This is a genomic window from Cognatiyoonia sediminum (genome assembly GCF_900129845.1).
Lineage (GTDB): Bacteria > Pseudomonadota > Alphaproteobacteria > Rhodobacterales > Rhodobacteraceae > Cognatiyoonia > Cognatiyoonia sediminum.
Genome location: NZ_FQXB01000002.1, coordinates 368476 through 425265, shown reverse-complemented (window position 1 = coordinate 425265; position 56790 = coordinate 368476). Strand labels below are relative to the sequence as shown.

Sequence of the window (56790 nt, the reverse complement as noted above, 5' to 3'; positions counted from 1 at the left end):
CTAAGTGTTTGGAAATGCGGATAACGCTTGAAGTACTTGGTCATAAAGCCAATGATCTTTTTGAAGAAACTCCGGATATGGTTGCCGCGGTAAAAAAGTTTCGAGTGCCAATACAGTTGAGCGCAGTTAAGGGGAGGATGTGCCGAACCTCTGAACTCGTGGATGCACTTCCTAAAAGCGAACTAAGAGACGCATTGATTGATTTTGAAGCTCGGTTGAGACGTAGGTATCACTGGCTTATGCCAGTATCAACAAAAAGCAGGTGATCACTGAGCTAACTTGCAAAGCAGAAGTTCTGATTTCGCCCTAGGAACTAGCTATCAAAATAGAAAGCCTGGAATAAGAACTTTCGAACTACGATAGCGGGTAATCTTACTCCTGATCAGCTTGGGTGACAGTAAGCTTTGATTATTTCTGCACGAAATATACGCGTCATTCCACATTCCCGAATGTGGTGCTTATCAAATGTTTTAGATGCGGCATCTGGCTACTAATAAAATAGCAGAATAGCGTTAAAAAAAGACTTTAGAGCGCACAACATTGTACTGGTCAAATTGAGCACCAATTCGTCGAAATAGAGCTTCATTTACTTGTATTGGCGAGCCTGTTCTTGAGTATTTCTATTGGCTGAGACTTAAGATGAGCCACTTCGATCCCTATCAGCTTATATCGATCCACATATGACTTTGAACTTGGACCGTTGCGGGTCAGTTCTCTATCTTCTTTTCTTGTTACGGTAGTCATGGAATTGTCTTCTTCCTCACCTGATATCATCAGCTTTGAGAACGGGTTTCTTTTGTCCAAATCTAGCTCTGAAAAGGCATAGTTGAATATGGCTGAGAGACTATTGATCCTTCGTCTAATCGTAGCGTTCTTGTTACCGTTCTTTGAAAGATTTCGAACGAAGACCCGAGCGTCATCACGACAATATCGCGCTACATCTCGATCGCCGACCAGATGAAGGAAAGTTGCTAAGGCGACCTTTGGAGGGGTCTGATCAATCGGTTTGAGAAGCAGATACTCATTTGCCATTTCTGACAACAAAGCGGAACGAGGCTTAAAACTCTCGAGCAAGGACTGAATGTCCACTGCTTTCATTTTTGCTTTGTCATTCCAAGAGCTATCAAGGACCTCGGTCAAACGCATCGCGTATGCTTCAGCTTCGAGTGGGTCTTTGGTTAACTGGCAACGGATAAACCGCCCATAAGCTACCACGGCATGTTTTGGGAGGCGGCGGTTGTAATAATATGTGCCTGAACGACAGATGGTGTACTTAATGTGTGACATGTTGGATGCCTCCGAGTGGTTAAATCGAAGGAATTTCAACAACTTACCGTAAGTAGGTGGTGCCCAGAAGAGGACTCGAACCTCCACGTCCATACGGACACCAGCACCTGAAGCTGGCGCGTCTACCAATTCCGCCATCTGGGCACGGGTTGGTGAGAGCGGGATTTACGCGCGGTTGGGGGTGCTGTCAACGGGATTCGGCGCTGGTTTCATCTTGTTTGAGACAGTCCCTGAAGGTAAACCCCAGACTGAGATTCAAAAAGGAGGCCTCGCATGTCCCAAATGGTCACCATCTTTGGCGGTTCCGGTTTCGTCGGGCGCTACATCGCTCGCCGTATGGCTCAAGAAGGGTGGCGCGTTCGGGTTGCAGTTCGTAACCCGAATGAGGCGATGTATGTGCGGCCCTACGGGAGCGTTGGTCAGGTCGAGCCAGTGTTCTGCAATATCCGCGATGACGCGAGCGTGGCTGCAGTAACGGCGGGTGCCGATGCGGTTGTGAACTGTGTCGGCGTTTTGGACGAGGTCGGCAAAAATACTTTCGAGGCAGTTCAAGCCGAAGCCCCCGGTCGCATCGCGCGTTTGGCGGCGGAGCATGGCGTTTCGCGGATGGTGCATATCTCCTCCATCGGGGCCAGTGGTAACTCTGCAAGCGAATACAGCCGGACAAAGGCAGCGGGTGAGGCCGCCGTATTGGAACACATGCCGGACGCGATGATCTTGCGGCCGTCGATCATATTTGGGCCAGAAGATGATTTCTTTAACCGCTTCGCGAGCATGTCGCGGCTTGGCCCTGTTTTACCTGTCGTGGGCGCAGATACGCTCTTCCAACCGGTGTTTGTGGATGACGTGGCAGCGGCAGCAGAAAAGGGTGTTCTGGGCGCGGCTGACGGCGGCGTTTATGAACTAGGCGGGCCAGACAAAGAAAGTTTCCGAGAACTAATGCAACGCATGTTGGATGTCGTGCGGCGCCGACGGTTGATCCTGAATATGCCAAACTGGATCGCGCGGATCATGGCGTTCACCTTTTCGGTCGCTCACGTTCTGACGCTTGGCATTATTCCAAAGGCGATTACGGCGGATCAGATAAAGAACCTCGCGGTTGATAATGTGGTAGCTGATGACGCCAAGGGGCTTGACGATCTGTGCATTCGGCCCACTGCAATGGCTGCAATACTGCCGGACTACCTGTGGCGGTTTCGGCCGTCTGGGCAGTACGACGCGATCAAGGAATCCGCTAAGAACCTTCGGGAGTCCTGATGGACGGAAATACAACGCTCGTTGCCGCGCTTCTTGGAATCCTTGAAGGCGCGACCGAGTTTATTCCTGTATCGTCCACAGCCCATCTGCTTTTGGCTGGCGAGGTTCTGGGCTTTGAAAGCACAGCTAAAACCTTTGAAATTGTTATTCAGTTGGGCGCCGTTTTGGCGATCTTATCTGTCTATGCGAAACGCCTTTTGGGTGTCGCGAAGCTAACTCCGCATGATCCTGAGGCGCGGCGCTTTTTTCTCAGCATTGTGCTTGCCTGTATTCCTGCTGGCGTTCTCGGAATTGCGTTCAATGACTTCATCAAAGAGACGTTGTTCAACAGCCTGACAGCGATTGCGATTGTGTTGATCGTTGGGGGTGTGATCCTGCTTTTTGTGGATCGGTTAAAGCTGACCGTGAAGCATGAAGACGCGATGAGAGTACCTTTGAAAACGGCCTTTGCGATTGGCCTGTTTCAGTGTCTGGCGTTGATGCCTGGAACGTCGCGAAGTGGGGCGACAATCGTGGGCGGTATGCTGATGGGGGTCAGTAAACGCGCGGCGGCGGAGTTTTCGTTTTTCCTGACGATGCCGGTGATGTTTGGGGCCACTTTGGTGGACCTTTTGAAGAACTGGGATCAGCTAGATGGATCAGCGATTTGGTTGATTGCGGTTGGATTTGCGACGGCGTTCATCACGGCTGTGATCGTTGTGCGGGTCGTTTTGGATTACATTTCCCAAAATGGGTATGCGCTTTTCGGGTGGTGGAGAATCATCGTTGGCCTTGCGGCATTGGGTTATTTTCACATATAGGTCAGTAATAGTTACCTAAAATCTACCTAATTTTGTTCAATGAAATACGCTGAATGAGAAAATACCTACATTTAGGTCAGTATTGCTGACTTTTCATTTCCAAGCGGGCCGACTAAACAGCGGTTTCCACCGAAATGCGGAGTTGCGCTATGGCAGGCCAGAAGATGTTGAAATTCACCACCGTAGACCGGGACATGCCCGAGAAGCGTGTGCCGAATTTACGTAAGCAAGATTTCAACGAAATTTATGCAGAGTACGCGCGGGACAAAGCGGCGGAGCAAGCCAGCCGGTGTTCGCAATGTGGCGTGCCCTATTGCCAGTCTCATTGCCCATTGCACAACAACATTCCCGATTGGCTGCGTCTGACAGCGGAAGGCCGTTTGCAAGAGGCTTATGAGATCAGCCAAGCGACCAATACGTTCCCCGAAATCTGTGGCCGCATTTGCCCGCAGGACCGCTTGTGCGAAGGCAACTGCGTGATCGAACAGTCTGGCCACGGGACAGTCACGATAGGGTCGGTGGAGAAGTACATTACAGACACCGCGTTTGAAGAAGGGTGGGTGAAACCCATCTCTCCTTCCGTTGAGCGGGCCGAGAGCGTTGGCATCATCGGTGCAGGCCCCGGTGGCTTGGCTGCTGCGGATCGGTTGCGCCGCGAAGGCGTGCAGGTGACGGTTTATGACCGCTATGACCGTGGTGGCGGATTACTGACCTATGGCATCCCCGGTTTTAAGCTTGAAAAAGACACTGTGATGCAGCGGATGCAGCAGTTGGAAGACGGCGGTGTTCAATTTGTTCTGAACTGCAATGTCGGCGAAGATCTGTCTTTCGACGCCATCAGAGGCAAGCATGATGCGGTTTTGATCGCCACGGGCGTTTATAAGTCGCGCGATCTGCCTGATGCGGATGCAGACGGTATTGTCCGCGCGATTGATTACTTGACCGCCAGCAACCGCAAAAGCTTTGGCGATGATGTTGAGGAATTCGACAGTGGCGAGTTGAATGCTGTTGGCAAACGCGTAGTTGTCATTGGCGGTGGTGACACGGCGATGGATTGCGTGCGAACAGCGATCCGTCAGGGGGCTGAAAGCGTCAAATGTCTCTATCGCCGCGACCGTGCCAACATGCCCGGATCGCAGCGTGAAGTTGCGAATGCCGAAGAAGAGGGCGTCGAGTTTGTTTGGCTCTCCGCCCCTGCGAGGTTCGAAGGCGATGCGGTCACGGGCGTGACTGTTCAAAAGATGCGCCTTGGCCAGCCAGATGCGACTGGGCGTCAGGCGCCGGAAGTGATCCAAGGCGCAGACTACTTAGAAGGCGCTGATCTTGTGATCAAAGCGCTGGGTTTTGAGCCTGAAGACCTCCCCGCGCTTTGGGGTGTCGAGGGCTTAGAAGTGACCCGATGGGGCACGATCAAGGCAGAATTTACAACCGGTCAGACCAGCCTTGAGGGCGTGTTTGCAGCGGGCGATATCGTACGCGGAGCGTCGCTAGTTGTCTGGGCGATTAAAGACGGGCGCGACTGTGCCGATGCCATTCTGGACTATCTGAGCAGTGCAAATGCGGTGGCGGCAGAATGATGCACAGAGCGTACACAGAGCGTACACAGGCTGTACATACACATCGTACACACACTGCGACCATTGGGGCAGGGATGCTGACCCTTTTGGTTGCTATCGGGTTAACGGCAACGCCTGCATTTTCGCAGACAGCAGAGACCTTTTCGCTTCCGGCGGGCTGTGAGGCTTGGGTCACTGTTCAGGCCAAAGACTGCACGGTGGAGCATAACTTCACCTGCGAGGGTGATCCTGTAGGTCTGAAACAGCGGGTGACGCTGGATGAGGAAGGGATGACCTATCTGGGTGCGACTGATGATGAATCGCAGTGGATCAGAAGCTTTCACCCACGGTCCGGCCACACAGAGCAGTTGGAAGACAATCCGCGTGATCGGGCGTCATTGACTGAGCTAATCGAGACAGGGATCGACACCTACGATTTCCGCACCCTATCGCCAGAGCTGGGTGCCACGCGCTTTGTTGGTCAGGATTCTTTGACCGGTCGCGTTGTGACGATCGATGGCGTGACCTTGGAAGAGACGCAGTTCAATATTACCGCCTATGCCGAAGACGGGACAGAGCTGTGGTCTGCAGAAGGCAATGAATACATCAGCCGCGACTGGCGCATGTTCCAAGCAGGGCCCGGCACTGTGACCACGCCCCGCGAAACCTACGAAGAAGATGACAGCCCGGTGGAATATATTTTCCCTGGCGAGCCCGGCTTTTTGTCGGTGAACCCAAAACATGGGTGTGGATTGACCTTGTCCAGCAGCCCTGTGACTGCCCTGAAGGAGTATCTAAATGTCGACCTTTGATAATGCTTGGGTAGAAGCCGAAAAAGCAAAGCGGGATTGGATGGCTGAAAACAGCCTCTATCGCGATGCGGATGAACATGCGTCTTGCGGCGTTGGTCTTGTAGTGTCCATCGACGGTACGCCGTCGCGTGGTGTGGTTGAGAACGGCATCGATGCCTTGAAAGCGGTTTGGCACCGTGGCGCTGTGGATGCGGATGGGAAGACAGGCGATGGCGCAGGTATTCACGTGCAGATCCCTGTGCCGTTTTTCTATGATCAGGTGCGGCGGACCGGGCATGAGCCGGATGACAACAAGCTGATCGCGGTTGGTCAGATTTTCCTGCCTCGGACGGATTTTGGCGCTCAGGAGCAGAGCCGGACTATTGTTGAGGCCGAAGTTCTTCGCATGGGTCATTATATTTACGGCTGGCGTCACGTGCCGGTCGACAATGACTGTCTGGGTGAGAAAGCGAACGCGACGCGGCCAGAGATTGAACAAATCCTCATCCGCAACGAAAAGGACATCAGCGAGGAAGAGTTCGAGCGTGAGCTCTATATCATCCGTCGCCGGATCGAAAAGGCGGCTGGGCCCGACCTCTATGTCTGTTCGATGTCGTGTCGGTCGATCATCTATAAGGGCATGATGCTCGCTGAGCAGGTGGCGATCTTCTATCCCGACCTGATGGACGAACGGTTCGAGAGTGCGTTTGCGATTTACCACCAGCGCTATTCGACAAACACCTTCCCGCAGTGGTCTTTGGCGCAGCCGTTCCGCATGTTGGCGCACAATGGTGAGATCAACACGCTGAAAGGCAACGTCAACTGGATGCGTAGCCACGAGATTCGTATGGCCTCTGGCGCGTTCGGAGATTCCGCTGAAGACATCAAGCCGATCATTCCGGCCGGCGCGTCGGATTCCTCGGCGTTGGATTCCGTGTTCGAAGTGTTGGTGCGCGCTGGGCGCAATGCGCCGATGGCGAAGACGATGATGGTGCCAGAAGCGTGGTCGAAGCAGGCGGTGGATATGCCGCAGGCGTGGCAGGACATGTACGGCTATTGCAACGCGGTGATGGAGCCTTGGGATGGTCCGGCTGCATTGGCGATGACCGATGGTCGTTGGGTGTGCGGCGGATTGGACCGAAACGGTTTGCGGCCTTTGCGCTATGTCGTCACTGGTGATGGGCTGCTGATTGCAGGGTCCGAAGTTGGCATGGTGCCAATTGATGAGGCCACTGTTGTAGAGAAGGGCGCGCTTGGCCCTGGACAGTTGATCGCCGTTGATATGGAAGAGGGCAAGCTCTTCCATGACACTGAGATAAAGGATCGGTTGGCGGCCGCGCAGCCCTTTGGGGAATGGGTCGGCAAGGTCACTGACCTGAATAGCATGCTCAAGGACATACCCGAGACAGCGATGTTTAGCGGTGATGACCTACGGACGCGTCAGGTCTCTGCCGGGTACTCCATTGAGGAACTGGAACAAGTTCTGGCCCCGATGGCCGAGGACGGGAAAGAGATGATCGCGTCTATGGGTGACGACACACCGTCCGCGGTTCTGTCAAAAACCTATCGTCCGCTCAGCCATTTCTTCAGGCAGAACTTCTCTCAGGTGACAAACCCGCCGATCGATAGCTTGCGGGAAAGCCGCGTGATGTCGCTGAAAACGCGGTTCGGGAACCTCAAGAACGTGCTGGATGAAAGCAGCAGCCAGACAGAAATTCTAGTCTTGGACAGCCCGTTCGTGGCAAATGCCGAGTTCGACAAGATGGTAGAACAGTTTGGCGACGATGTTGCGATCATTGATTGTACATTTGAGGCTGGGGCAGGCGCGTTGAGTGCTGGTCTGGCGCGCATTCGGTCCGAGGCCGAAGACGCTGTGCGATCCGGTGCTGGGCACATTGTTCTGACCGATCAGCATCAGTCAGAAGCGCGCATCGGGATGCCGATGATCCTTGCGACATCGGCGGTGCATTCTGGTTTGACGAAGAACGGCCTTAGGACGTTCTGTTCAATCAACGTGCGGTCGGCGGAGTGTATTGATCCGCATTACTTCGCGGTTTTGATCGGCTGCGGTGCGACCACTGTGAATGCGTATCTCGCGCAAGATTCCATTGCTGATCGTATCGGTCGCGGCTTGATCGATGGATCACTGACCGATGCAATGCGCCGGTATCGGGCGGCTGTTGATGCGGGCTTGCTCAAAATCATGTCAAAGATGGGAATTTCGGTTCTGTCATCTTATCGTGGCGGTCTGAACTTTGAGGCTGTTGGCCTCTCCCGCGCGATGGTGGCGGAATACTTCCCCGGCATGCACAGCCGGATTTCCGGCATTGGTGTCAGCGGTATCCAGTCGAAGTTGGAAGAGATTCACGCCAAAGGCTGGAAGAATGGCACTGATATTCTGCCCATCGGTGGCTTCTATAAAGCGCGTCGGTCGGGCGAAAAGCACGCTTGGGAAGCGCAGACCATGCACCTGATGCAGGCGGCGTGTAACAACGCCTCTTATGCGATGTGGCAGCAGTATTCGAAAAAGATGCAGGCCAATCCGCCGATCCACTTGCGCGACTTGTTGGCGGTCAAACCGCTTGGCGCACCTGTGCCGATTGAGGAGGTTGAAAGCATCACCTCGATCCGTAAGCGGTTCGTGACACCAGGCATGTCGCTTGGCGCGTTGAGCCCTGAGGCGCATAAGACACTGAACGTGGCGATGAACCGGATTGGGGCCAAGTCGGATTCGGGTGAAGGCGGTGAAGATCCGGCGCACTTCCATCCGGAGCCCAATGGCGACAACCCATCTGCGAAGATCAAGCAGGTGGCGTCTGGCCGCTTTGGTGTGACAGCGGAGTATCTGAACCACTGTGAAGAGCTTGAGATCAAGGTCGCCCAAGGTGCAAAGCCGGGTGAGGGTGGTCAGCTGCCGGGGATGAAAGTCACCGATCTGATCGCGCGTCTGCGGCATTCGACGAAGGGTGTGACGTTGATTTCTCCTCCGCCGCACCACGACATTTATTCGATCGAGGATTTGGCGCAGCTGATCTATGACCTCAAGCAGATCAACCCACGCTGTAAGGTGACGGTCAAGCTGGTGTCCTCCAGCGGTGTCGGCACAATTGCAGCGGGTGTGGCGAAGGCGAAGGCGGATGTCATTCTTGTTTCAGGCCACAATGGCGGCACGGGTGCGTCGCCCGCGACCTCGATCAAATACGCAGGCCTTCCATGGGAGATGGGCCTGACTGAGGCGCATCAGGTTCTTGCCATGAACAACCTGAGGGAACGTGTGACGCTTCGGACCGATGGTGGTTTGCGCACGGGCCGTGACATCGTCATGGCTGCGATGATGGGAGCCGAGGAATACGGTATTGGCACCGCTGCTTTGATCGCGATGGGCTGCATCATGGTCCGTCAGTGTCAGTCAAACACCTGTCCGGTGGGCGTGTGTACTCAGGACGAAGCGTTGCGCGGGAAGTTCACGGGCAACGCCGATAAGGTGGTCAACCTGATCACCTTCTATGCGACGGAGGTGCGTGAGCTTCTGGCGGAGCTTGGGGCGCGGTCGTTGGACGAGATCATCGGACGCGCGGACCTTCTGACTCAGGTCAGCCGTGGTTCGGCGCATTTGGATGACCTCGACTTGAACCCGCTTTTGATCACTGTCGATGGAGCGTCAAAGATCACTTATGATCGTGACCGTCCTCGAAATGCTGTCGACGATACGTTGGATGCACAGATCGTGAAGGATGCGGAACGTTTCCTAAAAGATGGTGAGAAGATGCAACTGGACTACGCAGTGCAGAACACGCTGCGGACAATCGGCACACGGACCTCAAGCCATATCGTGCAAGAACACGGAATGCGGAACGACTTGCAGCCGGACCACCTGACGGTGAAACTGCGCGGCTCTGCTGGTCAGTCGTTGGGTGCTTTTGCGGTGCCCGGGTTGAAACTGGAAGTCAGCGGTGATGCCAATGACTATGTCGGTAAGGGTCTGTCGGGCGGTATGATCGTCGTGCGGCCACCAATGGCGAGCCCGCTTGTGGCCTCTGAGAACACGATCATCGGCAACACCGTTTTGTACGGCGCGACGGACGGCTATCTCTTTGCAGCGGGTCGTGCGGGTGAACGGTTTGCGGTTCGAAACTCCGGCGCGAAGGTCGTGATTGAAGGCTGCGGCACGAATGGGTGTGAGTACATGACTGGCGGTGTTGCAGTGATCCTTGGCTCGATTGGTGCAAACTTCGGGGCCGGCATGACCGGTGGTATGGCGTATCTCTACGAACCGGACGGCGCTTCTGCGGAGTTGGTGAATATGGAAACGCTTGTGACCTGCCCGGTGACCGTGGACTATTGGATGGATCAGCTTCACGGGTTGATCCAGATGCACGCGAAAGAGACGGGCAGCCAGAAAGCGGCGCAGATCTTGCAGGATTGGGATATTGAAAAGCATCACTTCTTGCAGGTTTGTCCGAAGGAAATGCTGGTTCACATACCGCATCCGTTAAGCATCGAAGACGCGGCAATCCCTGCGGAATAAGGATTGACCCTGCGCGACCATCGGTGCGCGCAGGGATGCCAGCCCTTGACCGCGTGACAGCTTCGCGGGGATAAGGGCCTATGGCACGAGCAGGCTCTAAGTCTAAGAAAAAGAAGCCCGAGAAAACCAACTCCGTTGCGAACGCGTTGCGCACGGCGTGGCGTTGGATTTTTCGTGGGGTCTTGGCGTTTGTCCTGCTGATCCTCTTTGTGACCTTGCTCTATCGTTTCGTTGATCCCCCGACGACACCCTACGCTTTCTCGGAAGCCCGGCGGCTTGGCGGGATTGAGCGCGAGTGGGTCGATATGGAGCTGATAGCGCCGGTGATGGCGCGCTCAGCTGTAGCCGCAGAGGACGCAAACTTTTGCTTGCATTGGGGGTTGGATGTGAACGCCATTCAAGCCGCCATCGACAGTGGCGGGACGCGCGGAGCGTCTACCATCAGCCAGCAGGTGGTGAAGAACGTCTATCTTTGGCATGGGCGATCTTGGGTGCGTAAGTCGATGGAGGCGCTTTGGACACCGTTAATGGAAGCGATGTGGCCAAAGCGGCGGATTTTGGAAGTTTATTTGAACGTCGCGGAATTCGATGAAGGCGTTTTCGGGGTTCAGGCAGCAGCGCAACATTATTTCGGCGTGGATGCCGATCAATTGACGGCTGTGCAGGCGGCGCGTTTGGCTGCGATTTTGCCCTCGCCGAAGACGCGCTCGGCCTCCAATCCATCTGCATCCGTGCGCAGGCGCGCGGCGTCGATCATGGACGGAGCGGCCACGATTTTGGCGGATGGGCGCGCGGCGTGTTTTGAAGACGGATAGGCGCTTGAACCGATCTGTGGTCGATGGCATTGAATAAGAAGACCAGCGCAATGGATGTTTTATGAACCGCCTTTACCACTACCCGATTTCCCCTTTTTCCAGAAAAGTTCGGCTATCCCTCGCTGAGAAAAAGATCGAAGTTGAGTTGGTCGAGGAGCGCTATTGGGAGCAAGACGCGGACTTTTTGTTGCGCAATCCTGCGGGCAAGGTGCCTGTCTTGCGCATGGGATCGCAAACTTTGTCGGACAGTACGGCGATTTGTGAATATCTGGAAGACGCTTACCCAACCCCTGCCTTGCTGCCGCGCGGCGCTGAAGACCGCTATGAAGTCAGGCGTCTGGTGGCGTGGTTTGACGATAAGTTTCACCAAGAGGTGACGTCGAAACTCTTGGGCGAGCGGATGTTCCGCAAGGTGATGGGCACAGGCTATCCCGATAGTGCGAATGTCAAAGCCGGTGCCAAGGCGATCAAGTATCATTTGGACTATATGGCGCGGCTTTTGGATCAGCGGCGCTGGCTTGCGGGCAATGAGATGTCGCTGGCGGATTTTGCGGCGGCTGCACATTTGTCCTGTTTGGACTATATCTCTGACGTGGATTGGAACCGCTCGGAGGTGGTGAAAGATTGGTATGCTAAGATCAAATCGCGGCCTGCGTTTCGGTCGCTTTTGGCAGATCAGGTGCCCGGATTTCCGCAGCCTGCGCATTATGCCGATCTGGATTTCTAATCTGGGGCTCTGTCCCCGCGGCTGCGCCGCTCCCCCGAGGTTTTTTGGCTCAAAAGAGATAAAGGCGTGAAGCAGGCCTTGGTCGCATATGCGCTTGAGGCCGGGTTCTCTAAGGTTGGGGTATGCCGGCCCAGTGCGGTGCCGCAGATTGCGGATCGTTTGGCCGCGTTTGTGGATGCTGGACGGCACGGACAAATGGGGTGGATGGCCGAGCGGATGGGGTGGCGCAGCGATCCCACGGCGCTATGGCCCGAGGCGAAATCGGTGATCATGTTGGCGGAGCGGTATACGCCGGAGCATGATCCGCTGGCGATTTTGGACCATCCCGAAAAGGCTGCAATCAGTGTTTATGCGCAGGGACGCGACTACCATGATGTGGTGAAGAAACGTTTGAAGAAGGTGGGGCGTTGGTTGATCGAGCAGGCGCCGGGGGCTGAAATCAAGGTTTTCGTGGATACCGCGCCGGTGATGGAAAAGCCGCTCGCGCAGGCGGCCGGTTTGGGGTGGCAGGGCAAGCATACAAATCTGCTATCGCGTGATCTGGGGAATTGGTTTTTTCTGGGGGCGATTTTTACCACCGTTGAACTGGAACCGGACGTGGCGGAAGAGGAGCATTGCGGGTCGTGTCGCGCCTGTCTGGACATTTGCCCAACCGATGCCTTTCCCGCGCCCTTCCAGTTGGATGCACGGCGGTGCATTTCCTATCTGACGATTGAGCACAAGGGGCCGGTTGATCCGGACTTGCGCGCGGCACTGGGCAATCGGATTTATGGCTGCGATGATTGTCTAGCCGTTTGCCCTTGGAACAAGTTTGCGCAAGAGGGGCGGGATGCGAAGCTTGCCGCGCGCGAGGATTTGTTGGCACCGGATTTGATTGCTTTGGCGCAGTTGGATGATGCGGGGTTTCGGCAATTTTTCTCTGGTTCGCCGATCAAACGGATCGGGCGGGATCGCTTTGTGCGCAATGTGACCTATGCTTTGGGGAACTCAGGGAGGCCCGAGGCGGCGCCGGTTTTGCAGGAATTGGTGAGCGATCCCGATGAGGCCGTGTCAGACGGCGCGCGCTGGGCGTTGGAACAGCTGGAGGATTGATCATGCTTCGTTTGATTATGGTTTTATGTGCCTTGCCCTTGGCGGCACTGGCGCAGGTCGAACAAGGCGCGCCGAATGCGAATTTCGCACCAGCGTTTGAGAACCAGACACGGGCACCTGCGCTGGCGGAAACGCGGTTGGCGGTATCCGTTTTTGCAGATGGCTTGGAGCGGCCCTGGGGAATCGCACCTTTGTCGAGCAGCCAGTTCTTGGTAACGGAGCGCGGTGGGACGATGCGAGTTGTGTCGGCGGACGGCTCTGTATCCGGGCCTTTGTCTGGGGTGCCTCAGGTGAGTGCGACAGGGCAGGGTGGTCTGCTGGATGTGGCTGTGTCACCGCGATTTGCGCAGGATCGGTTGGTGTTCTGGACGTACTCCAAGCCCGTGCGAGGCGGGAGCGTGACGGCGGCTGCGCGAGGTGTTTTGAGCGCTGAAGGGCGGTTGGGCGATGTGCGGGATATATTCGTGCAGACCGATCCGAATTCAGGTGGGCGGCATTTTGGCAGCCGGATCATTCCGATGTCGGATAGCACCGTTTGGATCACAACGGGGGATCGTGGCGAGGGCGATAGTGGGGATATGCCTCAGCAGCTGGACAGCACGGTCGGCAAGGTCATTCGGGTGAATGCGGATGGCTCGGTGCCTTCTGACAACCCATTTGTGGGACGTGCGGGGGATGACCAGATTTGGTCGCTCGGGCATCGGAACATGCAGGGCGCCGCGATTGATGGTCGCGGGCGGTTGTGGACGATTGAGCATGGGCCTCGTGGAGGCGATGAGCTGAACCGACCTTTGGCGGGGCGGAACTATGGCTGGCCGATTGTGTCTTATGGGATCAATTATTCGGGGCGGGCGCTTGGGTCAGGCGCTGCTGTTTTGGAAGGCACGGAGCAGCCGGTTTACTATTGGGATCCGGTGATCGCGCCTGCGGGGATGTCGTTTTACGACGGGCCATATGCTGCGTGGCAGGGCGATTTGTTGATCGGGTCGCTCAATCCCGGTGGGCTGGTGCGGTTAAAGATCAGCGGGGATCGGGTTGTCGGCGAAGAGCGGTTGCTGCCGGATGTGGGCCGCGTACGGGATGTTGAAGTGCTGGCGGATGGGCGTGTCTTGGTGCTGGTTGATGGTGGGGAGATTTTGGCGGTGAGGCCGGAGGGGTAGAGTGCAGGCCCAGGCCAATTCGTGAGGCGTGTCGGTGACATTCTTCTGTGCCGATCTGTGCTTCAAAAGCGAGCTGAAGCTGGGTGTACAAAGCTAACTGAAATGGAACGCATCGGAAAAGGTGGAGGCTAATCTTCTTTCCGTTTTGGTTTTGGAAAGCCGCTCTTTATTCCGTCGATATGTTCATAAAGGTCGTCCGCAACGCTTCGCCACAATGGATCGAGAACAATTTTAACGCCCTCTCGCCGGGCCAGCTTTGCAGCTGGTACAAAATCTGCATCGCCAGAAACCAATATGATGGTATCAGCTTGTTTCTTTAAGGTGATCGACGCGATATCTAACCCAATTCTCATATCGACGGCTTTTTGGCGGAGTCCTGGGACAAAGTCATCGTCGGCTAAATCTTCAACCGTTTTCTTTCCTTGAAGAAGTTGTTTCTGCGATCTTTCTAAAAGAACCCAGCTTCTTTCTTTTCTCACTTCGCCTAGCCTGACTGCCGTATTGGCTCGGCGGCGTAGTTCCGCGAACAAGCCCAATCGGAACTCGGCCTCTTCCGTCTTCGAGTAATCAATTGGCGTATTGCTTATCGGTTGCTAGCTCTTACCGAGGTACGGACGAGCATCGTAGTAGAAAACGCGATACAACAATGAACGAGGATGTTCAGCGCGGGCAACTTTGTTTTGAGCCTTTAGGTGGGCCGTCACCAATCTAGAAATCGACGTTGCGACCGCTACGGGATCTTTATTGTCGATATTAGGGCAAACCGTTGGAAGTCTCTTTAGGAGATACCCACCGTCAATCAATATTGCTGCTTTTGTCATATACTCAAATAAATTAAGCCCCAAGGGATCGGTGTCGGTCGAGATCGCAAGGACCAACACGTACTGCCTTGGGGCCAATCACTTCATATATGAGTCTTGACGAATAATTTGTCAATTTTTGGTTTCGCTAAGCCCGCACCAACTTCTCATAATCATCCGCCACATCCAGAACCAGTGATCCAACTTCGAAGTTGTAATCTCCGATCTGGCCGACAGGGGTAACTTCGGCGGCGGTGCCGGTGAGCCAGCATTGTTCGAAGCTTTCCAGCTCGTTCGGCATAATGACGCGTTCGTGGACTTTGATCTGTTTTTCCTTCAACCGGCCAATGACTGTTTGACGGGTCAAGCCGTTGAGGAAGCAATCTGCCATCGGCGTGTGTACTTCGCCATCCTTCACAAAGAAGATATTCGCGCCGGTGCATTCTGCGACGTAACCGCGCCAGTCCATGAAGAGGGCGTCGGAGCAGCCTTTGGCTTCGGCGGCGTGTTTCGACGTTGTACAGATCATGTAAAGGCCGGCGGCTTTGGCGTGCACGGGGATGGTTTCGGGCGACGGGCGTTTCCATTTGGCGATGTCGATTTTCGCGCCTTTGGTCTTGGCATCGCCGTAATAGTTGCCCCATTCCCACGCTGCGATGGCCAAATGGACCGGGTTGCGGGCAGAGGCGACACCCATATCTTCGCCCGCGCCACGCCATGCAACGGCGCGCACGTATGCGTCGGTCAGGCCGTTGACCTGCAGAACTTGAGCCTTTGCGGCCTCGATTTCGTCTACGGTGTAGGGGATTTCGAAATCCAGCTCACCGGCGGAAAAATGCAGGCGTTCGGAGTGTTCGCGGCTGAGGAAAATCTTGCCGTTGTACGCGCGCTCACCTTCGAACACGGAAGAGGCGTAGTGCATCGCATGGCTCAGCACATGCACATTTGCCGCTCTCCAATCGACCATCTGGCCGTCAAACCAAATTTTTCCATCGCGATCATCATAAGCAGCCATCGGGCCTCTCCTTTTGCAATTGTTGCGATATTGGGTCCGTATCGGACATAAAATTTCGCAAAACGTGAGAATCATTACTCATTTGATCTTGGAATGTCAACAACACTGACATATTCTGTTTCAAAGACCAGGGAGGCATGACGATGGGTCAACCCAATCAGTCGCAGACGGGCCAAAGCCTGCTGTTTCTGACCGACGAGCAGTTGCGTGTCGGGATTGAGGCGATGTTTTTCGCCTATCGTGGCTTTACCGCTGACCCTGACCGCATTCTGGCCGAAAAGGGCTATGGGCGGGCACATCACAGGGCGATCCACTTTATTCATCGCAGTCCTGGGACGACGGTGAATAACCTCTTGGCGATCCTCGGCGTGACCAAACAATCGCTCAATCGTGTGTTGCGCACCTTGATCGAAGACGGTTTGGTATCGAATACTGTTGGACAGAAGGACCGTCGTGAGCGACATTTGCATCTGACCGAGGCGGGTGAAACGCTGGAACGGACGTTGTCAGATGCGCAGAGGGCGCGGATGCGGGCGGCGTTTCGATCGGCCGGGCCCGAGGCCGTTGCGGGATTTCGGACCGTGCTGGAGGCCATGATGGATGAGGATATGCGTCGGAATTATGCGACGTTGAAGGAAGGAACAGAATGAACTCTGAAGACGCACATCTGTTGATTGTTGATGATGACGAGCGCATTCGTGGGCTTTTGCAAAAGTTCCTTGTGCGCAATGGGTTCTTGGTGAGCAGTGCGCGGGATGCGGCCCATGCGCGGCGGATCTTGAGCGGGTTGGAGTTCGATCTGATCGTCTTGGACGTGATGATGCCTGGTGAGGATGGGATGTCTTTGTGCCGCGATCTGCGCAGTAAGATTGAGACGCCAATCCTGTTGCTAACTGCTAAGGGCGAGACGGATGATCGGATCAATGGGTTGGAGTCCGGGGCGGATGACTACCTTGCCAAGCCGTTTGAGCCGAAGGAGTTGCTGCTGAGGATCAATGCGATTTTGCGGCGGGTTCCGGCGGCAGAACCGACGACTGTGGCTCCTACAGTGTTGAACCTTGGTGATATTCGCTATGACATTGCGCGCGGCGAGATGTGGCAGGGTGAAAGCCTTGTGCGGTTGACCGCAACTGAGAGCCAGTTGATGCGGATCTTTTCTTCCGCTCCGGGTGAGGCGATGACACGCGCGCGTTTGGTGGAAGAACTGAGCCGGTCCGGGGGTCAGACGCAGGAACGAGCGGTAGATGTTCAGATCACCCGTTTGCGCCGGAAGATTGAGGCTGATCCGAAACAGCCACGGTATTTGCAGACGGTGCGTGGCGCGGGATACATGCTCGCCCCCGACTAGGGCAGCGGAGCGTGGCCTTGCCGGCCACGCACGATATTTTTTTGCCTCCGGCGGAGGTATTTTCGCTCAAAAGAGTCATTGTGTTTCTGGCCTCAATCGGGCTTTTTGGGGCTATGAGCACACTTCTGATTACCCACCCTGATTGTTATGACCATGTGACGCCGCCGGGCCATCCTGAGCAGGTGGCGCGGCTGGATGCTGTTTTGGGGTCTTTGGCTCCGCTTGAGTTAGAGACTGCTAAGGCGCCAATGGCGGCGGATGATGATTTGTTGCGGGTCCATACGGTGGATCATGTGGCGGCGATTAAGGAAGCTACCCCTTCGGAGGGGTGGCGGTCTTTGGATGCGGATACGCATATGTCGGCAGGATCATTGGCGGCGGCCTATCGTGCCGCTGGCGGGGCTGTTCGCGCGGTTGATGCGGTTTTGTCGGGCGAGGCGGGCAATGCCTTTGTCGCAATGCGCCCCCCTGGACACCATGCAGAGCAAGAGACGCCGATGGGGTTTTGTTTCTTTGGCAATGTGGCGATTGGGGCGAAACATGCGCTGGATCATCATGGGCTGAAGCGCCTCGCGATTGTCGATTTTGATGTGCATCATGGGAATGGCACGCAGGCCTTGGTGGAGGATGATGCGCGCATTTTGTTTTGTTCGTCGCATCAGTCGCCGTTGTGGCCGGGGACCGGGGCCACGCATGAGACCGGACCGCATGATACGATTTTGAATGTTCCCTTGCCGGGGGGCTGTGGCTCGGTTGAGTTTCGGGCTGCGATGGAGCGGGATGTGCTGCCGCGGGTTGATGCGTTTGCGCCAGAGTTGCTGATGATCTCAGCCGGGTTTGATGCGCATCGGGCGGATCCTTTGGCAGGGCTCAATCTGGTTGAGGATGATTTCAAGTGGATCACAGAGAAGCTTTGCGATCTGGCTGATGAGCATTGTCAGGGGCGTGTGGTATCTGCGCTTGAAGGTGGTTATGATCTGGAGGCCTTGGGCGCTTCGGCCCTTGCCCATGTCAGCGTATTGAAGGAGCGCAGCAAATGAGCGACGTGAATGTGGATGAGCTGAGTTTCGAGGACGCGATGCGCGAGTTGGAGAGCGTTGTCGGTCAGTTGGAGCGCGGCGATGTGGCGTTGGACGACTCGATCGCGTTGTACGAACGTGGGGCGGCGTTAAAGGCGCGTTGTGAGGCGAAGCTGAAGGAAGCGGAAGAGAAGGTTGCGAAGATCACTTTGGATGGGTCAGGGCAGCCGGTTGGGACTGCGCCGTTGGATGAGTGATTTTCAGGACGCTTTGGCGCGCTCAAATTTCTTGGTTCAACACGAAATGGAAACGCTGCTTTACTCACCGCTGAGTGAACAATTGACTGCGGCAATGCGATATTCGGTTGCTGGGGGTAAGGGGTTGCGTGGCTTTCTGGTTATGGAGTCATCTAGATTGCATGGCGTTTCTGAAGGTCGCTCACTAAGAGCTGCTCTAGGCGTAGAGTGTTTGCACGCATACTCGTTGGTCCATGATGATTTGCCTTGCATGGACGATGATGATCTTCGCAGGGGACAACCCACCGTGCACGTAAAATGGGATCAGGCAACTGCAGTTTTGGCGGGCGATGCTTTGCAAGCAGATGCGTTTAAGTTTGTTTCTGAGACTGGCGGTTCGGTTCAAGTTTTGCGTCGACTAATTGCAACATTCTCCTTTGCTGCTGGTGCAAGAGGAATGGTTGGCGGACAAGCCGCAGATATAGCCGCTGAGATGAGTGGCGGACGGTTGACACTTGATGAGATCACATCGCTCCAAAACGCGAAGACGGGTGCTCTTTTGACATGGTCATGCATTGCGGGACCGATTTTAGCGGAAGCTGATGAAAAGAGTATGAAGACTTATGGCGATGCTTTGGGTCTGGCCTTCCAAATCGCCGATGACATTCTCGACGTCGAAGGCGACGCTGCCGAGGTCGGCAAGGCGACGCAGAAGGATGAGGCAGCCGGAAAGGCGACATTTGTTTCGCTTTTGGGGCTGGATGAGGCCAAACGTCGCGCTCAGGCACTTGTGGATGAGGCCTGTGAGGCACTAAGTCCCTATGGGAATGATGCGCAAACTCTGCGCGAAGCGGCCCAATTTGTTGTGAGCCGCTCAAAGTAAAAGGCAGGCCTATGGACCGACCGATCACACCCTTGCTGGATACCATCGCGGCACCGTCTGATTTGAAGGTGTTGTCAGTTGCGCAGCTGTCGCAGTTGGCGGATGAGGTGCGGGCGGAGACGATCTCGGCGGTGTCTGTCACCGGCGGGCATTTGGGCGCCGGGCTTGGCGTGGTTGAGATGACCGTCGCTTTGCATGCGGTTTTTGATACGCCCAAGGATAAGATCATTTGGGACGTGTCGCATCAGTGTTACCCGCATAAGATCCTGACAGGTCGGCGAGATCGCATTCGGACCTTGCGGCAGAAGGATGGGTTGAGTGGGTTCACCAAGCGGTCTGAGTCTGAGTACGATCCGTTTGGGGCGGCGCATTCATCGACCTCGATTTCGGCGGCTTTGGGTTTTTCGGTTGCCCGCGATTTGGGCGGCGAAGGTGGCGATGCGATTGCCGTCATTGGCGACGGGGCATTGAGCGCGGGCATGGCCTATGAGGCGATGAACAATGCGGGGCATCTGAAAAAGCGCCTGATCGTGATCCTGAATGACAATGAAATGTCGATTGCACCGCCGGTGGGCGCGATGTCGTCTTATCTGTCGCAGCTTTACGCGGGTGAGCCGTTTCAGGAATTGAAGGCGGCGGCGAAAGGGGCGGTGTCGCTTTTGCCAGAACCGTTCCGTGAAGGGGCGAAGCGGGCCAAGGATATGGTCAAGCATATGACCGTTGGCGGGACGTTGTTTGAGCAGTTGGGCTTTAGCTATCTTGGGCCGATTGACGGGCACGATATGGATCAGCTGTTGGCGGTGCTGCGTACTGTCAAACAACGCGCGACGGGGCCGATCTTGATCCACGCGATCACGAAGAAGGGCAAGGGCTATGCGCCGGCAGAGGCTGCGCGGGATCGTGGGCATGGCGTTGGAAAGTTCGACGTTGTGACCGGCGAGCAGAAGAAAGCACCGTCCAATGCGCCATCTTATACGTCCGTCTTCGCCGACACGCTGGTGAAGATGGCGGCGGAGGACAGCAAGATTTGTGCCGTTACGGCTGCAATGCCGGATGGCACGGGGCTGAACAAATTTATGGAACGCTATGCCTCTCGTTGTTTTGACGTTGGTATTGCAGAACAGCACGCGGTGACGTTTGCGGCGGCTTTGGCGGCGGGTGGGATGAAACCGTTTTGCGCGCTCTATTCGACGTTCCTGCAACGCGGCTACGATCAGGTGGTGCATGATGTGGCGATCCAGCGATTGCCCGTGCGCTTTGCCATCGACCGCGCTGGGCTGGTGGGGGCCGATGGGTCGACACATGCGGGTGCGTTTGATGTGTGCTTTATGACCAACCTGCCCGGCATGGTGATGATGGCCGCAGCCGATGAGGCGGAACTGGTGCGCATGGTTGCGACGGCGGCGGCCTATGAAGACGGGCCGAGCGCGTTCCGTTTCCCACGTGGCGAAGGTGTCGGCGAGGATATTCCTGAGGACGCGGAGCCATTGGAAATCGGCAGAGGCCGGATGATCCGAGAGGGGTCCGGTGTGGCGATCCTATCGTTCGGGACACGGCTGCAAGAGGTTGAAGCAGCGTGTGAGTCTTTGGCAGCGAAAGGTGTGACCCCGACGGTGGCCGATGCGCGGTTTGCAAAACCCTTGGACCGCGATTTGATCCTTCGGTTGGCGGCGGATCATGAGGCGTTGATCACTGTGGAAGAGGGTGCCGTCGGTGGGTTTGGCAGCCATGTCGCGCAGTTGCTGAGCGATGAAGGCGTGTTTGATCACGGGTTGAAATTCCGGTCGATGGTGCTGCCGGATACGTTCATCGACCAAGCCAGCCCGCGCGATATGTACGCGGTGGCGGGGCTGAACGCTGAGGACATCGAAGCGAAGGTGCTTGAGGTATTGGGCGTGGATGTGCTGGGGAAGCGGGCTTAGGAAGCAAGCTCGACGACATACATCGTCGCTTTACTGGTCGGTTGGGCGAATAGTCAAACGTGCCCGATCCCAAACTCGACAACGATCTACTCCATTGCATTCTAAAGGAATTTCGCCATTTTGAGCTCTCTTAACTTTAATTGGCTGGCCAAAGTGTATTCGATAACGAGCTCCATCATGTTCCAGAATCCCGCCACGACGATTTTGGTTATCGAAGCTAAAATTTCGTGTCGTGTCTAGTTCCAGCGAAGTGCCAAGGTCTTCTAACGCAAGATCAATTGACTCAGGATTAATGAGGATTCCACTAACTTCGCATCTCGAATCATATTCGACACCACCACCACCGAGCCCGCTCCAATGAACTACGGTTGTTCCGATAGTGGCACTTAGTTCTCCGTCGTCATCTGAATAGATCCAATTTCCGAGGGCTGGATCTTGTTCCTCGTAAGTAATGTCCTTCAGCCCAGCTCGTTCAAAAGTCGTTCTGACTGCTTGAACATCCGGATACTGAGCGAGACATGTGTTGTTAAACAGGGTAACCAATTTCGAGGCTGGGATTGTTCCAGTTGGTGCCATGAGCGGAGTGAAAGTGTCGGAGCAGGAAGCGACAGTGGCAACTACGGCGAATGATAACAGTCTTCTCAAAACAAAGGCCTTTGTTCGAAAGTATGGCTGTTATCATTACTTAATAAGGTGCCTCTTGCAAAGCACCATACAGGACCAACTCCTGCCCGTGGGATGGTGTTCCAATTTTTAAGCGACAGCACTTAATGGCTACCAAGCACGTTCCACAGAACTTCTGTCAGCGACGGCAACCAAAACACCAGCCCGCCGGGACGGGCAGGTGTTGGTCCGGCGCCTTCGGCTTGATTCCAGACCGTTCTGCGCGTCGAAAATCTGTTAGCCGCGCTCCTCCAACCGCTTCTCAATCGCCTCCAGCTTCGCCATGACCTCATCGCGGTACGCATCCGTCGCCGCGTTATCCTCTTCCGAATGAGCGTCTTGCATCGAGTTCACGATCAAACCGACGAGTAGGTTCACCACCGCGAAGGTCGTGACCATGATGAAGGGGACGAAGAAGGCCCAAGCGTAGGGGTGAACCTCCATCACAGGGCGCACGATGCCCATGGACCAGCTTTCCAGCGTCATAATCTGGAACAGAGAATAAGCCGACTGACCCAAGTCTCCGAACCATTGTGGGAAGTCGGGGCCGAAGAGTTTCGTGGCAATCACAGCACCAATGTAAAAGATGATCGCCATCAACAGAAAGACCGAGCCCATACCGGGCAGCGCGGTGATGAACCCTTCGACCACGCGGCGTAGCGATGGGGCGGCGGACATCACGCGCATCACGCGCAAGATGCGCAAGGCACGGAGGACGGAGAAGCCTTCGCTTGCGGGCACCAGAGCGATACCCACGATGATAAAGTCAAAGATGTTCCAGCCGTTTTTGAAGAATGCGAGTCGGTGTGCGTAGAGTTTCAAAAGGATTTCCACAACGAAAATCCAAAGGCAGATTTGATCGACAATCGTCAGGATGCCCCCGAACCGCGCCATCACCGCCGGAGAGGTTTCCAACCCCAAAATGATCGCGTTGAAGACAATGACGCCGATGATCGTGTTGCGCGCCAATGCGCTGTCCATGAACTCTGCTACTTGTGCGCGCACGGTCTGCCTCATCCCTATGGTTGCTTGTCTTCCATATGCGAAGACCTAGCCTACAACGCAAGCGTTGATCTGACGTTAGGTTATGCTGGTGCGGGATCACGCCATCGCAGAAGGTCTGCGAAGGGAGAGACGCATGACATCAAAACCAGTTCTAATCTACCGTTGGATCGTGTTCCTTTTGGCGGGGTTCTTTTGCATCCGAACGCTGTTTCTGTCGGACTTCAGTGAATTCGGCGGCCCGTTTCGGTATCTGACGATTTGGGCCTTGTTCCTGTCCTTCTTTGCGGCCAGCCGCATGATGGCTTTGATGGAAGGACGCAGCGAGAAACGGTGGGATGGCTTTGTCGCCATGACCTCGGTGATCAATGCGATGGTTGTGTTTCTCTATTGGCGCTTGTTCCTCGCGGACCCGATGTCCGTGACCCGAGATGGTGAGTTGGGGGAGTTCTACCTTGAGCTTTATCTTCACGGTTTGGGGCCATTGTTGCAGTGGATCGATGCCATCTTTATCCACAAATCATTCCGCAAAATTCCAGCGGCGATTGCTTGGTTGGCAGGCGTGATTACGCTTTATCTGACGTGGGGCGAAACCTTGGTCAGTTGGAACAACGACAAACCAGAAGGGTCCGTGACATCTGGCATTCCCTATCCGTTCCTGAACAACATGGAATTGTCGGACAGATTGATCTTTTATGGGGCCAACATGGTGATTGCATTGGTGTTACTGATGATCTTTGCAGGCATCGCTTGGTTGGTCAGGCGGAGGTCTCCTGCGCCAGTAGCGCCCTAAGGCCAGTGCGATAGTCAGGGTATTTCAAGGTAACGCCTAGCTCGTTCTTGATCTTATCGTTCCGCACTTTCTTGCTTTCGGCGTAGAAGCTGCGTGCCATGGGCGAGAGATCTGCGTCTTCGAAGTTCACGGCTTCTGGGATGGGTACCCCGAGCAGTTCTGCCGCGTATCCGATGACGTCTTGCGGTGGGGCGGGATCGTCGTCGCACAGGTTATAGGCCGCGCCCGGATTGGGCTGCGTGATTGAAGCGGCGAGGACCTGCGCAATGTCCTCGACATGGATGCGGCTGAAGATTTGGCCTTCCTTGATGATCCGACGGGCCGTGCCGTTGCGCACCTTGGAAAACGGGCCACGTCCCGGACCGTAGATACCAGCAAGGCGGAAGATATGCAGCGGCAGGTTCGGGATCGCACCCCATTCCCCTTCGGCCATGACGCGAAGTTGTCCGCGTTTCGTGGCTGGCGTCAGCGGGCTGTTTTCATCAACCCAACCGCCATAATGATCGCCATATACGCCCGTGGTCGACAAATAGCCGACCCACTCGAACTGATCGGCGCGTTTGGTGATTTCGTCGCGCAATTGTGCCAGCACGGGATCACCCGCTTCTGTCGGTGCGGGAGAGATCAATAGATGCGTCGCCGCGTTCAGTGCAGGCGTCATATCTGCACCGGGCCAAAGGCGCGGTTCGACACCGGCCTCCATAAATGTCGAGAGCTTGTCCTCAGAGCGTGAGGTGCCAATGATCCGCCACACCTGTGGTTCGAGAATGCGGGCGAGGGCTGCGGCGGAATAGCCGTGGCCGAATGAAAGCAGTGTCTTATCCATGGAGCCCTTCGTGCCGCAGAGATTGCGAAGTCGCAAGTCTGTGGTACCATTTTCGCTATGAGCGACGAACCAGATCTGAAATCGGCCTATGCGCTGACCTCAAATGCGCAAGTTGAAGCGCTCTATGAGGAATGGGCGCAGAGCTATGACACAGGCTTTGGCCAAGCGCAGGGCTATCAATCGCCGCGTGAGGTGGCGCTGGGTTTCATCGGACTAGGCGGAAAGGGGCCGGTGTTGGATGTGGGCGCGGGCACCGGATTGGTGGCCGAATTCCTCGCAAGGGCTCAGATCGGGCCGATTGATGCCGTCGATCTATCGGCTGGGATGCTGGATGTCGCGCGGTCCAAAGGGGTATATCGCGATTTGATTGTCGCGGATGTCACGCAACCGATTGATACGCCGAACAGGTATCAAGGTGTGGTCAGCGCAGGCACGTTTACCCACGGCCATGTTGGTCCGGAGGGTTTGGTGCCGTTGTTGGACATTGCAGAGACCGGAGCAGTCTTTGCCCTTTCAGTGAATAGACAGCACTACGAGAACCTCGGCTTTGCTCAAGCAATTGATGATCTGTCGGACAAGATCACTGATGTTAAGCTGCGCGATTTCCGGATTTACGACGACCGCGCGGATGAGGATCATCGCGACGATCTTGCAGCGCTTCTGTCCTTTCGGAAACGCTAGGCTGGGGAGCCTAAGCTCAGTCCATTGCGTTTCGCCTCCGGATCGCCTGCGATCCGGTTCGCGCCCGACCCCACCCCCCCAGGGCGGGCGCGAAATAGCGAGACAAGCAAGGGTTTGAACCTTTGGCTCTTTGCAGTGAATTCGGAGCAAGTTTCAAGCCGCCCTTGGGATCGGGCGCGAACCTACCGTTGCGAATTTCGCTCTCGCAAACGCTAGGAATACATCCGTTTTTTCCGCGCACGCGTCTCCGCCGTGCCTTCGGCAGTTCCGTCATGAAACGTTCCAAACCAGCGATCCCAAGGCATCTCTTGATTGCCGTAGTTGCACTCAAAATACCTGTGGTGGAGCGTGTGATAAAACGTCCCCAGCGCCAGCTTGCGTTTGTCTTTGACCAACAAATCTTCATAGCCGGTGTGAGTCATCGCGGCCCCCGGCCCTTGGTAAATCACGTGGTAGATCACGTGTATTGGATGGCTGGCGACGATCCAGTGGATGCACAAGGTCGAGAGATAGAGCAGATGCTCCACCGGATGCATCGAAAAGCCGGACCATGGGCCGATGTTGATGTTGCGATGATGCAGCGCGTGAAACCGCGTGTACATGAACGGCACATGTAGAAACCGATGCACCCAATAGAAATGAAATGCCGACCAGATTGGCAGCAGAATTATGGCCAACACGAACCAAATCGGATTTGACGCGAATGTAATTGTCGGCGCGTAGCCGTTCGCCATCAGCCAATAGGTCACGATTTGAAAGGCCGACAGTTGGGGAACGCCGCTCGCCAAGGTCCAGAACATGTTATCTTTAACCTGATCTGAAAATTTGAAGTTGCGATTGTTGCGCGTTTGATCGCGGTGGTCGAATTTCAGATCCTTGCCTTGACCGCGCTTGATGTAAAAATACCAATGCAGGCCTCCAGCGACGGCGATCACCAAGATGTAGTTGGCGATGAGGATTTGTAGCATCCAGCCTGGTGCGAAACTCTGCGCTGAGGCGAGGCTGGGGTAAAGCGTGTAGTAGGCTGCCACCGCAAGGATCAGCATCAGAACCCGTTCTGAGAGGGTTAACCAGTTCCGCGCGAACCAACCGGAGAGGAACTTTGCATCCGTCGGGCGCGAAAAGATCGACGGGTCTTGGAGCGGCAGATCGGGATGATAGTTCCAGTCCTTATTAGTGGGCATAGTCGGACCCTTCTTCGTCCAAGATGGCCCGAAGCTCTGCCAAGTGACGCTGGTCTTGTTCTGGGTATTCCTCCAACTCTCGTGCGGTTTTTTCGGCGATGTCGTCGGGGATCACACGCAGCGGTTGGCCGGTTTGTAGGGCGCGAATATAGGTCTCGCAGGCGCGTTCAAAGTAATAGAGCCGGTTGAAGGTTTCCGCGATGGTTTCGCCGATGATCAGAATGCCGTGGTTGCCCATGATCATCACGCGTTTCTTTGGATCGGTGAACAGGGTCGCGCAGCGTTCGCCCTCTTCTTCGAATGCCAATCCGCCGTAGTCTTCATCGATCACGTAGCGATTGAAGAAGGTGCAGCAGTTTTGGTCAATCGGTGGCAGGCGGCTGTCTTTCAGGCTGGTCAAAACGGTTGCGTGGATCGAGTGCACGTGCATCGCGCACCGCGCGTGCGGCACAAGGCGGTGAATGCCACCATGCAGGCCCCATGCGGTTGGGTCCGGCGCGTCAGGCTCTTTCAGAGTGTCGGGATCATTGGCGTCGACCGTGATCAGATCGCTGGCTTTGATGCGGGAGAAATGCATCTGGTTGGGGTTCATCAAGAACTGCGTCCCATCATTGTTGATTGCAAAGCTAAAGTGGTTTGCGACGCCTTCGTGCAGGTTCATCCTTGCGGTCCAGCGAAAGGCAGCGGCCAAATCAGTGCGCTCGGCGTAGTGGGTCATGTTGTGATGTGCGATGGTGTTCATTCTGACCTCCCTCGATTTAGGAAAGCGTGCTGGGGTTGCGGGGGCAACTCAATGCCAAACCAACCAAAGCTATTCGAAAAGCGACATGTTTTTTGGATTTGCAGGTGAGTTCTGGTCGGAGTATGGCCGGTTCAAGCGAAGAAGGAGCCTCCGATGACTGCCCCGATATGTCTTGTTGGAATTGGGAAGATCGCCAAGGATCAGCATGTGCCAGCGATTGCCGGAAGTGCGGATTGGGACTTGGCCGCAACGGTCAGCAGGGCTGGAACGGTCAATGGGGTTCCGGCCTATCAGGATTTTGCTCAGATGTTGGTAGAGCGGCCCGAGATTGAAGTGATCTCACTGTGTTTGCCGCCGGTGCCGCGGTTTGACTATGCGAAAGCGGCCATTTCAGCGGGCCGGCATGTGATGCTCGAAAAACCGCCCGGGGCTACGATTGCCGAGGTGCAGGAATTGCAGCGGCTGGCGGGGGAGGCAGGCGTTTGCTTGTTTGCAACTTGGCACAGTCGGATGGCCTGCGGTGTGGCTGCAGCGAAGGATTGGCTGGCTGGTCGCAACGTTTTAGGTGCTCAGATCGTCTGGAAAGAAGATGTGCGCCGTTGGCATCCGGGACAAGAATGGGTGTTTGAACCGGGTGGCATGGGGGTTTTCGATCCGGGGATCAATGCTTTGTCGATCTTGACCGAAATCCTTCCTGAAGCGGTTTTCTTGCGTTCGGCAGAGCTTGAGTTCCCCGAAAACCGTCAGACCCCGATAGCTGCCAAACTGAAGTTTTCAGGCAATGTGAGTGCTGATTTGGATTGGCGGCAAGAGGGGCCGCAGACGTGGCAGATCAAAGTGCAAACTGCGGATGGAGACGTGATTTTGGATGCTGGTGGCAGCCTGTTGTCCATTGGTGGCGAAGCGATCGACGTGGGCGAAAACAGGGAATATCCAGCGCTCTATGATCGGATGGCCGAACTTGTGCAGTCAGGCCAGTCGGATGTCGATCTTGCGCCGATGATCCATGTTTCCGACGCGCTTACCTTGGGGCGCCGAACCATCGTGGAGCCTTTTCACTTCTAAATTGCGTTCGCGTTTTTGTAGTCGTCGATAAATCGCTGCGCAGCATCTCGTAGGGCCATTTCAGCAGTGAAATTCGTGTTCGTAAAATTCTGCGCGACGCTCATGCTCCACGTCGTGGTTTCCAGCTTGATCGATGGGTCGCGCACGAGGACCACCTCTTCCTTAAGGGACAACGACGCCCGAAAGGGAAAGATGCAGCCTGCATTATCCCGTGTCAGCGAAAGACTGACGGACATGCGCGCCGCCCCTGGTAAAAGCAAAGCCTCCTCTTCAGTCAAGACGGGGATTCCAGCGGTCGTCAGCATGTCAGTGAAATAGGAGGCAAAAACCTCAGGCAATCCGTCGCCGGCGACGCGCGCGGCATCGAAGTAAATGCCCGGCAATCCGCGTAAGGCATCCTCTTTTCCCTGAACCTCCAACATTTGAAGGCGGGGGACAATGTCCATCAAGGGAAAGTCGGCAGGCATCGATGCCGCAGGCAGATCGGGGATGTCCTCAACATCTGACAGTTGCGCGATCACGTCCAAGAATGCAGTGGTTTCCTCGGGGTCCAAAGCCATAAGGTTACGCAGCTCTTGAGTTGAGGCATCGATGCAATCAACCAACGACGGGCATCCCGCCGGGAAGACATTGGTTTGTACCAAAAGCCAGTTTTCGCTGCGGCCCGGACCCGCAGACGCAATTATGACTGCACAGCACGTAAAGACGTATTTGAAGAAGCCTGCCATGCAAAACCACTAACGCTAAAAACTTAAAGCTCCGTAAGCGACGGTCATTGATCTTTCGATGTCGGTTTCTTAGCGGTTTTCCGCGGCCTCAGCACTAGTCTTTGGTCTAGCAATTCTGAACAGGATCAGTGATGGCTTACCTTTTGGGCGTGGATACCGGCGGCACTTATACGGACGCTGTTGTCATTGATGATGCGACGCAAGCCGTCATTGCTAAAGGCAAAGCACTGACCTCGCGGCCTGATCTTTCGATTGGGGTAAGTGGCGCGATTGATGCAGCTCTAGCGGAGGCGCAAATTCCCGCGAACCAAGTGAGTTTGGTGTCTCTCTCAACCACCTTGGCAACGAATGCGTTGGTTGAAGGCCAAGGCGGGCGTGTGGCGTTGATCTTTATCGGGTTTGATGATGCAGAATTCGAACGAAACGGATTGAAAGACGCACTTGGCGGAGATCCGTTGATCACGCTTGCGGGCGGTCACAACCATGCGGGAAGCGAACAGGCGCCACTCGATTTGGGCAAATTGCGATCAGAGGTGGCGGAATTGCCCGAGGGCATAACCGGCTTTGCGGTTGCGTCCCACTTTGCGACGCGCAACCCCGCGCATGAGGAAAGCGTGCGGGAAGTGTTGCGCGAGGTGACTGGCCTTCCAGTCACGTGTTCGCATGAATTGTCGTCCGCGCTGGGCGGGCCAAAACGCGCGCTGACGGCGGTTTTGAATGCGCGGTTGATTGGTATGATCGATAGGCTGATCAAAGCCTGCGAAGCGCATTTAAATGCCGTTGGGATTACGGCTCGGTTGATGGTTGTGCGGGGCGATGGTGCGTTGATTTCGGCGGAACTTGCGCGGCGGAAACCGATTGAAACGATCCTCAGCGGTCCGGCGGCTTCTATTGAGGGAGCACGCTGGTTGACGGATGAAACCACGGCTTTGGTCAGTGACATCGGTGGGACGACGACTGATGTGTGCTTGCTGCGCGATGGTCGACCGCAGATTGACCCGCAAGGCGCACGAGTTGGTCCATATCGCACCATGGTCGAAGCGGTCGCGATGCGTACGTTTGGCTTGGGCGGTGACAGCGAAGTGCATGTCGATGCGGGATTGAAGATCGGTTTACGGCTTGGGCCAAGGCGGATCATGCCGATTTCATTGTTGGCGACACAAGCGCCGGAACTGGTGCATGGAGTTTATGACCGCGGTCTGGCAAGCGATCTGCCGATGATTGATGGCGGGCGCTTTGTGATCCCGCTTTGGTCGGATACCGCGCCCGATGGCTTGGACAAGCGTGAAGCTGCGATTGCAGAGCGTTTGCGGTCCGGTCCGATCCGATTGGGGGAGGCGGTGACCTCTCGGATCGAAGGGCCAGCGCTGGGTCGGCTTGTCACGCGTGGATTGGTGATAGAGGCGGGTGTGACGCCCGCTGATGCAGCTCATATGTTGGGGCTTTCGGACAGTTGGGATCGGGATGCGGCCCATAAAGCGCTCACCTTATTCGCGCGGCAACGGACCGGCGGTGGCGATAAGCTGGCGGAAACGCCTGAGGCCTTGGCCCGGATGATCATAGATCAGGTGACGCATCAAACCACGGATTGCATCTTGCAAAGTGCCTTTTCCGAAGATGGGCGGGATTTTGAGTTGCCTGCGGCGGAGCTGGCGCGTCATCCGCTGACGATGGCTGGACTGGATGCGCATTCGGACATTGTGAACACGCAGGTTTCGCTTGCAGTGCCAGTGATCGGATTAGGGGCGTCGGCGAAGTCTTACTATGGCGCTGTTGGAGACAGGCTGGGCACGACCATGAAAGTGCCGGATCATGCTGATGTGGCCAATGCGATTGGAGCCGTTGTCGGTCATGTGACGATGCAGGCCAAAGGAACCGTCACGGGTGCTGGTCTGGGGCGGGTGGCGGCGCATCTTCTTTCAGGTCCACAAAATTTTGTCGAAGCAGACGAGGCCCTTGCCGCGCTTGAAGAGGAGTTGCGCGCGAGTGTTGCCAAAGATGCCGCGGCCTCTGGCGTTGATGACCCTCAATTCAGCGTCTCCGTCGATAAGAAATCAGCAGAGATCGAGAACGCCGAAATGTTCATCAGTGCAGATATGACAGTTCTTGCGCGCGGCCGACCGCGAATTGCAACAGAGTAGTCACGATCTCGTCAGGGTGATTGCGTCAAAGCATACCGATCTGTCACAACGCCTCCGGAACAAGGACGCCGCTACATGCTAGATCGCTATGCGCGACAATTGATTGATACGCCGCTGAACGCCATTGGACGCCAGATCGCGTCGATGGGCGGAACGGCAAACGGTGTCACATTGGCTGGCTTGGCGCTTGGTCTTGTTGCCGCGGCGCTTATCGCGTTTGGCGCGACCGGTTGGGGTCTCGTGTTTCTCCTCTTGAGCCGTATAGCTGATGGCTTGGATGGCGCCGTTGCGCGCGCGACGGAAAAGACAGATTTTGGCGGCTATCTCGACATTGCCTGCGACTTCTTATTCTACGGTGCGATCCCTTTCGCCTTTGTTGTAATGGACCCAAGCGCCAATGCGATTGCGGGCGCATTCTTGCTGTTGTCCTTCTATTTCAACGGCTCCAGCTTTCTTGGCTTTGCAATCCTCGCTGAAAAACACGACATCGAAACAACGGCGCAAGGACAAAAGTCGCTTTATTATTCCAACGGGCTATTGGAAGGTACGGAAACCATCGGGTTTTTCGTCCTGCTTTGCCTTTTCCCCTTATACTTCGCACCGCTAGCGTGGATCTTCGGCACGCTTTGCTTTGCGACAGCAATCTTGCGCATCTACGGGGCGCAGAAGACTTTCACTGACTAAGGACCACTCACTATGAAACACCTCGCAATTTTGGCTGCCCTGTTGGCCCCACTTCCTGCGCTGGCAGATACCGATCCTGCGGATTGGGCCGCTGTGACTGAGAAGGCAGATGGCCAGACGGTCTATTGGAATGCTTGGGGTGGGTCGACCACAACCAATGACTTTATTGCTTGGGTCGGATCGCGTGTCGCCGAGGATTACGGTGTGACGCTTGAGCATGTGAAACTCTCTGCGACGTCCGATGCGGTGACGCGAGTTGTGGCCGAAAAAGACGCCGGCGAAAACGACGACGGCGCGATCGATATGATCTGGATCAATGGCGCGAACTTTAGCGCGATGAAAGAGGCTGATCTGCTCTTTGGACCATTCGCAGAGCAATTGCCCAACTGGCAGTTTGTAGATGTCGAAGGGAAGACGGTTCAAACCGATTTTACCGTTCCTGTTGAAGGGTACGAAAGCCCATGGGCCATGGCGCAAGTGGTGTTTATCCACGACACGGCCGATATGCCGGATCGCTTGGGGGATATGGCGGCGCTGCAAGATTGGGCTGCTGCAAACCCTGGTCGGTTCACATACCCACAGCCGCCTGACTTCTTGGGCACAACGTTCCTGAAGCAGGTTTTGGTCGACATTCTGCCCGATGCGTCTGTTTTGGCGGCGCCTGTGTCCGACGACAGCTATGACGAAGTTACCGCGCCGCTTTGGGCGTATTTAGATGAACTCACGCCAAACCTATGGCGTCAGGGGCGCGCGTATCCGACAACGGGTAACGCTCAGTTCCAGCTGATCTCAGATGGCGAAGTTGATCTGGCGATTTCTTTTAGCCCGGGTTCGGCGTCCACCGCGATTGCTAATAATGAATTGCCGCCAACTGTGCGCACATTTGTTTTGGATAAAGGCACCATCGGCAACGCGTCCTTCGTCGCGATCCCGTATAACTCTGGCTCAAAAGAAGGCGCGATGGTTGTGGCCAACTTCCTGATGTCGCCAGAGGCGCAAGCCCGCGCGCAAGATCCTGAGGTGCTTGGCTACGGTACGGTATTGAACATGGCAGCGCTGTCTGATGAAGATCGCGCTGTGTTCGATAGTCTTGAGCTGGGCATCGCCACGCTGTCACCTGCCGAATTGGGGACTGCTCAGGCCGAGCCACACCCAAGCTGGATGACCCGCATCGCGGATGATTGGGTCGAACGCTATGGCGTTGCTGAATAAGAACTCATCACCCCCGCCTCTGCGCGGGGGGGCTTCTTTCGATGACCAAGCACAGATTCTTACCCGCTTTGCCGCTCCTGACCGTGCTGGTCATGCTCGGGCCGGTTTTGGCCGGATTGTGGGGAACGGTTTTGCCCGCGTTTGGTCACTTTCCAGTCGCGGGGCTGACGGGGCCGAACTTGAGCGGGTTTCAATCGCTTCTCGATTGGCCGGGGTTGCCGCGTAGTGTTCTGCTATCAGTCTTTACAGGCTTTGCCTCCACACTGATTGCCCTGAGCATTGTGATGCTGGTCACAGCCGGATGGTCGGGCACCAAAGCCTTTCAAACCTTAGAGCGGTTGCTATCGCCGCTCTTGTCCGTGCCGCATGCTGCCGCTGCCTTCGGGTTGGCGTTTCTGATCGCCCCATCGGGTTGGCTGTCTCGACTGTTCTCGCCGTGGCTCACCGGATGGGACAGGCCGCCGGACCTCTTGATCGTGAACGATCAATGGGGTCTCGCAATGACGACAGGGTTGGTCGTGAAAGAGGTGCCGTTTCTCTTGCTCATGACGCTTGCCGCCTTGGGGCAGGCGGAGGCAGCGCGATCCCGCACCATCGCCTCAGCCTTAGGGTATGGGCGCGTGACGGGTTGGTTGAAAACCGTTTTTCCGCGCGTTTATGCTCAAATCCGACTGCCGGTCTACGTCGTCTTGGCCTATGCGATGTCAGTCGTAGATGTCGCTGTGATCCTTGGCCCGAACACACCAAGCACCCTTTCCGTTCAGATTGTCCGCTGGATGGCGGACCCTGATTTGGCTTTGCGGGTGCAAGCGGCATCTGCGGCCTTGCTGCAATTGAGTTTGGTCATAGGGGCCTTGGTGATTTGGCGCGTGGGGGAGCGGGCCATTGGGTGGCTCGGAATGATGTGGATCGCAAAGGGCAATCGAGGTGCACTGGATACCGTGGCGGCAGGCATTTCGCTTGCGCTGGCAACAGCCGCCGCCCTTGCGATCTTTCTTGGATTACTCGTCCTGCTGGTGTGGTCCTTCGCGGGGTTTTGGGGGTTTCCGGACGCTTTGCCTCAAAGTTTCACTTTCAAAAACTGGATGCGGCACAGTGAAGGTGTTTTGGAAGCCGTGGGCGAGACAGCCGCCATCGCCGTCCCTGTCACACTCGCGGCTTTGATCCTGACGATTGGGTGTTTGGAAGCGGAATATCGCTATGGGTTGAGGCTCTCTAATCGAGGAATTTGGCTGCTCTACTTACCCTTGCTCTTGCCGCAGACGGCGTTTCTTCCAGGTCTTCAAACCTTCATGTTAACTATCGGCGTCGATGTCGGGCGCGTGCCAGTGATGGCCACGCATTTGGTGTTTGTTTTGCCCTATGTCTTTCTATCACTGGCAGACCCATTCAGAGCTTGGGACACGCGGATCGGCACCATCGCCTCTGCGCTGCGGGCAAGCCCCGACGGTGTGTTGTGGCGCGTGCGGGTGCCAATGTTATTGCGCCCCATCCTGACAGCCGCCGCGGTGGGGCTTGCAGTTTCAGTAGGGCAATATTTGGCGACGCTTCTGATCGGTGGCGGGCGCGTTCAAACCCTAACCACCGAAGCGGTTGCTTTATCGTCAGGCGGAGACCGCCGCGCGATTGGGGTTTACGGGTTGATGCAGACAAGTGCCGCACTACTGCCATTTGCGCTCGCCTTGTTGATCCCCGCGCTGGCATGGCGGAACCGAAGAGGGTTGAGACATGCATGATGGTTTAGAACTGAAAGACGTGACCATTCGGAAGGGCGGCAATGTCCTTTTGTCGCTCTCACGCAAAATCGAACCAGGTGAAGTGCTATCGATCATGGGGCCGTCAGGCATCGGGAAATCGACACTGTTGTCATTCATCACGGGTACGCTTGCGCCTGCCTTTGAGGGAGAGGGTCGCATTGTGTTGGACGGCAACGACATCACGGAAGTGCGCCCAGACAAGCGGCGGGTCGGGATTTTGTTTCAGGACGATCTGCTGTTCCCGCATTTATCGGTTGGTGCAAACCTCGCCTTTGGTCTGGCATCCGGTGGCAGCAAGGCGGAGCGGACGGCAAAGATCGAAGAAGCACTGGCCGAGGTGGGTCTTGAAGGCTACGCCAATCGCGATCCGGCGACGCTTTCTGGCGGACAAAAAGCGCGGGTGGCTTTGATGCGGATGTTGCTATCCGAACCCTGTGCTTTGCTTCTGGATGAAGCGTTTTCGCGGCTGGATGCGGATCGCCGAGCGCAGGTGCGGTCGCTGGTCTTTGCGCGCGCGATGGACCGGAACCTGCCGGTCTTGATGGTTACGCACGACGCCGAAGATGCGAAAGCCGCCGGCGGTGAGGTGATCACGTTGGGAACCTCCACCCCGACCGGCGAGGCACCCTGACCGCCAGCATTGGTTTTAGAAAGGGTGATGCAAAGCGACGGAGGTCGAGCGCTTCGTGAATGCCTGTCACCTCTTCCCCGTTCAGCTGCGTATTGACGGCCGATCTCGAATAGAACGGAGCGTCGAGCATATTGAGGTGCTGATGTGGCATCGCCCCTTTGTCAGCGCGCGTTTCGCGTCGCACTTGCCAAAGCGAGTTCTTGAAACGGGTCAGCGGTGGCGCGTCGACATGCTCAGCCGCGCCATCGGGATTGAACTGGATCGCGGTTTCGAAAGTCGATCCATCGCGGCGGGTGACATCGTAAAACGCCGTTGCCCCTGCGCTGTGTGGGAAACAGCCCCAAGTCCAATAGTTGAAATCCTGCTCTAAGGCGCGTGTGCCAAAGTTGGCGTCGAAATACCCGTGGCCATCCCATTGCCAACCGTCCGCTTCCAAATCGACTTGAATATCCGACAGCGGGGCGAAGGGGCGCCAAACGTGCGTCCCGTCATTTGCCAATGGTAGTTCAACCTCGGTCAGCGCTTTGGGGGTGATCGTGATGCGCCCGCGCACGCGGCTGATGATCGGAGGGCTGCTGATCTCATCAATATCAATAATCAGTTTTTCACCGTCCCAATGTAGCTTGCTCGGACCAACCTCAAAGGTATCGGCGCTGGTTCGCAGCGCGCTCCGCCCGCGATCGGTCATCGTGAACCGCCCGCCTTTGCCATAGGTGCCGACGTTGATGCAGCAATGGTTGGCCGGATCTTTCCGACCCGTCCACGCATACCAAGGAGAGAAAACAGACCCTATGAACGCGATGACAGAGATGGCTTTGGTGCCGCAGTGGCTGAGCCCGTCGATATACCACCATGCGTAGCCGTTTGAGGGGACGTCGAGATCGAAGAAAGGTCGTTTAAGATCGCGTCGACCGCGTGCTTGGCGGAGAGTGTGGCCATCGGTATCCCCGCCCCCGGATGCGCCCCGCCCCCGCAGAGGTACAGCCCCGGCACCTTCGTCTTGGCTTGCGGGCGCTTCATTCCGGCGGTCAGCCCATGCGGGCTCCGCCCGTAGAGTGACCCGAGGCTCTGCGGGAAAAGCCGGTTGAATTCCGCCGGTGTCGTCAGCGTGTCCGGCCCCGGCCTTCGGTCGAAAAACAGTCCGAACGTGCGGAACCGGTCGAAGATCTGCGTCTGACATGTGTCTTTCTCCTTGCCTGGGTCGGTGCCAACAGGGGGGCCGTTCATGATTATTTCAAAGCGCTGTTCCGCATCGGCGGCGACGGTGCCGTGGTCTTGCGCACAGAGGTATAGCGTCGCGTCGGTTGGGCGTTCGCCTTTGGCCAGGGGGCTGAACTCCGCATTAGTGACGCTGCTGAAGAATACATTGTGGTGGCTCAGCTCGGCACCGCTGGGAGCTGCGCTGAAGGCGTGGACGTAAGCCGATAGGCTGCGCGGTTCGACTGCGTCCGGCGTGACAGCGGCTTGCGCCGATGGCCCTAAAGCCCCTTCGATCAGGGCGCGCGGATCACCGTTGAACACCACAAGATCGGCGTTGGTCTTCCCACCTGCGGTCTCAATGCCAGTCACCCGTCCGTTCTGCTGCACAACCCGTTTCACGGGCGTGCCAAAATGAAACTGGGCACCACGATCCTGTGCGAGTTTCATCATGTTCTGGGCCAAAGCGTTCATACCGTCTTTGAGTGTCCATACACCCCGCGCCTCCGCGTTCCAAATTAAACTCAGTAGCGCTGGCGACTGCAGAGGCGATCCGCCGACATAGGTGGCGTAGCGGCCAAAGAGTTGCTGAAGATGCGGAGATTTGAAGCTGCCCTTCAACAGACCAGCGAGGCTCAGGTGCGGCGCCATATCGAAGGCAAGGCCCGGTTTAGCGGCGACGGTTTTGACCATACCCAGCGTATCAGGCGCGGCCTTTTGCATCATCGGAAGGTCAAAAGCATCGAACAAGCGCTTTGCTCTTTGATCGAATTTTAGGAAACGATTTGCCTCTTCTGCTCCGAACACTTGCGCGATGGTGTCGTGGTTCTCTCTTGGATCGATGGTCAGGTCCAGAACGGTCCCGTCCTCCCAAAAATGGCGGGCGAGAACGTGCAGGGGTGATGGGTTGAGGTGTTGGTGGAAATCCTCGCCAACATCGGCGTAGAGGCGTTCAAACACATGGATAAGCGTCAAAACTGTTGGTCCGGCGTCCACTGGCCCCGCACTCGACGGTAAGGTTCGCATCTTGCCCCCGGGGCTATCGTGTATGTCAAAAACATCGACCTGCGCCCCCAAATGAGACAACCGCAAAGCGGCCGCCAATCCTCCGATGCCAGCCCCAATCACAGCAATGCGTTGGTTTGAAATCACGCCTACCTCCCGACGGGAGTGTTGACTCGAACCATAAATATGTCCAGTTTCATTTACACATATGATGTAACTTAGTAAATACATCGAGGTTTCGGAGAAGCATCATGCGCATGGCAGACCGGATTGAAACCGCTGTTTCAAACGCGATTTACAAGGGTCAAGGCGGAATGGCACCGGCGCGATTGGCCGCGTCGCTGGACTATGCCGTCAACCCCGGTGGTGCGCGGATCAGGCCGACGATTTTGATGTCGGTGGCGATGGCTTGTGGTGAGGACAAGCCAGAGCTGACAGATGCCGCAGCTTCCGCGCTCGAGGTTATCCATTGCGCCAGCCTCGTGCATGATGACTTGCCGTGCTTTGATGATGCGGATGTGCGGCGTGGGAAGCCTTCGCTGCACAAAGCGTTTTCGGAACCGCTGGCCGTTCTTGCGGGTGACAGCCTGATCGTAATGGGGTTCCAGATTCTGACCAAGGCTGCCGTGCATGATCCAGAGCGCGCCGTTGCCTTGATCGACATACTATCGAACCGCACTGGAATGCCCAATGGCATCTGCGCAGGCCAAGGATGGGAAAGCGAGACGGAGATTGATCTTTCAGCCTACCACCAATCGAAAACGGGTGCTTTGTTCATCGCGGCCACACAAATGGGTGCGGCGGCAGCAGGGCAGGAAGCCGAGCCGTGGGAAGAGCTTGGGTCTCGCATCGGCGAGGCGTTTCAAGTCGCCGATGACCTGCGCGATGCGCTTTGCGATGAACAGATGCTGGGCAAGCCTGCCGGACAGGATGACTTGCACGGGCGGCCCAATGCGGTTGCGACCTATGGCGTCAGAGGGGCGGTTGCTCGTTTTGACGACATACTCGCCGGCGCAATTGCGTCCATTCCCGCTTGTCCGGGTGAAGCGGCTCTAGCGCAGATGGTGCGGGCCTATGCCGATAAATTGGTTCCAGCTGATGCGCGGGAAAGCTTGTCCGTTCCGGGCGAATAATGTCTGACATCGGGCTAAACCAACCAACCGCCCCGAGCCGGAAGCGGTTTTCGTTTAATAGACTATTTGCCTCGCCTACGTTCCAACGCCGTATGGCGCGATTGCCTTTGATAAAAGGCGTTGTGCGCCGTGAGGGCGAAGAAATGTTCGATATTGTTGCAGGCTTTTGCCACGCGCAAATCCTGCAAGCTTTGATCAAGTTGGACATCTTGGATGATCTGTTGGACGGGCCTCAATCACTGGACAGCTTAAGCGTACGGCATAGCGTGCCGATAGAACGAATGCGCATCCTGCTGGACGCCTCGGTGTCATTGAACCTGCTGAAATCAAAGCGCGGCGGCTATGCCCTGACGCGCCGGGGTGCAGCACTCAGTGGCGTTCCGGGGCTGAAGGGGATGATCGCGCATCATGACGTGCTCTATCGCGATCTCGCTGATCCGGTGGCCTTCTTCCGAGGGGAGACAGAGACGGAACTCGCGCAGTTCTGGCCGTATGTGTTAGGTGCGGGCGCGGCAGAGGACCCGGCAGCGGCTGCGACCTATTCAAAGCTTATGGCCGACAGTCAGGCTTTGGTGGCTGAAGACACGCTGTCTTTGGTCAATCTTGACCGAACAGAGCACCTTATGGACGTCGGCGGCGGCACGGGCGCGTTTCTTGGCCATGTGGCGCAGGCCTACCCAAATCTTCAACTGACTCTGTTCGATCTGCCCGCGGTGGTCCCGGAGGCCAGACAACAGTTTGCGGACTTGGGGGTCAGTCAGCGAACTAAAATTGTGCCCGGGTCTTTTAGGGATGATCTTTTGCCGGAAGGCGCGGACACGATCAGCCTCCTCAGGGTGCTATATGATCACGCGGATGATACGGTTCTGGCCCTTCTTCGATCCGTCTACGACGCCCTTCCAACCGGCGGCCAGATCCTGATTTCGGAACCGATGACAGGTGGCGCGCAGCCGCATCGGGCTGGCAATGCCTATTTCGCGATTTATTGCCTCGCGATGCAAACCGGACGCGCCAGATCGGCAGCGGAAATCAGCGATCTGTTGCGGCAGGCTGGTTTCGCCAACATTGGCAAGCCGATGACACGCCGGCCCTTCGTCACGACGGCGATCACAGCTGTAAAGTCAAACTGACACATTTTTCGTATCAAAAGATTGACACACAAAAGTGTCTAGCTAAACTGACATAGGACAGAATGTCGCACCCTGTCGCACTGCGATGGGACAAGCAGACAAAGGGAGAAACCGTTGCAAACAAAGGCTGTCGTGCTGAGTGAGCCCGGGAAAATAGGGCTTCAATCGGTGGGAATCACATCTCCGACACCGCAGGATATTGTGGTGGAGATTCGCCATTCTGGCATCTCAACCGGCACGGAAAAGTTGTTCTGGTCCGGTGAAATGCCGCCTTTTCCGGGAATGGGCTACCCTTTGATCCCCGGGTATGAAGCCTCTGGAGAGGTGGTTGAAGCTGGTTCGGACAGCGGATTCCGCGTTGGTGAAACGGTCTTTGTTCCCGGCGCGAATTGCTATGACGGGGCCTATGGCTTGTTCGGCGCGGCATCGAAGACACTGATCACACCGGCATCGCGCGTCACACGTATCGACGGCGCGACGGGCCCAGCGGGTGCGCTTTTGGCTTTGGCGGCAACAGCACGGCACGCGATGGCGGGTTCGGGTAAATCCGTGCCTGACCTGATTGTGGGGCACGGTGTTCTGGGCCGTCTTCTGGCGCGGCTCACAATCGCGGCTGGTGCGCCTGCGCCGACTGTTTGGGAAATTGATCCGCGTCGCACCGGTGACGCCGAGGGATACTCCGTTACAAATGCCGATGAAGATGAACGGCGCGATTATACCTCTATTTATGACGCGTCAGGTCAGTGCGATCTGCTGAATCAGCTGGTTGGCCGGATGGCCAAAGGTGGAGAGGTTGTTCTTGCGGGCTTTTACAAAGAGCCGCTGCACTTCGCCTTCCCGCCGGCCTTTATGAAAGAAGCGCGCTTCCGCATCGCTGCGGAATGGGATGCCGACGATATGACCGCAACCCGTGCTTTGGTCGAAGGCGGCACGTTGCGCCTTGACGACCTGATCACCCATACCGCCGACGCCGCTGATGCCGCCTCTGCCTATGAGACGGCTTTCACCGATGCCGACTGCCTAAAAATGATCCTGAACTGGGGAACCGCATGAAGGACGAAGTGCCAAATCTGAAAGACTTCGATCAACGTCTGCGGGACGAGGCGAAGATCGAACCAACGTTAGAGGTGCCGCAGGGCGAGCCGACGTCGAAAACGCAGATTATCGCGATCTATGGCAAAGGCGGGATCGGGAAATCCTTCACGCTCGCGAACCTCAGCCACATGATGGCAGAGCAGGGCAAGCGCGTTCTTTTGATTGGGTGTGACCCCAAATCAGACACAACAAGCTTGCTGTTTGGCGGCAAGGCCTGCCCAACGATTATTGAGACCTCAGCGAAAAAGAAGATCGCCGGGGAAGAAGTGAAGATTGGCGACGTTTGCTTCAAGCGCGGTGGCGTCTTTGCGATGGAACTTGGCGGGCCAGAGGTTGGTCGCGGCTGCGGTGGACGTGGGATTATCCACGGCTTTGAGCTGTTGGAAAAGCTTGGTTTCCACGACTGGGATTTCGACTATGTCCTCCTTGATTTCCTAGGCGACGTGGTTTGTGGCGGCTTTGGCCTGCCGATTGCGCGGGATATGGCGCAGAAGGTGATTTTGGTCGGATCGAACGACCTACAATCGCTCTATGTGGCGAACAACGTGTGCTCCGCCGTCGAATACTTCCGCAAGCTGGGCGGCAACGTCGGCGTTGCCGGTCTTGTGATCAACAAGGACGACGGAACGGGTGAGGCGCAAGCCTTCGCAAAGGCCGTCGATATACCGGTTCTGGCCTCAATCCCTGCGGATGACGACTTGCGGAAGAAATCCGCGAATTACCAGATCGTGGGCACGCAGAAGAAAGGCCAATGGGGCGATATGTTTGCTGGTTTGGCAGACGCCGTAGCTGGCGCGCCACCCACACATCCAACTGCCTTGGATCAAGATGGACTGTTGGCGCTTTTTGATGCGGAAGAAACCGGCGCAGATTTTGTTCTGGAACCCGCCACCGACTCTGACATGCGCGGCAAGAACGCGAAACCTAAAGAATCACTGGAGGTCATTTATGACGACGCGTGAGGGTTTCGAAGTTGGCTACGACGCCAGCGGGGAAATCCAGATCATAGAAGGTGTCACACCCGAAGCCTCCGAGGTTGTGCAAGAGACCGCGCTTGATGGCGGCTGCACGGCTGGCGCTGCGACGATGGAAGCGGCGGCGCGCAAGGCTGGAAAATCTGACATCTTGGATCAATTCGCGAAGGACTATCCGCAAGGACCCCATGATCAACCGCAGAGCATGTGCCCTGCGTTCGGGTCTTTGCGCGTAGGTCTTCGGATGAAGCGGGTCGCGACGGTTTTGTCCGGCTCTGCGTGCTGCGTTTATGGCCTGACTTTCGTGTCGCACTTCTATGGTGCGCGGCGGTCTGTTGGCTACGTGCCCTTTAACTCTGAAACGCTGGTGACGGGGCAGCTCTACGAAGACATTCGCGATTCTGTGCATGAAATGGCCGATCCCGATCGGTATGACGCAATCGTCGTCACCAACCTGTGCGTTCCAACCGCGTCTGGCGTGCCGCTTCGGTTGCTACCGAAAGAGATCAACGGAGTGCGCATCGTCGGCATTGATGTGCCCGGCTTTGGAGTTCCAACCCACGCTGAGGCGAAAGACGTTCTTGCGGCCGCGATGCTCAATTATGCGCGTGAAGAGATCGCAGCAGGCCCGGTTCAGGCACCCGTTGGTGGCAAATCTGATCGCCCAACAGTCGCGCTGTTGGGAGAGATGTTCCCAGCCGATCCGATGATGATCGGTGCGATGCTTGGCCCGCTTGGCTTGGCTGCTGGTCCGGTTGTCCCAACCCGCGAATGGCGCGAGCTTTATGCGGCGCTCGATTGCGGTGCAGCAGCTGCAATCCACCCGTTCTACACCGCTACGGTGCGTGAATTCGATGCGGCTGGCCGTCCTGTCGTTGGCTCTGCACCAGTGGGCTACGACGGTACGGCGGATTGGTTGGCTCGGATTGGGGATACATTCAATGTCCCAACGGCCCAAGTTGCTGGTGCACAAAACGCATTCCTGCCAAAGATCAAAGAGGCGTTGGCCACCGTTCCAATCAATGGCACGATCACGCTTTCTGGCTATGAGGGGTCAGAACTCCTCGTCGCGCGTCTGTTGATCGAAAGCGGCGCTGACCTGCCCTATGTCGGCACGGCTTGCCCGAAAACGCCTTGGTCTGCCGCGGATGCGGAGTGGCTGGAAAGCAAAGGCGTGAAGGTGAAGTTCCGCACCTCGCTTGAGGACGATATTTCTGCCGTTGACGCGATCAAGCCGGATTTGGCGATTGGCACAACACCGGTTGTGCAACACGCGAAAGAGGCAGGCATTCCGTCGCTTTATTTCACCAACTTGATTTCTGCGCGCCCCTTGATGGGCCCAGCAGGTGCTGGTTCACTTGGTCAAGTTGTGAACGCAGCCATCGCCGGAAAAGAAAAGATGGACGCCATGCGCACCTTCTTTGAGGGCGTTGGCAACGAAGACACTGCAGGTGTTTGGGAAGGCGCGCCAAATGTGCGCGAAGACTTCCGCGCGCAACACCAAAAGAAACTCGATAAGGCCAAGCGCGCCGCAGAAGCAGCGAGGATGATCTGATGCTAATCACCGATCATGATCGTGCGGGCGGATATTGGGGCGCTGTCTATGCGTTCTGCGCTGTAAAGGGCCTGCAGGTCGTCGTTGACGGGCCTGTTGGATGCGAAAACTTGCCGGTGACATCCGTGTTGCATTACACCGACGGGCTGCCACCTCACGAACTACCGATCGTTGTCACCGGCTTGTCTGAAACCGAGATGGGCGAAGGTACTGAGGACGCAATGAAGCGGGCTTGGGATACGCTTGATCCGGCTTTACCAGCTGTTGTTGTCACCGGCTCCATCGCGGAAATGATCGGTGGCGGTGTGACGCCACAGGGCACGAACATACAACGCTTCTTGCCGCGCACCATTGATGAAGATCAGTGGGAATGCGCAGACCGCGCGATGACGTGGATTTTCACCGAGTTCGGCATGACCAAAGGTCGGATGCCGCCCGAAAAGAAGCGCGAAGAAGGTGCAAAGCCACGGGTGAACATCCTCGGGCCGATGTATGGCACGTTCAATATGCCGTCCGATTTGGCGGAAATTCGCCGTCTTGTTGAAGGCATCGGGGCTGAGGTCAATATGGTGATGCCGTTGGGTGCGCATTTGGCTGAGATGCGCAACTTGGTGAATGCGGACGTGAATATCTGCATGTACCGCGAGTTTGGGCGCGGCTTGGCTGAGGTTCTTGGCAAACCGTATTTGCAAGCACCGATGGGTTTGAACAGCACCACGAAATTCTTGCGCAAATTGGGTGACTTGTTGGGGATCGACCCAGAGCCGTTCATCGAGCAAGAAAAGCACTCCACGATCAAACCGGTTTGGGATTTGTGGCGCTCTGTCACGCAGGATTTCTTTGCCACCGCCGAATTCGCGGTTGTTGCGAATGAAACCTACACGCGTGGTCTGAGGAATTACCTCGAAAATGATCTTGGCTTTCCTTGCGCCCTTGCTGTTGCGCGGTGCCGTGGCAAGAAAACCAACAACGATGAGGTCCGCGAGCTGATCCATCAGAAACGGCCCTTGGTTGTTTTCGGATCGATCAACGAAAAGATGTATCTGGCGGAGATGTCAGGCGGTCACGGACCATCGCCATCCTTCATTCCGGCGAGCTTCCCAGGCGCGGCAATCCGTCGGGCCACTGGGACGCCGTTCATGGGCTACGCGGGCGCGACCTATGTGCTGCAAGAAGTGTGCAATGGGCTCTTCGATAGTTTGTTCCATATCCTGCCGCTTGCCTCCGACATGGACGCAACAGACGCCACACTGACACCGCTGCGCCGCGACTTCCCTTGGGATGAGGACGCGCAAGCCAAACTAGATGAGATCGTGGCCAGCCACCCGATCCTGACCCGAATTTCAGCAGCGAAAAAGCTGCGGGATGCTGCTGAACGCGCAGCGCTCGACGCTGGCAACGACCGGGTGGTCCTAGAGACCGTCGAAACCCTTGAATCTGTCTCGGGAGGACAAAGATGACTGATTTTACGACGGACACGCCGATCGCGCGCGAACGCGCGGCACCGCCAAAGCGGGAATACTACGCGTATTTCGGGATCATCTTCCTCGCGACTTTGCCGCTGGCGATCCTCACTTGGGGCCTAAGCGCCGCGCGCCAGATGTCGCTTCCTGAAAAGGGACCAATCGCAAAGGCCTGGTCACAGGCCCGTATCATAACGCCGCACATTTTCCATGGATGATGTGTTGGCCAAAGCATTCGTCACTCCCCCCCGGGGTGACGGATTAGGGCAGGGGATGAGCCCCTGTCGTAACCCGGCCGCGGGGGGTGCGCGGCGTCAGTTCATAATTTTGGAGACAAAACATGGCTGATAATTCCGACCTGTCTTTCACAGGTTTGTCCGATGAACAGGCGCAGGAACTGCACGCTGTTTACATGAGCGGACTGTGGGTCTTCGTAATGATCGCAGTTGTCGCTCACGTACTCACGTACATCAAACTGCCTTGGTTCGGCTGGTAAGGAAGGAGATCGCACATGGCTCAGTTCTACAAGATCTGGCTGGTCTTCGACCCACGCCGCGTTTTCGTGGCGCAGGGCGTTTTCCTGTTCCTGCTGGCAGCGATGATTCACCTCGTCCTGCTAAGCAACGACAGCACCAACTGGTTCACGCTCGCGTTTAGCGCAAGCTGACCACTGGTTGCTTTCTAAGACTTTGCTGCGGGCGGGCCGCTCGCCCGCAGCACACCAAAGACTATTAACGGCAGGTCGCCTGACTTGTCATTGAATGGAGTAGGAAGATGGCACAGCTCAGCTTCGAAAGAAAATACCGCGTCCGAGGCGGGACGCTGGTCGGCGGTGATCTGTTCGACTTCTGGGTGGGGCCATTTTACGTTGGCTTCTTCGGGGTCACGACGTTCTTTTTCGCCGTCCTAGGGACAATTCTGATCTTCTACGGTGCGAGCCAGGGACCAACCTGGAACCCGTGGTTGATCTCTATTGACCCACCGCCGCTTGAATATGGTTTGGGCATTGCGCCGCTTATGGATGGCGGGCTTTGGCAGATCATCACATTATGCGCAATCGGTGCATTCGTGAGTTGGGCCTTGAGAGAGGTTGAGATATGTCGAAAACTCGGGATGGGCTATCATGTGCCCTTCGCGTTTTCGATTGCAATCCTTGCCTATGTCACACTTGTTGTGATCCGTCCGGTGCTTTTGGGCGCATGGGGGCACGCCTTCCCCTATGGCATCTTTAGCCACCTCGATTGGGTCAATAATGTGGGCTACGCCTACGGCAACTTCCACTATAACCCGGCGCATATGGTTGCGATTACGTTCTTCTTTACGACGTGTCTTGCCCTCGCTCTGCACGGTTCGCTCGTTCTATCGGCAGTGAACCCGGGCAAAGGTAAAACCATCGCGTCCCCTGATCACGAAGACACCTATTTCCGCGATCTCATCGGCTATTCGATCGGGCCACTTGGCATCCACCGCCTTGGTCTGTTCCTCGCCCTGAATGCCGTTTTGTGGTCTGCGATTTGTATCGTGATCTCTGGCACCATCTGGTTCGACGAATGGATCGTCTGGTGGGATTGGTACTATGAGCTGCCCTGGTGGGTGGATCTATAAGGAGGATATGAACAATGGCTGAATATCAAAACATCTTCACCCAGGTTCAGGTCCAAGGTCCTGCCGAGATGGGTGTGAATGAGGCGGAGTTCCGCACGAAGTCCGCCAGCTTCTCCAAGCTCTTCGGTTGGTTTGGCAACGCGCAGCTCGGACCGGTTCATCTGGGAACCTTCGGTGTCGTGTCACTGGCAACTGGCTTGATGTGGTTCTTCATCGTCGGGATCAACTTCTGGATCCAAGCGGGCTGGTCCCCTGGCGTTTTCCTTCGTGACCTCTTCTGGTTCTCACTTGAGCCGCCTGCACCAGAGTACGGCCTCGGGATGGCCCCGCTTGAAGAAGGCGGTTGGTGGCTGATCTCTAGCTTCTTCTTGCTGGTCAGCGTTTGCAGCTGGTGGATCCGCACATATCTGCGGGCAGAAGAACTCGGCATGGGCAAGCACGTTTCTTGGGCTTTCGCCTCTGCGATCTGGCTGTTCCTTGTACTGGGTCTGATCCGTCCGATCCTGATGGGATCTTGGTCCGAAGCTGTGCCCTATGGCGTCTTCTCGCACCTTGATTGGACGAACCTGTTCTCCATCACGCATGGCAACCTGTTCTACAATCCGTTCCACGCATTGAGCATTGCGTTCCTTTATGGCTCTGCTCTCCTCTTTGCGATGCACGGTGCGACAATCCTCGCTGTCAGCCGCTTCGGTGGTGAGCGTGAGATTGAACAGATCGTTGACCGCGGGACGGCCTCTGAACGCGCGGCACTTTTCTGGCGCTGGACCATGGGCTTCAACGCCACAATGGAAGGCATACATCGCTGGGCGTGGTGGTTCGCAGTGCTGACAACGCTCACCGGCGGTATTGGCATCCTTCTGTCCGGCACGGTCGTCGACAACTGGTACGTCTGGGCGCAACAGCACGGCTTCGCGCCGCTCAACTGAGGAGATTGAACTATGGAAGACGACAACATCCTCAACCTCGAAGGGCGCACACGACTGTCAGCTGACATCACGCTCTTGATGCTGAAAGGCGCAGGTTACGCGGCGGTCTTGGTCCTAGCCATCTGGCTGGTGATCGCAGTGATCGCAGGCATTGGCCGCGCCCTTCCCGAGGATAGCCGCAACACCCCTGACCCGATCAACAGATCGTCGTTGGAGTTGCTGGAAACCCCGATCAACATCGGGTGACGAGATTGGGCCGGGCACGCATCGCGACGCCTGCCCGGCCTTCCGCCATCGGGCCGCCCTCCCTGGTAGGTCCGGTACCAGAGGGGTCCACATGACCCTTCTAGTTCCCTTCCTGTTGGCTACAGGAACTGGCGTCGCAGGCAGCCCTCACAAGGGTCTGTACTGCGACGTCATCTTTTTTCGGGGGTAAGCCATGACCAACACACCATTCCTAGACCGCATCAACGGACCTGCTGACCTAAAGGGGTTCGCGGATCGAGACCTCGCCGCCCTCTCTGACGAACTACGGCAAGAGGTGATCCAAGCGGTGTCGCAAACCGGCGGGCATCTGGGATCATCGCTTGGGGTGGTCGAGCTATCGGTTGCGATCCACGCGGTTTTTGACACGCCGCGGGATAAACTGATCTGGGATGTTGGCCACCAGTGCTACCCTCATAAGATTTTGACCGGCCGCCGCGACCGCATCAACACGCTACGGCAAGAACGCGGCTTGTCGGGCTTCACGAAACGCAGCGAGTCTGAGTACGACCCGTTCGGTGCCGCGCATTCGAGCACGTCTATCAGCGCCGCCCTCGGGTTCACTGTTGGGCGCGATATGGGACAACCGACAGGCGATGCGATTGCTGTGATCGGCGACGGGTCGATCAGCGCGGGCATGGCCTATGAAGCCATGAACAATGCTGGGGCCGAGGGGCGCCGCCTGTTTGTTATTCTCAACGACAATGAAATGTCGATCGCGCCGCCTGTTGGCGCGATGTCGAAATACCTCTCTGGCCTTTACGCGTCACCGTTTGGGGAAATGCAGAAAATGGCCGAAGGGTTCGAGGCCGCACTGCCCGGACCGCTCCGTGACCACGCGCGTCGGGCGCGTCAGCTGGTGACAGGGGCCACCCAAGGCGGCTCCGGCACATTATTCGAAGAACTTGGCTTTAGTTACGTCGGTCCAATTGATGGGCACGACATGTCTCAGCTTTTGCCTGTTCTGCGCGCTGTGCGGACCCGTGCTGTTGGCCCTGTGCTGATCCATGTCTGCACCGTAAAGGGCAAAGGCTATGCGCCGGCTGAAAACTCGGCTGACAAATACCACGGTGTCAGCAAGTTTGATGTCGCCAGCGGCACGCAAAACAAATCCCGCCCCAATGCGCCAAGTTATACAAAGGTGTTTGGAGAGGCTCTACTCAAAGAGGCGGAAGACGATCCAAGCATTGTCGCCGTTACCGCCGCAATGCCATCTGGCACCGGCGTTAACATCATGGCCGACCGTTACCGCAACCGCGTCTTTGACGTTGGCATCGCTGAACAACACGGTGTGACCTTTGCGGCCGGTATGGCAGCCAGCGGGCTGAAACCGTTCTGCGCGATCTATTCGACGTTTTTGCAGCGCGGATACGATCAGATTGTCCATGATGTTGCGTTGCAAAACCTGCCCGTGCGGTTTGCGATCGACCGTGCCGGTCTTGTGGGTGCCGATGGCGCTACCCATGCTGGTGCCTTCGACATCGGTTATCTTGCGGCGTTGCCCAATATGGTTGTGATGGCTGCCGGGGATGAAGCTGAACTGATGCATATGGTGCGCACCTCCGCCGCTTACGACGAGGGCCCGTCCGCCTTCCGCTATCCACGTGGTGAGGGCGAGGGTGTTTTGATGCCGGAGCGCGGCGAGATCCTAGAGATCGGCAAAGGTCGGATCGTGGAAGACGGCGAAGACGTCGCGGTCCTTTCGTTTGGCGGTCACCTTGGCGAATGTCGGAAAGCGGTGGAGCTGCTTAAGCAACAAGGTCTCAATCCAACCCTTGCAGATGCACGTTTCGCCAAGCCACTGGATACCAATATGCTGCGGCAGCTGGTCAAATCTCACAAAGCGCTGGTGACTGTCGAACAAGGATCTCGTGGCGGTTTTGGTGCGATGGTTCTGCATGAGCTCGCCAACGCCAGATTGTTAGATGGCTCCTGTCAGGTGAGGACGATGACCTTACCGGACCGCTTTATCGATCAAGCCTCGCCGGATGCGATGTATATGGATGCTGGCATGACTGCTGTGGACATTGCCGCGATGGCGGCAGAGGCGCTTGGGCGGAAAGTGACCGACGAAACGCTTCAAATCGGCTGACGATCGTTTCCAAAAGTTGCCCAATCGGTGTCACAAAGACACCCATAAAATTAAGCATATTCGATCCATTAGCGTGGATGGGAGCATCGATATTATGCTTAAAGCTCTTTTGAATAAGGCGAAAACGGCGTTTGAGTCGAAGTCAGAATCGCCAAAGCCAATTGCGGCACAACCGAAGTATCAGCAGCATCTGGACCTTATTGTTGTTCCAGAGTCCGCAATGGATGCTTTTCCGGATGATCCTAATCCGCTTGTGGACGCGATGGTAAACTATGTGAACTTCCTGACCCAACAGGCGCAGTTCAATCGGTTCGAAATTTCTGCTGAAGCGATCCAAGCTTACCACGTTGATTATTACCTCGCGCAGGTCAAAAACGGCGGACACGCGCAGTTTGTTGGCAATTCGGGGGCCAACCTAGCCTACACGCTGGCTGATGTGATTGACGGCTTGAAGGCGATGAAAGCTTTTGATCACCTCGCCCTGGCTGAGAAGATGTCAAAATGGGTTGCAGAGAACCCAGAGGACGCAGACGCACAAACGGGAGCGGAAGGTGGCATCGCGCCGGAACTCGCCGCCCTGGATAACCCGTTCTATGAGCTTGAGAAGGCACATCCGCTTCGCCCAATCATGGCCGAATGGATTGCGAACCTTGAAGTATTGCAAGCCGTTGACGATCGCATGATGCCACGCGTTCTTCAGGGGATCAAAACGCTCAACCCGAACCTGCGGACCCGCCAATCAAAGACTCATATCGCAAAACTGGTGAACCAATTGAGCAACCCTTTGTTTCTTGGTTTGGGCATGGCAGGGGCGAAAGCCGCAAAGATCGAACCCTTGTTGCAAGTCGGAACCGGCTCAAACCGGAACGTGGATGGCCAAAACACGATGACGTGGTTTGTGCAAACGACTGAAGGCAAGCGATTTGGCCTTTCAACCGAAACAGGGGTTGAGCTGCGTGAGTATGTCGATCCGAACGGCGAGACTCTTCCAGTGAGCTTGAAGGACACAAGCCTTGATCACATCACGTCGTTTGTTCCAGTTGAGGTTGGCAATGTTGTGAACTCCGTGACCCACGCGGAAATTGACGCGACGAAAGCTGTCTGCGCAAAGCTGAATGCACCGATTGCGATTGAGATGCTCCTCGCAAAGCTGCCAGAAGATACCGAGGCTGATTATGTGTCCGTCCGTAGCACAGGTCAGAGCCTCGAAGACCAATTGGGCGCCTCTATCTATGTTGTCTGCAACCAAGGCTCAGTCGCATATTCCGCTATTGTCGAGGAAAGCGGTGCGCGGCTTTTGACAGAGCCTTCGCATGACCTTTTGGTGCAAGTGTCTGCGGTTGAAATCTCAGAGTTTATCGAGGGTTTGCAGGCCGCTTAACCCGCCTGCATCGCGTGCCCAAAAATTGAATCGGCATGCTCAGCGAGATAGATTTGCAGCCATGGGGTAAACAGCTCTGGCTTGCGTTTCACCTCTGCCGTTAGGTCGTAGTAGTCCACCCAGCGCGTTGCCATAACCTCATCAGGGTTGGGATTGATTGCCAGATCATCTGGCGCATTGGCGAGGTAAATTTCCGCAACCTCGTGCTCGATCAACCCATTTCCGACATCGGCGCGGTATTCGACCTGTCCGCGATGGCTGGGGTAGAGCCCCTTAATCCCAAGTTCATCGTCCAAGCGACGCACAGCGCAGTCGGAGGGGTCTTCGTTCCAATTTGGATGGGTGCAGCAGGTGTTAGCCCACAAGCCCGGCGTATGATACTTGCACATCGCTCGTTGCTGCAGAAGCACGCGCCCTTTGTTCATCACAAACACGCTGATCGCCTTGTGCTTTAACCCCTTCTGATGAACCAGAAGTTTCTCAACAGGAGTCAGGACACCATCGACCCAGGCGGGGATCACGGTCTTCGTCATGTGCGCATCGGTGATACCAACCGCGTTAGGTGGGCAAGGTTCTTTATGCCGATTTTAATGTGCGCCATAGGACGTGCCTTCACCAATTTTTTGTTCATATAGGCTTCAAACGTTAGCTTTTGAACGTCTATGTCATGGCAAAGCGATACAAAACGTTCCCGCCGTTCATCGGAGCGGTAATAGGCGTTCTGCATCGCACCAAGCACACGGAACACCTGCTTGTGCTCTTTCATGAACATCTTGCGGGCCAACATCAAATCCTGAACCCGGCCTGAGGCCAGTGTTGCCGCCGCAGCCGTCGCCGCAACGCGCCCGCCAACCATGGCATAATAGATGCCTTCACCCGATGAAGGTGCGACAACGCCAGCCGCGTCGCCCGCCAAAACAACGTCTTTCCCATTGTCCCAACGATCCAGTGGTTTCAGCGGGATAGGCGCGCCTTCTTTTCGAATGGTCGGGCAATCGGCCAAGCCTGAGGCGTCCCGCAAAGCTGCGGTTGCTTCTTTCAGGTCCACGCCATCCACGCCCGTACCCATGCCTACGCTGGCAGATTTACCATGCGGGAAAACCCAGCCATAGAAATCGGGGCTGATCTCTCCGTCGTAGATCACATCGCATCGTTTGGGATCATAGGTGCCCGTTGGCCCCGGCGCTTCGATGATCTCATGGTAGGCGATCACGTAAGGAATTTTATCTCCGCCCGGCACCTCTGCCTTGGCTACATTCGACCGCGCACCATCCGCTCCGATGATGAGCTTACAGCTCAGCCGTTGTTCGTTGCCACTGATCTTGTCACGGAACACCACATGGGTGCCGTCGGTATCCCGCTCGATCCGCTGGAACGTCCCCGTATAGCGATGGGCACCGGCTTCCTTAGCCCGGACCCGCAGAAATTCGTCGAAATGTTCGCGATCCACCATGCCGACGTAGCCATTCTCAATCGGGATATCGACGCTGCGCTGAGTGGGGGAGATCATCCTTGCGGTGCTGATCTTGGCGACGATCTGGTCGTCTGGAATGAAGAAATCTTGGATGAGCCGCGGAGGCACCGCGCCGCCGCAAGGCTTGATCCGACCGGCGCGGTCAATCATCGCAACCGTGTGGCCAGACCGAGCGAGGTCTTCAGCCGCGGTTGTGCCTGACGGGCCACCGCCCACAACAACAACATCATAGATCATAGTTATTCTCCCGGAACCATGACGGGGGCCTGTGCAGGCCGCTCCATGATTTTGGCTGCCATCCATGTGGCAGCGATGAACAATAAGGCTTCAAAGATGAACACTGACCCGAAGGCCTGCGCGTCAGACAGCGGTATCCGCAACAGATCGACCATCGCCGCACCTATCAGTCCGCCGAAGCCTGCCGCAATCGCTTGCGCCGCGCCCCAGAGGCCCATGCGCGTGCCCTCTCGCTGTTCGCGACCTTCGCCTGCCAAGGCCATCATTGACCCGATGGCGGCGACAGCGAACATGCCGTTGAAAAAGCCAAGGGCGACGGTGGCTGGCATCAGCGGCGCGCCCGGTCCCATCGGCCCGATCAGAGCGATCACGCCAAGTGCCGCGGCGGAACCGAGACATCCGGCAATCACCCAATTGCGCAGAGCGCCGATCTTGAACCCAGTCGCCATGATGCCGACAGTCAGCATCCCAATGAACACGCCACCGTTCTGTGCGCCGGACAGCGATGTCGATTCACCCGGCGTGAAATTGAAGACCAAGCCGGCATAGGGCTCTAGGATCAATTCTTGCATGAAATAGGCGGTCATCGAGAGGAACACGAATAGCGTGAAGTTGCGTGCTTTGCGTTCCTGCCAAACTTCCTTCAGCCCTTCCATAAATGGTGTCAGGTCTGGCTCTCTGACGGCGATCAACTTCTCTTCGATCCGCCAAACGGCGACGATGGTGAGAACGATCGCACTTAATACGACCGCACCAACGATCCGCAACAACAGTGCGGGCGTGTAGGGATCAAGCAAGCTGCCAACGATTCCGGCGGTCATCGCGATCCCAAAGATCATCATCAACCACGTTATGGTTGCCGCCGCCGCACGGCGGTGTGGGACTGTGGTGGTCGCGAGCAGGGCCAGTAGCGACGTGCCAGAGGCACCAACGCCCAGACCGATCAAAGCATAGGCGATGATCGAAACCACCATGCCGAGTGCAAAGCTATTGGCCAGAACGAGAATCCCGCAGGCGGCCATAAAGGCCCCAACGGCAAGTGCGACCATTCCGCCAATGATCCAGCGCGTCCGCTTCCCGCCGGTGTCAGAGGCAAAGCCCCACTGCGGGCGCGTCATTTGAATGCCGTAGTGCAAAGCAACCAGCAATCCCGGCAAAACCGCCGGCATTGCCAGCTCGACCACCATAAGCCGGTTCAGTGTCGATGTTGTTAGGACAACAATCGCTCCGAGTGCCATTTGCACCAAGCCGAGACGAAAAATTTGGAACCAAGAGAGGGTCATGTCAGCCTCCTATCCCGCGCAGGGCGAAAGCGGCGATCATCATGCCGCTGATATAAAGAACGACGCCGGTGCCGTTGTACCAAGGTGCTTTGGCTTTCGGGTCACGTAGCATCACGCGCATCGCGGCCAGTTGCGCCAAAAGAACGACTCCGACCCCTGCGGCATGAAACGGCTTATCCCAGAGGGTCAGCAGCGTGATCACGATCAGCTGCGGCACGGCCATGATCCAACAGGCCAATTTTGCTGCGCGTTCCGGCCCCAAAGCGACAGGGAGCGAGGCGACGCCCATCTGACGATCGCCTTCCAACGCCTTGAAGTCATTCAGCGTCATAATGCCATGCGCCCCAAGGCCATAGAGCAAGGCTATTGCCAAAATTTCGGTCGATGGCGCTCCGGTCGACAAAACTGCCGCCCCCGTGATCCACGGCAAGGTTTCATAGCTGATCCCGACCAGACCCGGCCCCCACCATCCGGATCTTTTCAGGCGCACCGGTTCCGCGGAATAGGCCCAGGCCGCAGCCACTGCAGCGACGGTCGCCACGAACCCCCATGTGCCGAGTTGCCAGCCGACGACTAAGGACAGCACGGACATTGCTAAAGCGATCCAAAGCCCCCATCGGCCTGGAATACGGCCCGAAGGGATTGGACGATGCGGTTCGTTGATTGCATCAACGTGCCGGTCGCACCAATCATTGGCCGCTTGACTCATCCCACAAACGATTGGTCCTGCAAGGATTATCCCTAACGCAACCATCCAAATACCCTCGATCAGAGAAGCACCGGACGACACAGCGCCACAGAGGAACGCCCACATCGGCGGGAACCAAGTAATCGGTTTGATCAGCGTCAACGCCGCCCTTGGTTCGGGCCAACGTCGCTCAATCGGTGGGATGTCTGAGGCTATCGACATTTTGTAAGTTTAAATTGACATATGTAGAGTCGGCAAGTGTAAACATTGATTTACAAAACGTCATTTATCCAAAGCGCTTTGGAAAAACTTTGCGAAAGGTGTATTTAGGGTTTGCTTTGGAAAGTTTGGAACGCCAACGTCCCGAGCGAATCAACTTTGAATAGGTTTGAACCAATGGCAATCAGAACCATTGTTTGGGGCGAAAACGTCCATGAACAGACGAACAAAATCGTCTCTGATCTTTATCCAAACGGCATGCACGGCTGCATCGCCGATGCTTTGAATGCGGACGACCGCTTTTCTGCGACAACAGCGACGTTGCAAGAGGACGAGCATGGCCTGCCAGACACGCGTTTGGCAGAAACCGACGTGCTTTTGTGGTGGGGCCATGCCGCACACGGGGATGTGTCGGATGAGGTTGTTGAACGCGTCGCCGATCACGTGAATGCAGGCATGGGTCTGATCCTTTTGCACTCGGCCCACTTCGCTAAGATATTTAAACGCTTGATGGGCACGCCCTGCAACTTGACTTGGCGCGAAGCGGGCGAACGGGAACGACTTTGGGTCACGTCGCGCAACCACCCCATCGCGGCTGGCCTGCCGGATCATTTCGAGCTGGAAAATGAAGAGATGTATGGCGAGCCCTTTGGCGTGCCTGAGCCGCTGGAAACGGTGTTCATCAGCTGGTTCCAAGGTGGAGAGGTTTTCCGTTCTGGCCTGACCTATAAGCGTGGCGCGGGGAACGTGTTCTACTTCCGCCCCGGCCACGAAACCTATCCGACATACTACGACCAAAACGTCCAAACCGTTCTGCGCAATGCCGTTGCTTGGGCCTACAACCCAGCACCGCGCGTGGTTGGCGTGAACGATGCGCCGAATGTTCCTGTTGAACAGGCTTTAGAGCCGATCGAAGAACGCGGGCCACGTTTGCACAAAGACGGCGAGGAGGGATACCGTTGACCATTCGCCTTCTCATCTTGGGTACTGGCGGCATGGCAAACGCCCATGTCGAAGCCTATGCGCAAATGCCGGATGTCACCGTTGTTGCGGGTGTCGATACGGACCCGAAGCGCCTTGAAGAGTTCATGGCAAAGCACAGCATTCCAAACGGCTTTGCCAGCTTGCAAGAGGCTTTGGATTGGGGCGAATTTGATGCCGTTTCAAACGTGACACCGGACGCCGTGCACCATCCAACAACACTTCCTTTGCTTGCCGCCGGGAAGCACGTGTTGTGCGAAAAGCCTTTGGCGGCGAATGAAACCGACGCCAAGGAAATGGCCGCCGCCGCGAAAGAGGCGGGCGTGATTAATATGGTCAACCTGACCTATCGCAACGTCCCTGCCGTGATGCACGCCGCGACCATGGTTGCGAATGGCGACATTGGCGAAGTTCGACATTTTGAGGCGTCCTACCTTCAAAGCTGGCTGACTCAACCGCTTTGGGGCGATTGGCGCAGCGAAAGCCAATGGCTGTGGCGTCTGTCTCAGAAACATGGGTCGCTTGGTGTGCTTGGCGACGTTGGAGTTCATATTCTCGACTTCGCCACAATGGTCGCGGGCGCTAACCCGACCGATGTGTCTTGCCGCCTGACGACTTTCCACAAGGCTGAGGGGGATCAGATCGGGGAATACCCGCTGGATGCCAATGACAGCTTCAACATGCACCTCGCCCTGACCAACGGTGCTGCTGGTGTCGTCCATGCCTCTCGCTTTGCGTCA

At 56.3% G+C, this 56790-nt stretch carries 55 protein-coding genes and 1 tRNA gene (2 of these 56 cut by a window edge); 40 read left to right on the top strand and 16 right to left on the bottom strand.

Translation table 11 applies throughout. The annotated features are described in order from the left end of the window. Positions 1-266, top strand: the final stretch of a protein-coding gene (locus BUA85_RS10430; RefSeq protein WP_072900858.1) for a hypothetical protein. It extends 892 nt beyond the left edge of the window; 266 of the gene's 1158 nt are visible here — the last part of the coding sequence; the start codon falls outside the window, past its left edge; it ends in the stop codon at positions 264-266. A gap of 316 nt (positions 267-582) precedes the next feature. Here the strand turns inward: BUA85_RS10430 and BUA85_RS10425 are convergent, their stop codons facing one another. Beyond that, positions 583-1287 carry a hypothetical protein gene (locus tag BUA85_RS10425; RefSeq protein ID WP_131802791.1) on the bottom strand — a complete coding sequence of 235 codons (705 nt, stop codon included), beginning with the start codon at positions 1285-1287 and terminating at the stop codon, positions 583-585. Between the two features lie 57 nt (positions 1288-1344). Further along, positions 1345-1431 (bottom strand) — tRNA-Leu (locus tag BUA85_RS10420). 129 nt (positions 1432-1560) lie between these two features. Between BUA85_RS10420 and BUA85_RS10415 the strand changes: the two genes are divergently transcribed. From BUA85_RS10415 to BUA85_RS10375, 9 genes are all read left to right on the top strand, one after another. Continuing rightward, positions 1561-2544: a complex I NDUFA9 subunit family protein gene (locus BUA85_RS10415; protein WP_072900856.1), complete on the top strand. Its 984-nt coding sequence runs from the start codon at positions 1561-1563 to the stop codon at positions 2542-2544. Continuing rightward, positions 2544-3344 carry an undecaprenyl-diphosphate phosphatase gene (locus BUA85_RS10410; protein ID WP_072900855.1) on the top strand — a complete coding sequence of 267 codons (801 nt, stop codon included), beginning with the start codon at positions 2544-2546 and terminating at the stop codon, positions 3342-3344. The genes BUA85_RS10415 and BUA85_RS10410 overlap by 1 nt, the downstream gene beginning before the upstream one ends. Positions 3345-3493: 149 nt before the next feature. Continuing rightward, positions 3494-4921: an NAD(P)-dependent oxidoreductase gene (locus tag BUA85_RS10405; RefSeq protein WP_072900854.1), complete on the top strand. Its 1428-nt coding sequence runs from the start codon at positions 3494-3496 to the stop codon at positions 4919-4921. A gap of 74 nt (positions 4922-4995) precedes the next feature. Then, the gene (locus BUA85_RS10400) at positions 4996-5712 is read left to right on the top strand and encodes a hypothetical protein (RefSeq protein WP_083526243.1); all 717 of its coding nucleotides are present in this window, start codon (positions 4996-4998) and stop codon (positions 5710-5712) included. Beyond that, positions 5699-10219, top strand: a complete 4521-nt coding sequence (gene gltB, locus BUA85_RS10395) for a glutamate synthase large subunit (protein WP_072900853.1) — start codon at positions 5699-5701, stop codon at positions 10217-10219. Before BUA85_RS10400 ends, gltB begins: the two co-directional genes overlap by 14 nt. 80 nt (positions 10220-10299) lie before the next feature. After that, positions 10300-11034, top strand: a complete 735-nt coding sequence (gene mtgA, locus BUA85_RS10390) for a monofunctional biosynthetic peptidoglycan transglycosylase (protein WP_072900852.1) — start codon at positions 10300-10302, stop codon at positions 11032-11034. 61 nt (positions 11035-11095) lie between these two features. Continuing rightward, the gene (gene fzlA / locus BUA85_RS10385) at positions 11096-11761 is read left to right on the top strand and encodes an FtsZ-binding protein FzlA (RefSeq protein ID WP_072900851.1); all 666 of its coding nucleotides are present in this window, start codon (positions 11096-11098) and stop codon (positions 11759-11761) included. Between the two features lie 66 nt (positions 11762-11827). Beyond that, complete coding sequence (queG, locus tag BUA85_RS10380; RefSeq protein ID WP_072900850.1) at positions 11828-12853, top strand: tRNA epoxyqueuosine(34) reductase QueG; 1026 nt, start codon at positions 11828-11830, stop codon at positions 12851-12853. A 2-nt stretch (positions 12854-12855) separates the two neighbouring features. Then, positions 12856-14013: a PQQ-dependent sugar dehydrogenase gene (locus tag BUA85_RS10375; RefSeq protein WP_110559081.1), complete on the top strand. Its 1158-nt coding sequence runs from the start codon at positions 12856-12858 to the stop codon at positions 14011-14013. 128 nt (positions 14014-14141) lie between these two features. Here the strand turns inward: BUA85_RS10375 and BUA85_RS16850 are convergent, their stop codons facing one another. Further along, a complete protein-coding gene (locus BUA85_RS16850; protein ID WP_207548141.1) occupies positions 14142-14492 on the bottom strand; it encodes an NYN domain-containing protein in 351 nt (116 codons plus the stop codon). Positions 14493-14961: 469 nt separating this feature from the next. After that, the gene (locus tag BUA85_RS10365; protein WP_072900849.1) at positions 14962-15828 is read right to left on the bottom strand and encodes a branched-chain amino acid aminotransferase; all 867 of its coding nucleotides are present in this window, start codon (positions 15826-15828) and stop codon (positions 14962-14964) included. A gap of 143 nt (positions 15829-15971) precedes the next feature. Between BUA85_RS10365 and BUA85_RS10360 the strand changes: the two genes are divergently transcribed. The 6 genes from BUA85_RS10360 (at position 15972) to dxs (BUA85_RS10335) (ending at position 21236) form a co-directional block, all read left to right on the top strand. After that, on the top strand, positions 15972-16478 hold the full coding sequence (locus BUA85_RS10360; RefSeq protein ID WP_110559085.1) for a MarR family winged helix-turn-helix transcriptional regulator: 507 nt from the start codon (positions 15972-15974) through the stop codon (positions 16476-16478). Beyond that, positions 16475-17176: a response regulator gene (locus tag BUA85_RS10355; RefSeq protein ID WP_072900847.1), complete on the top strand. Its 702-nt coding sequence runs from the start codon at positions 16475-16477 to the stop codon at positions 17174-17176. Before BUA85_RS10360 ends, BUA85_RS10355 begins: the two co-directional genes overlap by 4 nt. A gap of 113 nt (positions 17177-17289) precedes the next feature. Then, a complete protein-coding gene (locus tag BUA85_RS10350; protein ID WP_072900846.1) occupies positions 17290-18216 on the top strand; it encodes a histone deacetylase family protein in 927 nt (308 codons plus the stop codon). Next, on the top strand, positions 18213-18452 hold the full coding sequence (locus BUA85_RS10345; protein WP_072900845.1) for an exodeoxyribonuclease VII small subunit: 240 nt from the start codon (positions 18213-18215) through the stop codon (positions 18450-18452). The genes BUA85_RS10350 and BUA85_RS10345 overlap by 4 nt, the downstream gene beginning before the upstream one ends. After that, on the top strand, positions 18445-19314 hold the full coding sequence (locus BUA85_RS10340) for a polyprenyl synthetase family protein (RefSeq protein WP_072900844.1): 870 nt from the start codon (positions 18445-18447) through the stop codon (positions 19312-19314). Before BUA85_RS10345 ends, BUA85_RS10340 begins: the two co-directional genes overlap by 8 nt. Before the next feature lie 11 nt (positions 19315-19325). Beyond that, the gene (gene dxs, locus BUA85_RS10335) at positions 19326-21236 is read left to right on the top strand and encodes a 1-deoxy-D-xylulose-5-phosphate synthase (RefSeq protein WP_072900843.1); all 1911 of its coding nucleotides are present in this window, start codon (positions 19326-19328) and stop codon (positions 21234-21236) included. Positions 21237-21266: 30 nt separating this feature from the next. Here the strand turns inward: dxs (BUA85_RS10335) and BUA85_RS10330 are convergent, their stop codons facing one another. Further along, on the bottom strand, positions 21267-21812 hold the full coding sequence (locus BUA85_RS10330; protein ID WP_072900842.1) for a hypothetical protein: 546 nt from the start codon (positions 21810-21812) through the stop codon (positions 21267-21269). A 324-nt stretch (positions 21813-22136) separates the two neighbouring features. After that, positions 22137-22880, bottom strand: a complete 744-nt coding sequence (locus BUA85_RS10320) for an ion transporter (RefSeq protein WP_242649044.1) — start codon at positions 22878-22880, stop codon at positions 22137-22139. Positions 22881-23037: 157 nt separating this feature from the next. Here BUA85_RS10320 and BUA85_RS10315 point away from each other — a divergent pair, with 157 nt between their 5' ends. After that, positions 23038-23694, top strand: a complete 657-nt coding sequence (locus BUA85_RS10315) for an androgen-induced gene 1 family protein (RefSeq protein ID WP_072900909.1) — start codon at positions 23038-23040, stop codon at positions 23692-23694. Here BUA85_RS10315 and BUA85_RS10310 read toward each other — a convergent pair. Then, complete coding sequence (locus BUA85_RS10310) at positions 23660-24520, bottom strand: SDR family oxidoreductase (RefSeq protein WP_072900839.1); 861 nt, start codon at positions 24518-24520, stop codon at positions 23660-23662. The two genes, BUA85_RS10315 and BUA85_RS10310, sit on opposite strands and share 35 nt — an antisense overlap. A gap of 57 nt (positions 24521-24577) precedes the next feature. Between BUA85_RS10310 and BUA85_RS10305 the strand changes: the two genes are divergently transcribed. Continuing rightward, positions 24578-25201: a class I SAM-dependent DNA methyltransferase gene (locus BUA85_RS10305; protein WP_072900838.1), complete on the top strand. Its 624-nt coding sequence runs from the start codon at positions 24578-24580 to the stop codon at positions 25199-25201. Between the two features lie 212 nt (positions 25202-25413). Here the strand turns inward: BUA85_RS10305 and BUA85_RS10300 are convergent, their stop codons facing one another. After that, on the bottom strand, positions 25414-26385 hold the full coding sequence (locus tag BUA85_RS10300; protein ID WP_072900837.1) for a sterol desaturase family protein: 972 nt from the start codon (positions 26383-26385) through the stop codon (positions 25414-25416). After that, positions 26375-27127 (bottom strand): class II aldolase and adducin N-terminal domain-containing protein, encoded by a 753-nt coding sequence (locus tag BUA85_RS10295; RefSeq protein WP_072900836.1) that lies wholly within the window; start codon positions 27125-27127, stop codon positions 26375-26377. The genes BUA85_RS10300 and BUA85_RS10295 overlap by 11 nt, the downstream gene beginning before the upstream one ends. A 153-nt stretch (positions 27128-27280) precedes the next feature. On the opposite strand from BUA85_RS10295, the gene BUA85_RS10290 reads away from it, so the two are divergent. Then, positions 27281-28192, top strand: coding sequence for a Gfo/Idh/MocA family protein (locus tag BUA85_RS10290; protein WP_072900835.1), 912 nt, complete (start codon positions 27281-27283; stop codon positions 28190-28192). Here the strand turns inward: BUA85_RS10290 and BUA85_RS10285 are convergent. Further along, a complete protein-coding gene (locus BUA85_RS10285; RefSeq protein ID WP_072900834.1) occupies positions 28189-28920 on the bottom strand; it encodes a hypothetical protein in 732 nt (243 codons plus the stop codon). The two genes, BUA85_RS10290 and BUA85_RS10285, sit on opposite strands and share 4 nt — an antisense overlap. Before the next feature lie 131 nt (positions 28921-29051). Here BUA85_RS10285 and BUA85_RS10280 point away from each other — a divergent pair, with 131 nt between their 5' ends. The 5 genes from BUA85_RS10280 (at position 29052) to BUA85_RS10260 (ending at position 35345) form a co-directional block, all read left to right on the top strand. Then, complete coding sequence (locus BUA85_RS10280; RefSeq protein ID WP_072900833.1) at positions 29052-31061, top strand: hydantoinase/oxoprolinase N-terminal domain-containing protein; 2010 nt, start codon at positions 29052-29054, stop codon at positions 31059-31061. A 75-nt stretch (positions 31062-31136) separates the two neighbouring features. Further along, positions 31137-31745, top strand: a complete 609-nt coding sequence (locus BUA85_RS10275) for a CDP-alcohol phosphatidyltransferase family protein (protein ID WP_072900832.1) — start codon at positions 31137-31139, stop codon at positions 31743-31745. A gap of 12 nt (positions 31746-31757) precedes the next feature. After that, positions 31758-32957, top strand: a complete 1200-nt coding sequence (locus BUA85_RS10270) for an ABC transporter substrate-binding protein (protein WP_072900831.1) — start codon at positions 31758-31760, stop codon at positions 32955-32957. 41 nt (positions 32958-32998) lie between these two features. Next, positions 32999-34693 carry an ABC transporter permease gene (locus tag BUA85_RS10265; RefSeq protein WP_072900830.1) on the top strand — a complete coding sequence of 565 codons (1695 nt, stop codon included), beginning with the start codon at positions 32999-33001 and terminating at the stop codon, positions 34691-34693. Next, positions 34686-35345: an ATP-binding cassette domain-containing protein gene (locus tag BUA85_RS10260; protein WP_072900829.1), complete on the top strand. Its 660-nt coding sequence runs from the start codon at positions 34686-34688 to the stop codon at positions 35343-35345. The genes BUA85_RS10265 and BUA85_RS10260 overlap by 8 nt, the downstream gene beginning before the upstream one ends. Here the strand turns inward: BUA85_RS10260 and crtC are convergent. Together crtC and crtD are read right to left on the bottom strand one after the other, a co-directional pair. Then, the gene (crtC, locus tag BUA85_RS10255) at positions 35305-36189 is read right to left on the bottom strand and encodes a carotenoid 1,2-hydratase (RefSeq protein ID WP_072900908.1); all 885 of its coding nucleotides are present in this window, start codon (positions 36187-36189) and stop codon (positions 35305-35307) included. The genes BUA85_RS10260 and crtC overlap by 41 nt on opposite strands. After that, positions 36135-37694 carry a 1-hydroxycarotenoid 3,4-desaturase CrtD gene (crtD, locus tag BUA85_RS10250; RefSeq protein ID WP_072900828.1) on the bottom strand — a complete coding sequence of 520 codons (1560 nt, stop codon included), beginning with the start codon at positions 37692-37694 and terminating at the stop codon, positions 36135-36137. The genes crtC and crtD overlap by 55 nt, the downstream gene beginning before the upstream one ends. A 104-nt stretch (positions 37695-37798) precedes the next feature. Between crtD and BUA85_RS10245 the strand changes: the two genes are divergently transcribed. The 14 genes from BUA85_RS10245 (at position 37799) to BUA85_RS10180 (ending at position 51168) form a co-directional block, all read left to right on the top strand. Further along, positions 37799-38680 carry a polyprenyl synthetase family protein gene (locus BUA85_RS10245; RefSeq protein ID WP_072900827.1) on the top strand — a complete coding sequence of 294 codons (882 nt, stop codon included), beginning with the start codon at positions 37799-37801 and terminating at the stop codon, positions 38678-38680. After that, complete coding sequence (locus tag BUA85_RS10240) at positions 38680-39810, top strand: methyltransferase (RefSeq protein ID WP_072900826.1); 1131 nt, start codon at positions 38680-38682, stop codon at positions 39808-39810. Before BUA85_RS10245 ends, BUA85_RS10240 begins: the two co-directional genes overlap by 1 nt. Positions 39811-39924: 114 nt before the next feature. Next, positions 39925-40863, top strand: coding sequence for a chlorophyll synthesis pathway protein BchC (gene bchC, locus BUA85_RS10235; RefSeq protein WP_072900825.1), 939 nt, complete (start codon positions 39925-39927; stop codon positions 40861-40863). Then, positions 40860-41867, top strand: coding sequence for a chlorophyllide a reductase iron protein subunit X (locus tag BUA85_RS10230; protein WP_072900824.1), 1008 nt, complete (start codon positions 40860-40862; stop codon positions 41865-41867). The genes bchC and BUA85_RS10230 overlap by 4 nt, the downstream gene beginning before the upstream one ends. Further along, entirely contained in the window at positions 41854-43434 is a 1581-nt protein-coding gene (gene bchY, locus BUA85_RS10225) for a chlorophyllide a reductase subunit Y (protein WP_072900823.1), read from the top strand. Before BUA85_RS10230 ends, bchY begins: the two co-directional genes overlap by 14 nt. Next, on the top strand, positions 43434-44894 hold the full coding sequence (bchZ, locus tag BUA85_RS10220; RefSeq protein WP_072900822.1) for a chlorophyllide a reductase subunit Z: 1461 nt from the start codon (positions 43434-43436) through the stop codon (positions 44892-44894). Before bchY ends, bchZ begins: the two co-directional genes overlap by 1 nt. After that, a complete protein-coding gene (gene pufQ, locus BUA85_RS10215; protein WP_072900821.1) occupies positions 44891-45115 on the top strand; it encodes a cytochrome PufQ in 225 nt (74 codons plus the stop codon). Before bchZ ends, pufQ begins: the two co-directional genes overlap by 4 nt. Before the next feature lie 122 nt (positions 45116-45237). After that, positions 45238-45393, top strand: coding sequence for a light-harvesting antenna LH1, beta subunit (gene pufB / locus BUA85_RS10210; RefSeq protein ID WP_072900820.1), 156 nt, complete (start codon positions 45238-45240; stop codon positions 45391-45393). A gap of 15 nt (positions 45394-45408) precedes the next feature. After that, the gene (gene pufA / locus BUA85_RS10205; RefSeq protein WP_072900819.1) at positions 45409-45564 is read left to right on the top strand and encodes a light-harvesting antenna LH1, alpha subunit; all 156 of its coding nucleotides are present in this window, start codon (positions 45409-45411) and stop codon (positions 45562-45564) included. A 107-nt stretch (positions 45565-45671) separates the two neighbouring features. After that, the gene (pufL, locus tag BUA85_RS10200) at positions 45672-46502 is read left to right on the top strand and encodes a photosynthetic reaction center subunit L (RefSeq protein WP_072900818.1); all 831 of its coding nucleotides are present in this window, start codon (positions 45672-45674) and stop codon (positions 46500-46502) included. Between the two features lie 14 nt (positions 46503-46516). After that, positions 46517-47431, top strand: a complete 915-nt coding sequence (gene pufM / locus BUA85_RS10195) for a photosynthetic reaction center subunit M (RefSeq protein ID WP_072900817.1) — start codon at positions 46517-46519, stop codon at positions 47429-47431. 12 nt (positions 47432-47443) lie between these two features. Continuing rightward, entirely contained in the window at positions 47444-47677 is a 234-nt protein-coding gene (pufX, locus tag BUA85_RS10190) for an RC-LH1 core complex protein PufX (RefSeq protein ID WP_072900816.1), read from the top strand. A gap of 193 nt (positions 47678-47870) precedes the next feature. Then, the gene (dxs, locus tag BUA85_RS10185) at positions 47871-49787 is read left to right on the top strand and encodes a 1-deoxy-D-xylulose-5-phosphate synthase (protein WP_072900815.1); all 1917 of its coding nucleotides are present in this window, start codon (positions 47871-47873) and stop codon (positions 49785-49787) included. A 94-nt stretch (positions 49788-49881) separates the two neighbouring features. Beyond that, complete coding sequence (locus BUA85_RS10180; RefSeq protein ID WP_072900814.1) at positions 49882-51168, top strand: DMP19 family protein; 1287 nt, start codon at positions 49882-49884, stop codon at positions 51166-51168. Here the strand turns inward: BUA85_RS10180 and idi are convergent. The 4 genes from idi to chlG are packed head-to-tail and all read right to left on the bottom strand — an operon-like array spanning position 51165 to position 55072. After that, entirely contained in the window at positions 51165-51701 is a 537-nt protein-coding gene (gene idi / locus BUA85_RS10175; protein WP_072900813.1) for an isopentenyl-diphosphate Delta-isomerase, read from the bottom strand. The two genes, BUA85_RS10180 and idi, sit on opposite strands and share 4 nt — an antisense overlap. Beyond that, complete coding sequence (locus BUA85_RS10170) at positions 51698-52879, bottom strand: geranylgeranyl diphosphate reductase (protein ID WP_072900812.1); 1182 nt, start codon at positions 52877-52879, stop codon at positions 51698-51700. Before BUA85_RS10170 ends, idi begins: the two co-directional genes overlap by 4 nt. A 2-nt stretch (positions 52880-52881) precedes the next feature. Next, positions 52882-54162: a BCD family MFS transporter gene (locus tag BUA85_RS10165; protein WP_072900811.1), complete on the bottom strand. Its 1281-nt coding sequence runs from the start codon at positions 54160-54162 to the stop codon at positions 52882-52884. A 1-nt stretch (position 54163) separates the two neighbouring features. Beyond that, positions 54164-55072 (bottom strand): chlorophyll synthase ChlG, encoded by a 909-nt coding sequence (chlG, locus tag BUA85_RS10160; protein ID WP_072900810.1) that lies wholly within the window; start codon positions 55070-55072, stop codon positions 54164-54166. Between the two features lie 174 nt (positions 55073-55246). Here chlG and BUA85_RS10155 point away from each other — a divergent pair, with 174 nt between their 5' ends. Continuing rightward, complete coding sequence (locus tag BUA85_RS10155) at positions 55247-56032, top strand: ThuA domain-containing protein (RefSeq protein WP_072900809.1); 786 nt, start codon at positions 55247-55249, stop codon at positions 56030-56032. Beyond that, positions 56029-56790: the 5' portion of a Gfo/Idh/MocA family protein gene (locus BUA85_RS10150; protein WP_242649042.1), read on the top strand. It continues 297 nt past the right edge of the window; 762 of the gene's 1059 nt are visible here — the first part of the coding sequence; its start codon is at positions 56029-56031; the stop codon falls past the right edge of the window. The genes BUA85_RS10155 and BUA85_RS10150 overlap by 4 nt, the downstream gene beginning before the upstream one ends.

Coding starts and splice junctions, on each gene's coding strand:
- BUA85_RS10180 (WP_072900814.1), top strand. CDS start 49,882: ATGCTTAAAGCTCTTTTGAATAAGGCGAAAACGGCGTTTGAGTCGAAG.
- BUA85_RS10170 (WP_072900812.1), bottom strand. CDS start 52,879: ATGATCTATGATGTTGTTGTTGTGGGCGGTGGCCCGTCAGGCACAACC.
- pufQ (WP_072900821.1), top strand. CDS start 44,891: ATGACTGATTTTACGACGGACACGCCGATCGCGCGCGAACGCGCGGCA.
- idi (WP_072900813.1), bottom strand. CDS start 51,701: ATGACGAAGACCGTGATCCCCGCCTGGGTCGATGGTGTCCTGACTCCT.
- bchY (WP_072900823.1), top strand. CDS start 41,854: ATGACGACGCGTGAGGGTTTCGAAGTTGGCTACGACGCCAGCGGGGAA.
- BUA85_RS10285 (WP_072900834.1), bottom strand. CDS start 28,920: ATGGCAGGCTTCTTCAAATACGTCTTTACGTGCTGTGCAGTCATAATT.
- pufA (WP_072900819.1), top strand. CDS start 45,409: ATGGCTCAGTTCTACAAGATCTGGCTGGTCTTCGACCCACGCCGCGTT.
- BUA85_RS10265 (WP_072900830.1), top strand. CDS start 32,999: ATGACCAAGCACAGATTCTTACCCGCTTTGCCGCTCCTGACCGTGCTG.
- BUA85_RS10280 (WP_072900833.1), top strand. CDS start 29,052: ATGGCTTACCTTTTGGGCGTGGATACCGGCGGCACTTATACGGACGCT.
- BUA85_RS10310 (WP_072900839.1), bottom strand. CDS start 24,520: ATGGATAAGACACTGCTTTCATTCGGCCACGGCTATTCCGCCGCAGCC.
- BUA85_RS10240 (WP_072900826.1), top strand. CDS start 38,680: ATGTCTGACATCGGGCTAAACCAACCAACCGCCCCGAGCCGGAAGCGG.
- pufB (WP_072900820.1), top strand. CDS start 45,238: ATGGCTGATAATTCCGACCTGTCTTTCACAGGTTTGTCCGATGAACAG.
- BUA85_RS10400 (WP_083526243.1), top strand. CDS start 4,996: ATGCTGACCCTTTTGGTTGCTATCGGGTTAACGGCAACGCCTGCATTT.
- BUA85_RS10315 (WP_072900909.1), top strand. CDS start 23,038: ATGACATCAAAACCAGTTCTAATCTACCGTTGGATCGTGTTCCTTTTG.
- BUA85_RS10340 (WP_072900844.1), top strand. CDS start 18,445: ATGAGTGATTTTCAGGACGCTTTGGCGCGCTCAAATTTCTTGGTTCAA.
- chlG (WP_072900810.1), bottom strand. CDS start 55,072: ATGTCGATAGCCTCAGACATCCCACCGATTGAGCGACGTTGGCCCGAA.
- BUA85_RS10425 (WP_131802791.1), bottom strand. CDS start 1,287: ATGTCACACATTAAGTACACCATCTGTCGTTCAGGCACATATTATTAC.
- BUA85_RS10320 (WP_242649044.1), bottom strand. CDS start 22,880: ATGGACAGCGCATTGGCGCGCAACACGATCATCGGCGTCATTGTCTTC.
- BUA85_RS10355 (WP_072900847.1), top strand. CDS start 16,475: ATGAACTCTGAAGACGCACATCTGTTGATTGTTGATGATGACGAGCGC.
- BUA85_RS10245 (WP_072900827.1), top strand. CDS start 37,799: ATGCGCATGGCAGACCGGATTGAAACCGCTGTTTCAAACGCGATTTAC.
- BUA85_RS10405 (WP_072900854.1), top strand. CDS start 3,494: ATGGCAGGCCAGAAGATGTTGAAATTCACCACCGTAGACCGGGACATG.
- gltB (WP_072900853.1), top strand. CDS start 5,699: ATGTCGACCTTTGATAATGCTTGGGTAGAAGCCGAAAAAGCAAAGCGG.
- fzlA (WP_072900851.1), top strand. CDS start 11,096: ATGAACCGCCTTTACCACTACCCGATTTCCCCTTTTTCCAGAAAAGTT.
- pufM (WP_072900817.1), top strand. CDS start 46,517: ATGGCTGAATATCAAAACATCTTCACCCAGGTTCAGGTCCAAGGTCCT.
- BUA85_RS10365 (WP_072900849.1), bottom strand. CDS start 15,828: ATGGCTGCTTATGATGATCGCGATGGAAAAATTTGGTTTGACGGCCAG.
- BUA85_RS10360 (WP_110559085.1), top strand. CDS start 15,972: ATGGGTCAACCCAATCAGTCGCAGACGGGCCAAAGCCTGCTGTTTCTG.
- BUA85_RS10270 (WP_072900831.1), top strand. CDS start 31,758: ATGAAACACCTCGCAATTTTGGCTGCCCTGTTGGCCCCACTTCCTGCG.
- BUA85_RS10415 (WP_072900856.1), top strand. CDS start 1,561: ATGTCCCAAATGGTCACCATCTTTGGCGGTTCCGGTTTCGTCGGGCGC.
- BUA85_RS10410 (WP_072900855.1), top strand. CDS start 2,544: ATGGACGGAAATACAACGCTCGTTGCCGCGCTTCTTGGAATCCTTGAA.
- BUA85_RS10290 (WP_072900835.1), top strand. CDS start 27,281: ATGACTGCCCCGATATGTCTTGTTGGAATTGGGAAGATCGCCAAGGAT.
- BUA85_RS10300 (WP_072900837.1), bottom strand. CDS start 26,385: ATGCCCACTAATAAGGACTGGAACTATCATCCCGATCTGCCGCTCCAA.
- BUA85_RS10230 (WP_072900824.1), top strand. CDS start 40,860: ATGAAGGACGAAGTGCCAAATCTGAAAGACTTCGATCAACGTCTGCGG.
- BUA85_RS10330 (WP_072900842.1), bottom strand. CDS start 21,812: ATGGCACCAACTGGAACAATCCCAGCCTCGAAATTGGTTACCCTGTTT.
- BUA85_RS10305 (WP_072900838.1), top strand. CDS start 24,578: ATGAGCGACGAACCAGATCTGAAATCGGCCTATGCGCTGACCTCAAAT.
- pufL (WP_072900818.1), top strand. CDS start 45,672: ATGGCACAGCTCAGCTTCGAAAGAAAATACCGCGTCCGAGGCGGGACG.
- BUA85_RS10350 (WP_072900846.1), top strand. CDS start 17,290: ATGAGCACACTTCTGATTACCCACCCTGATTGTTATGACCATGTGACG.
- BUA85_RS10275 (WP_072900832.1), top strand. CDS start 31,137: ATGCTAGATCGCTATGCGCGACAATTGATTGATACGCCGCTGAACGCC.
- mtgA (WP_072900852.1), top strand. CDS start 10,300: ATGGCACGAGCAGGCTCTAAGTCTAAGAAAAAGAAGCCCGAGAAAACC.
- BUA85_RS10260 (WP_072900829.1), top strand. CDS start 34,686: ATGCATGATGGTTTAGAACTGAAAGACGTGACCATTCGGAAGGGCGGC.
- dxs (WP_072900843.1), top strand. CDS start 19,326: ATGGACCGACCGATCACACCCTTGCTGGATACCATCGCGGCACCGTCT.
- BUA85_RS10375 (WP_110559081.1), top strand. CDS start 12,856: ATGCTTCGTTTGATTATGGTTTTATGTGCCTTGCCCTTGGCGGCACTG.
- pufX (WP_072900816.1), top strand. CDS start 47,444: ATGGAAGACGACAACATCCTCAACCTCGAAGGGCGCACACGACTGTCA.
- BUA85_RS10295 (WP_072900836.1), bottom strand. CDS start 27,127: ATGAACACCATCGCACATCACAACATGACCCACTACGCCGAGCGCACT.
- dxs (WP_072900815.1), top strand. CDS start 47,871: ATGACCAACACACCATTCCTAGACCGCATCAACGGACCTGCTGACCTA.
- BUA85_RS10155 (WP_072900809.1), top strand. CDS start 55,247: ATGGCAATCAGAACCATTGTTTGGGGCGAAAACGTCCATGAACAGACG.
- bchZ (WP_072900822.1), top strand. CDS start 43,434: ATGCTAATCACCGATCATGATCGTGCGGGCGGATATTGGGGCGCTGTC.
- BUA85_RS10345 (WP_072900845.1), top strand. CDS start 18,213: ATGAGCGACGTGAATGTGGATGAGCTGAGTTTCGAGGACGCGATGCGC.
- BUA85_RS10165 (WP_072900811.1), bottom strand. CDS start 54,162: ATGACCCTCTCTTGGTTCCAAATTTTTCGTCTCGGCTTGGTGCAAATG.